This is a genomic window from Pseudomonas pergaminensis, assembly GCF_024112395.2.
In the GTDB taxonomy this organism is placed as follows: domain Bacteria; phylum Pseudomonadota; class Gammaproteobacteria; order Pseudomonadales; family Pseudomonadaceae; genus Aquipseudomonas; species Aquipseudomonas pergaminensis.
Genome location: NZ_CP078013.2, coordinates 3,612,094 through 3,668,556, shown reverse-complemented (window position 1 = coordinate 3,668,556; position 56,463 = coordinate 3,612,094). Strand labels below are relative to the sequence as shown.

The 56,463-nt window shown below is 61.9% G+C and carries 50 protein-coding genes and 4 pseudogenes (2 of these 54 cut by a window edge); 27 read left to right on the top strand and 27 right to left on the bottom strand.

The window, feature by feature from the left end; all coding sequences use genetic code 11:
* The 5 genes from KUA23_RS16560 to dctM all read left to right on the top strand — a co-directional run.
* Positions 1-412, top strand: the 3' end of a protein-coding gene (locus KUA23_RS16560) for a CaiB/BaiF CoA transferase family protein (protein WP_252992442.1). It extends 782 nt beyond the left edge of the window; 412 of the gene's 1,194 nt are visible here — the last part of the coding sequence; the start codon falls outside the window, past its left edge; it ends in the stop codon at positions 410-412.
* Between the two features lie 123 nt (positions 413-535).
* The gene (locus tag KUA23_RS16555) at positions 536-1,351 is read left to right on the top strand and encodes an HpcH/HpaI aldolase/citrate lyase family protein (protein ID WP_099492257.1); all 816 of its coding nucleotides are present in this window, start codon (positions 536-538) and stop codon (positions 1,349-1,351) included.
* Between the two features lie 239 nt (positions 1,352-1,590).
* The gene (locus tag KUA23_RS16550) at positions 1,591-2,574 is read left to right on the top strand and encodes a TRAP transporter substrate-binding protein (RefSeq protein WP_078048720.1); all 984 of its coding nucleotides are present in this window, start codon (positions 1,591-1,593) and stop codon (positions 2,572-2,574) included.
* 175 nt (positions 2,575-2,749) lie between these two features.
* Positions 2,750-3,382, top strand: a complete 633-nt coding sequence (locus KUA23_RS16545; RefSeq protein ID WP_078048719.1) for a TRAP transporter small permease — start codon at positions 2,750-2,752, stop codon at positions 3,380-3,382.
* On the top strand, positions 3,382-4,662 hold the full coding sequence (gene dctM / locus KUA23_RS16540; protein WP_058424079.1) for a C4-dicarboxylate TRAP transporter large permease protein DctM: 1,281 nt from the start codon (positions 3,382-3,384) through the stop codon (positions 4,660-4,662). The genes KUA23_RS16545 and dctM overlap by 1 nt, the downstream gene beginning before the upstream one ends.
* Positions 4,663-4,729: 67 nt before the next feature.
* Here the strand turns inward: dctM and ampC are convergent, their stop codons facing one another.
* Positions 4,730-5,872 (bottom strand): class C beta-lactamase, encoded by a 1,143-nt coding sequence (gene ampC / locus KUA23_RS16535; protein ID WP_252992441.1) that lies wholly within the window; start codon positions 5,870-5,872, stop codon positions 4,730-4,732.
* Positions 5,873-6,003: 131 nt separating this feature from the next.
* Between ampC and KUA23_RS16530 the strand changes: the two genes are divergently transcribed.
* Positions 6,004-6,879, top strand: a complete 876-nt coding sequence (locus tag KUA23_RS16530; protein ID WP_346356341.1) for a LysR family transcriptional regulator — start codon at positions 6,004-6,006, stop codon at positions 6,877-6,879.
* 402 nt (positions 6,880-7,281) lie between these two features.
* Here the strand turns inward: KUA23_RS16530 and yghX are convergent, their stop codons facing one another.
* Both yghX and KUA23_RS16520 read right to left on the bottom strand, forming a co-directional pair.
* Complete coding sequence (gene yghX, locus KUA23_RS16525; RefSeq protein ID WP_078048715.1) at positions 7,282-8,169, bottom strand: YghX family hydrolase; 888 nt, start codon at positions 8,167-8,169, stop codon at positions 7,282-7,284.
* Positions 8,170-8,213: 44 nt separating this feature from the next.
* Positions 8,214-8,708 (bottom strand): PaaI family thioesterase, encoded by a 495-nt coding sequence (locus tag KUA23_RS16520; protein ID WP_252992440.1) that lies wholly within the window; start codon positions 8,706-8,708, stop codon positions 8,214-8,216.
* A 109-nt stretch (positions 8,709-8,817) separates the two neighbouring features.
* Between KUA23_RS16520 and KUA23_RS16515 the strand changes: the two genes are divergently transcribed.
* Positions 8,818-9,384: a YceI family protein gene (locus KUA23_RS16515; RefSeq protein ID WP_223204456.1), complete on the top strand. Its 567-nt coding sequence runs from the start codon at positions 8,818-8,820 to the stop codon at positions 9,382-9,384.
* Here KUA23_RS16515 and KUA23_RS16510 read toward each other — a convergent pair.
* A complete protein-coding gene (locus KUA23_RS16510; RefSeq protein ID WP_252994291.1) occupies positions 9,381-10,271 on the bottom strand; it encodes a DMT family transporter in 891 nt (296 codons plus the stop codon). The two genes, KUA23_RS16515 and KUA23_RS16510, sit on opposite strands and share 4 nt — an antisense overlap.
* Positions 10,272-10,363: 92 nt before the next feature.
* On the opposite strand from KUA23_RS16510, the gene KUA23_RS16505 reads away from it, so the two are divergent.
* Positions 10,364-11,689 (top strand): aminotransferase-like domain-containing protein, encoded by a 1,326-nt coding sequence (locus KUA23_RS16505; RefSeq protein ID WP_252992439.1) that lies wholly within the window; start codon positions 10,364-10,366, stop codon positions 11,687-11,689.
* A 28-nt stretch (positions 11,690-11,717) separates the two neighbouring features.
* Here the strand turns inward: KUA23_RS16505 and KUA23_RS16500 are convergent, their stop codons facing one another.
* Positions 11,718-12,149, bottom strand: coding sequence for a nuclear transport factor 2 family protein (locus KUA23_RS16500; protein ID WP_016979456.1), 432 nt, complete (start codon positions 12,147-12,149; stop codon positions 11,718-11,720).
* 247 nt (positions 12,150-12,396) lie between these two features.
* On the opposite strand from KUA23_RS16500, the gene KUA23_RS16495 reads away from it, so the two are divergent.
* From KUA23_RS16495 to KUA23_RS16485, 3 genes and pseudogenes are all read left to right on the top strand, one after another.
* Positions 12,397-12,615: a DUF6434 domain-containing protein gene (locus tag KUA23_RS16495; RefSeq protein ID WP_078048701.1), complete on the top strand. Its 219-nt coding sequence runs from the start codon at positions 12,397-12,399 to the stop codon at positions 12,613-12,615.
* Positions 12,612-13,082, top strand: coding sequence for a RidA family protein (locus KUA23_RS16490; RefSeq protein ID WP_078048700.1), 471 nt, complete (start codon positions 12,612-12,614; stop codon positions 13,080-13,082). The genes KUA23_RS16495 and KUA23_RS16490 overlap by 4 nt, the downstream gene beginning before the upstream one ends.
* A 36-nt stretch (positions 13,083-13,118) precedes the next feature.
* A pseudogene (locus KUA23_RS16485) lies at positions 13,119-13,373 on the top strand (CPBP family glutamic-type intramembrane protease); the annotation flags it as partial.
* A 121-nt stretch (positions 13,374-13,494) separates the two neighbouring features.
* Here the strand turns inward: KUA23_RS16485 and KUA23_RS16480 are convergent.
* Both KUA23_RS16480 and KUA23_RS16475 read right to left on the bottom strand, forming a co-directional pair.
* The gene (locus tag KUA23_RS16480; RefSeq protein ID WP_252992438.1) at positions 13,495-15,204 is read right to left on the bottom strand and encodes an amidase; all 1,710 of its coding nucleotides are present in this window, start codon (positions 15,202-15,204) and stop codon (positions 13,495-13,497) included.
* Positions 15,205-15,258: 54 nt separating this feature from the next.
* Entirely contained in the window at positions 15,259-16,047 is a 789-nt protein-coding gene (locus KUA23_RS16475; protein ID WP_252992437.1) for a helix-turn-helix domain-containing protein, read from the bottom strand.
* 83 nt (positions 16,048-16,130) lie between these two features.
* Between KUA23_RS16475 and KUA23_RS16470 the strand changes: the two genes are divergently transcribed.
* Together KUA23_RS16470 and KUA23_RS16465 are read left to right on the top strand one after the other, a co-directional pair.
* The gene (locus tag KUA23_RS16470; RefSeq protein ID WP_252992436.1) at positions 16,131-16,436 is read left to right on the top strand and encodes a DUF2834 domain-containing protein; all 306 of its coding nucleotides are present in this window, start codon (positions 16,131-16,133) and stop codon (positions 16,434-16,436) included.
* Positions 16,429-16,851, top strand: coding sequence for an MAPEG family protein (locus tag KUA23_RS16465; RefSeq protein ID WP_252992435.1), 423 nt, complete (start codon positions 16,429-16,431; stop codon positions 16,849-16,851). Before KUA23_RS16470 ends, KUA23_RS16465 begins: the two co-directional genes overlap by 8 nt.
* A gap of 698 nt (positions 16,852-17,549) precedes the next feature.
* Here the strand turns inward: KUA23_RS16465 and KUA23_RS16460 are convergent.
* Positions 17,550-18,716 carry a GGDEF domain-containing protein gene (locus KUA23_RS16460; protein ID WP_078048691.1) on the bottom strand — a complete coding sequence of 389 codons (1,167 nt, stop codon included), beginning with the start codon at positions 18,714-18,716 and terminating at the stop codon, positions 17,550-17,552.
* A 109-nt stretch (positions 18,717-18,825) separates the two neighbouring features.
* A complete protein-coding gene (locus KUA23_RS16455) occupies positions 18,826-20,037 on the bottom strand; it encodes an MFS transporter (protein ID WP_078048690.1) in 1,212 nt (403 codons plus the stop codon).
* A gap of 98 nt (positions 20,038-20,135) precedes the next feature.
* Here KUA23_RS16455 and KUA23_RS16450 point away from each other — a divergent pair, with 98 nt between their 5' ends.
* Positions 20,136-20,957 carry an AraC family transcriptional regulator gene (locus KUA23_RS16450; protein WP_252992434.1) on the top strand — a complete coding sequence of 274 codons (822 nt, stop codon included), beginning with the start codon at positions 20,136-20,138 and terminating at the stop codon, positions 20,955-20,957.
* Positions 20,958-20,974: 17 nt separating this feature from the next.
* Here KUA23_RS16450 and KUA23_RS16445 read toward each other — a convergent pair whose 3' ends face one another.
* From KUA23_RS16445 to KUA23_RS16435, 3 genes are read right to left on the bottom strand one after another with little or no spacing between them, the layout of a single operon-like run.
* Positions 20,975-23,551, bottom strand: a complete 2,577-nt coding sequence (locus KUA23_RS16445) for a bifunctional diguanylate cyclase/phosphodiesterase (RefSeq protein WP_252992433.1) — start codon at positions 23,549-23,551, stop codon at positions 20,975-20,977.
* A 26-nt stretch (positions 23,552-23,577) separates the two neighbouring features.
* Complete coding sequence (locus KUA23_RS16440; protein ID WP_252994290.1) at positions 23,578-24,750, bottom strand: MFS transporter; 1,173 nt, start codon at positions 24,748-24,750, stop codon at positions 23,578-23,580.
* Positions 24,751-24,788: 38 nt separating this feature from the next.
* Positions 24,789-25,811: an alpha/beta hydrolase gene (locus KUA23_RS16435; protein ID WP_252992432.1), complete on the bottom strand. Its 1,023-nt coding sequence runs from the start codon at positions 25,809-25,811 to the stop codon at positions 24,789-24,791.
* Between the two features lie 166 nt (positions 25,812-25,977).
* Between KUA23_RS16435 and KUA23_RS16430 the strand changes: the two genes are divergently transcribed.
* Complete coding sequence (locus KUA23_RS16430; protein WP_078048685.1) at positions 25,978-26,898, top strand: AraC family transcriptional regulator; 921 nt, start codon at positions 25,978-25,980, stop codon at positions 26,896-26,898.
* On the opposite strand, the gene KUA23_RS16425 is transcribed toward KUA23_RS16430, so the two are convergent.
* Together KUA23_RS16425 and proP are read right to left on the bottom strand one after the other, a co-directional pair.
* Complete coding sequence (locus KUA23_RS16425) at positions 26,876-27,379, bottom strand: GAF domain-containing protein (RefSeq protein WP_078048684.1); 504 nt, start codon at positions 27,377-27,379, stop codon at positions 26,876-26,878. The two genes, KUA23_RS16430 and KUA23_RS16425, sit on opposite strands and share 23 nt — an antisense overlap.
* Before the next feature lie 50 nt (positions 27,380-27,429).
* A complete protein-coding gene (gene proP, locus KUA23_RS16420; RefSeq protein ID WP_078048683.1) occupies positions 27,430-28,932 on the bottom strand; it encodes a glycine betaine/L-proline transporter ProP in 1,503 nt (500 codons plus the stop codon).
* A gap of 153 nt (positions 28,933-29,085) precedes the next feature.
* On the opposite strand from proP, the gene KUA23_RS16415 reads away from it, so the two are divergent.
* Both KUA23_RS16415 and KUA23_RS16410 read left to right on the top strand, forming a co-directional pair.
* Complete coding sequence (locus tag KUA23_RS16415; RefSeq protein ID WP_252992431.1) at positions 29,086-29,616, top strand: GNAT family N-acetyltransferase; 531 nt, start codon at positions 29,086-29,088, stop codon at positions 29,614-29,616.
* Between the two features lie 143 nt (positions 29,617-29,759).
* Positions 29,760-31,163 (top strand): MFS transporter, encoded by a 1,404-nt coding sequence (locus KUA23_RS16410; protein ID WP_078048680.1) that lies wholly within the window; start codon positions 29,760-29,762, stop codon positions 31,161-31,163.
* A gap of 37 nt (positions 31,164-31,200) precedes the next feature.
* Here the strand turns inward: KUA23_RS16410 and KUA23_RS16405 are convergent, their stop codons facing one another.
* From KUA23_RS16405 to KUA23_RS16390, 4 genes are all read right to left on the bottom strand, one after another.
* Positions 31,201-32,121: a bifunctional helix-turn-helix transcriptional regulator/GNAT family N-acetyltransferase gene (locus tag KUA23_RS16405; RefSeq protein ID WP_252992430.1), complete on the bottom strand. Its 921-nt coding sequence runs from the start codon at positions 32,119-32,121 to the stop codon at positions 31,201-31,203.
* A gap of 70 nt (positions 32,122-32,191) precedes the next feature.
* Positions 32,192-33,484, bottom strand: a complete 1,293-nt coding sequence (locus KUA23_RS16400; protein WP_099492240.1) for a PQQ-dependent sugar dehydrogenase — start codon at positions 33,482-33,484, stop codon at positions 32,192-32,194.
* Entirely contained in the window at positions 33,481-33,906 is a 426-nt protein-coding gene (locus KUA23_RS16395) for a DUF2231 domain-containing protein (protein ID WP_099492239.1), read from the bottom strand. Before KUA23_RS16395 ends, KUA23_RS16400 begins: the two co-directional genes overlap by 4 nt.
* Positions 33,907-33,993: 87 nt before the next feature.
* Entirely contained in the window at positions 33,994-34,317 is a 324-nt protein-coding gene (locus KUA23_RS16390; RefSeq protein WP_252992429.1) for a hypothetical protein, read from the bottom strand.
* A 250-nt stretch (positions 34,318-34,567) separates the two neighbouring features.
* On the opposite strand from KUA23_RS16390, the gene KUA23_RS16385 reads away from it, so the two are divergent.
* The 4 genes and pseudogenes from KUA23_RS16385 to KUA23_RS16370 form a co-directional block, all read left to right on the top strand.
* The gene (locus KUA23_RS16385) at positions 34,568-35,596 is read left to right on the top strand and encodes an apurinic/apyrimidinic endonuclease family protein (protein WP_252992428.1); all 1,029 of its coding nucleotides are present in this window, start codon (positions 34,568-34,570) and stop codon (positions 35,594-35,596) included.
* A 48-nt stretch (positions 35,597-35,644) separates the two neighbouring features.
* Complete coding sequence (locus KUA23_RS16380) at positions 35,645-36,124, top strand: P-loop nucleotide/nucleoside kinase family protein (RefSeq protein ID WP_078048670.1); 480 nt, start codon at positions 35,645-35,647, stop codon at positions 36,122-36,124.
* A 72-nt stretch (positions 36,125-36,196) separates the two neighbouring features.
* Positions 36,197-36,904 carry a nucleotidyltransferase domain-containing protein gene (locus KUA23_RS16375; RefSeq protein WP_428847316.1) on the top strand — a complete coding sequence of 236 codons (708 nt, stop codon included), beginning with the start codon at positions 36,197-36,199 and terminating at the stop codon, positions 36,902-36,904.
* A gap of 771 nt (positions 36,905-37,675) precedes the next feature.
* A pseudogene (locus KUA23_RS16370) lies at positions 37,676-38,264 on the top strand (LysR substrate-binding domain-containing protein); the annotation flags it as partial.
* On the opposite strand, the gene KUA23_RS30405 reads toward KUA23_RS16370, so the two are convergent.
* From KUA23_RS30405 to KUA23_RS16360, 3 genes and pseudogenes are all read right to left on the bottom strand, one after another.
* On the bottom strand, positions 38,254-39,021 hold the full coding sequence (locus KUA23_RS30405; RefSeq protein ID WP_371857077.1) for a methyl-accepting chemotaxis protein: 768 nt from the start codon (positions 39,019-39,021) through the stop codon (positions 38,254-38,256). The pseudogene KUA23_RS16370 and the gene KUA23_RS30405 sit on opposite strands and share 11 nt — an antisense overlap.
* Before the next feature lie 87 nt (positions 39,022-39,108).
* A pseudogene (locus KUA23_RS30400) lies at positions 39,109-40,110 on the bottom strand (cache domain-containing protein); the annotation flags it as partial.
* Positions 40,111-40,341: 231 nt separating this feature from the next.
* Positions 40,342-44,325 carry a bifunctional nitrate reductase/sulfite reductase flavoprotein subunit alpha gene (locus KUA23_RS16360; protein WP_346356340.1) on the bottom strand — a complete coding sequence of 1,328 codons (3,984 nt, stop codon included), beginning with the start codon at positions 44,323-44,325 and terminating at the stop codon, positions 40,342-40,344.
* A 621-nt stretch (positions 44,326-44,946) separates the two neighbouring features.
* On the opposite strand from KUA23_RS16360, the gene nirB reads away from it, so the two are divergent.
* Both nirB and nirD read left to right on the top strand, forming a co-directional pair.
* The gene (gene nirB, locus KUA23_RS16355; RefSeq protein WP_252992426.1) at positions 44,947-47,487 is read left to right on the top strand and encodes a nitrite reductase large subunit NirB; all 2,541 of its coding nucleotides are present in this window, start codon (positions 44,947-44,949) and stop codon (positions 47,485-47,487) included.
* Positions 47,487-47,849 carry a nitrite reductase small subunit NirD gene (nirD, locus tag KUA23_RS16350; protein ID WP_078048666.1) on the top strand — a complete coding sequence of 121 codons (363 nt, stop codon included), beginning with the start codon at positions 47,487-47,489 and terminating at the stop codon, positions 47,847-47,849. The genes nirB and nirD overlap by 1 nt, the downstream gene beginning before the upstream one ends.
* Positions 47,850-47,959: 110 nt before the next feature.
* Here nirD and KUA23_RS16345 read toward each other — a convergent pair whose 3' ends face one another.
* Positions 47,960-48,457, bottom strand: a complete 498-nt coding sequence (locus KUA23_RS16345) for a MarR family winged helix-turn-helix transcriptional regulator (RefSeq protein WP_252992425.1) — start codon at positions 48,455-48,457, stop codon at positions 47,960-47,962.
* 50 nt (positions 48,458-48,507) lie between these two features.
* On the opposite strand from KUA23_RS16345, the gene KUA23_RS16340 reads away from it, so the two are divergent.
* Positions 48,508-50,016, top strand: coding sequence for an FAD-dependent oxidoreductase (locus KUA23_RS16340; protein WP_252992424.1), 1,509 nt, complete (start codon positions 48,508-48,510; stop codon positions 50,014-50,016).
* Here the strand turns inward: KUA23_RS16340 and KUA23_RS16335 are convergent.
* On the bottom strand, positions 49,989-50,552 hold the full coding sequence (locus tag KUA23_RS16335; protein ID WP_078048663.1) for a TetR/AcrR family transcriptional regulator: 564 nt from the start codon (positions 50,550-50,552) through the stop codon (positions 49,989-49,991). The genes KUA23_RS16340 and KUA23_RS16335 overlap by 28 nt on opposite strands.
* Positions 50,553-50,736: 184 nt before the next feature.
* Here KUA23_RS16335 and KUA23_RS16330 point away from each other — a divergent pair, with 184 nt between their 5' ends.
* Positions 50,737-51,384 carry a glutathione S-transferase gene (locus tag KUA23_RS16330; protein WP_252992423.1) on the top strand — a complete coding sequence of 216 codons (648 nt, stop codon included), beginning with the start codon at positions 50,737-50,739 and terminating at the stop codon, positions 51,382-51,384.
* A gap of 49 nt (positions 51,385-51,433) precedes the next feature.
* Here the strand turns inward: KUA23_RS16330 and KUA23_RS16325 are convergent, their stop codons facing one another.
* On the bottom strand, positions 51,434-52,003 hold the full coding sequence (locus tag KUA23_RS16325) for a cysteine hydrolase family protein (RefSeq protein WP_252992422.1): 570 nt from the start codon (positions 52,001-52,003) through the stop codon (positions 51,434-51,436).
* Between the two features lie 128 nt (positions 52,004-52,131).
* Between KUA23_RS16325 and KUA23_RS16320 the strand changes: the two genes are divergently transcribed.
* Positions 52,132-53,535 carry an XAC2610-related protein gene (locus KUA23_RS16320; RefSeq protein ID WP_252992421.1) on the top strand — a complete coding sequence of 468 codons (1,404 nt, stop codon included), beginning with the start codon at positions 52,132-52,134 and terminating at the stop codon, positions 53,533-53,535.
* Between the two features lie 254 nt (positions 53,536-53,789).
* Here the strand turns inward: KUA23_RS16320 and KUA23_RS16315 are convergent, their stop codons facing one another.
* Together KUA23_RS16315 and KUA23_RS16310 are read right to left on the bottom strand one after the other, a co-directional pair.
* Entirely contained in the window at positions 53,790-54,590 is an 801-nt protein-coding gene (locus KUA23_RS16315) for a suppressor of fused domain protein (RefSeq protein ID WP_252992420.1), read from the bottom strand.
* A 28-nt stretch (positions 54,591-54,618) separates the two neighbouring features.
* Positions 54,619-55,251 (bottom strand): TetR/AcrR family transcriptional regulator, encoded by a 633-nt coding sequence (locus KUA23_RS16310; protein WP_100490551.1) that lies wholly within the window; start codon positions 55,249-55,251, stop codon positions 54,619-54,621.
* 111 nt (positions 55,252-55,362) lie between these two features.
* Between KUA23_RS16310 and KUA23_RS16305 the strand changes: the two genes are divergently transcribed.
* Positions 55,363-56,019: an O-methyltransferase gene (locus KUA23_RS16305; RefSeq protein ID WP_252992419.1), complete on the top strand. Its 657-nt coding sequence runs from the start codon at positions 55,363-55,365 to the stop codon at positions 56,017-56,019.
* Positions 56,020-56,239: 220 nt separating this feature from the next.
* On the opposite strand, the pseudogene KUA23_RS30395 reads toward KUA23_RS16305, so the two are convergent.
* A pseudogene (locus KUA23_RS30395) lies at positions 56,240-56,463 on the bottom strand (methyl-accepting chemotaxis protein); its annotated part runs 751 nt beyond the window's last position; the annotation flags it as partial.

Below are 56,463 nucleotides of genomic sequence, written 5' to 3'. Positions count from 1 at the left end.
CTGCGACAAGGTGCTGCTCACGCCGGCATTGGCGACGGATGAGCGTTTCTCCGCCAACTTCAAACGCTCGGCCAACCGCGAGGTGCTGCGCCAGATCATCGTCGACAGCTTTGCCCAGCTTGACGCCGAAGCGGTGATCCAGCGCCTGGAGGACGCACAGATCGCCAGTGCGCGTGTCAACGATATGCAAGGCGTGTGGGACCACCCGCAACTCAAGGCCCGCGACAGCTGGCGCGAAGTCGATAGCCCGGCGGGGCCGTTGCCGTCACTGCTGCCACCGGCCCGCAATGCCGCCTTTACCCCGCGCATGGACGCCGTGCCCGCGTTGGGGCAGCACAGCCAAGCCATTCTCGACCGTCTCGGCTTCAGCGCCGAAGCCATCGAGAACCTGAAAACCCGCGGCGTTATCTGACCCCGCACCCCGTTGTAGGAACCGGCTTGCCGGCGATGGCGGCCTTGAGCATGCACTGATTTCAAGGGCCTCATCGCTGGCAAGCCAGCTCCTGCATCGGGTGTGACAATAAGGAATTGTGTGATGCCAAACCCTCTTGTGCGCTCTGCGCTGTTTGTGCCCGGTAGCCGACCGGAGCGATTCTCCAAAGCCTTGGCCAGTGGCGCCGACGCAGTGATCGTGGATTTTGAAGACGCGGTTGAAGAACCGCTCAAGCGCCAGGCGCGGGACAACCTTGGGGCGTTCCTGACGGCCAACCCCAGCGCCCAGGTGTGGGTGCGCATCAATGCGCCGGAGCATGCCGAGCATTTCGCGGATGTGGCGTTCTGCAAAGCCCACTCGAACGTAGCGGGGGTATTGCTGCCCAAGGTCGAGAGCGCGGCCCAGGTCGCGTTGGTGGCGGCTAGTGGCAAAGTGATCTGGCCGATCATCGAGAGCGCGCGCGGCTTGTTGGCCGTGGCCGAAATCGCCCAGGCGCCGCAGGTGCAGCGCCTGTCGTTCGGTGGGCTGGACCTGGCGCTGGACCTGAACCTGAGCAGCAACTCCCCGGCCGCCCAGTTCGCCCTGGACCAGGCACGCCTGGCGCTGATCGTGCATTCCCGCGCGGCGGGCCTGGTCGCACCCTTGGACGGCGTACACCCGGCCATCGACGACCCCGAGGGCCTGCGCCGTTCGATCCGGCATGCCTATGAAATGGGCTTTGCGGGGGCCCTGTGTATCCATCCCAAGCAGGTGGCGGTGATCCATGAAGCGCTGGCACCGAGCGCTGCGGACCTGGCCTGGGCCCAACGCGTGGTAGACGCCGGCGCCCATGGGGCAGGGGCCTACCAGATCGATGGGCAGATGGTGGATGCGCCGGTGTTGCTGCGCGCACAGCGGCTGTTGGCCGCCTCTATCTAGCTGGAGAAACCGAATAAAGAATGTGGGAGCGGGCTTGCTCGCGAATGCGGTCTATCAGGTACCTATAAATTGACTGACGCTCCGCATTCGCGAGCAAGCCCGCTCCCACATTGGATCGCTGTTGTAGCTCAGATTGGCGTTCGTCCAGACCGAACGCAGGTATCAAAAAATCGAAATTCACTACACGCGCGACATCAGGCACCTTGCCCTACAACACAACAATAAGAAGGTGATTTTCCATGCTCAAGTTTTCACGGGCGCTGCTGTGCGCCGCCACCTTATTTGCCGCAGGCCTGGCCCAGGCGGCGGACCCGATTGTCATCAAGTTCGCCCACGTCGTCGCCGAAAACACCCCCAAGGGCCAGGGCGCGCTGCTGTTCAAAAAGCTCGCCGAGGAACGCCTGCCGGGCAAGGTCAAGGTCGAGGTGTACCCGAACTCGTCGCTGTTCGGCGACGGCAAGGAAATGGAAGCGCTGCTGCTGGGCGATGTGCAGATGCTGGCACCGTCCCTGGCCAAGTTCGAGCAATACACCAAGCAAGTGCAGATCTATGACCTGCCGTTCCTGTTCAACGACCTGGCCGCCGTCGACCGCTTCCAGGCCGCCCAGGGCAAAGACCTGCTGACGTCGATGCAGGACAAGAACATCCTTGGCCTGGCCTATTGGCACAACGGCCTCAAGCAACTCTCGTCGAACAAGGCACTGCATGAACCCAAGGACGCCCGTGGCCTGAAGTTCCGCGTGCAGGCTTCCAGCGTGCTCGAAGAGCAGTTCAAGGCGATCCGTGCCAACCCACGCAAGATGAGCTTTGCCGAGGTCTACCAAGGCCTGCAGACCGGCACCGTCAACGGCACCGAGAACACCTGGTCGAACTATGAAAGCCAGAAGGTCAACGAGGTGCAGAAGTACTTCACCGAGTCCAACCATGGCCTGATCGACTACATGGTGATCACTAACGCCAAGTTCTGGAACGGCCTGCCACCGGATATCCGCACCACCCTGGACCAGATCATGGTCGAGGTCACCGTCGAGGTGAACAAACAGGCCGAGGCGCTGAACCAGTCGGCCAAGCAGAAGATCGTCGACGCCAAGACCAGCGAAATCATCGAACTGACCCCGGAGCAACGCCAGCTGTGGCGCGAAGCCATGCGCCCGGTGTGGCAGAAGTTCGAGGGCGAAATCGGCGCTGACCTGATCAAGGCGGCAGACGCCTCCAACCAGTAATTGATTGCTGAAACAAACCCGACGCCTGTGGGAGCGGGCTTGCCCGCGATGGCACCACCTCGGTGTTCCTGAAAGACCGAGTTGCCCGCATCGCAGGCAAGCCAGCTCCCACATTGATCCGGTTTCGTCAGTGACTTGTTGTGAATACCCCCGTCCAGTTTCGCGAGGTTTTGCCATGCAAACGCTAAGGCGCGTCTGGGAGCACCTGGAGGAAGGTTTTATCGCCTTCCTGCTGGCCGCCATGACCCTGGTGACATTCGTCTACGTCATGCTCAACAACATCTACACGCTGTTCTTTGCCCTGGCCGACAAGTGGGCCTTCAGCAGCAACTTCTTCAATGCCCTGGGCGATCACACCATGACCTGGGCCCAGGACATGACCTGGAGCGTGGCGCTGACCAAGGCCATGTTCGGTTGGCTGATTTTCTTCGGTATTTCCTACGGTGTGCGCACCGCCGGCCACCTTGGCGTGGACGCACTGGTCAAGCTGACCAAGCGCCCGGTGCAGCGCGTGCTCGGCATGCTCGCGTGCCTGTGCTGCCTGGCCTACGCCGGGCTGTTCATGGTCGCCAGCTACAAGTGGGTGAGTGCGGTGATGGGCGCGCATATCGGCGCCGAAGACCTCGATCAGTACGGCGTTGATGTGGGCGATATCGTGATCATCGTGCCCATCGGTTTCGCCATGGTGTTTATCCGCTACCTGGAAATTTTCTACCGCATCTTTACCCACCGTCAGGTCGGGTTGGGGCTGGCCGACGAGGCCGGTGAGGCCAGCAAGTTGGCCGGCAGCCATGAGGAGCGTCACTGATGGCCGTGCTCTGTCTGTTTTTGCTGTTATTCGTGTTTATGTTCCTGGGCGTGCCCATCGCGATTTCCCTGGGCCTGTCCGGCGCGGTGTCGATCCTGATGTTCAGCCAGGACTCGGTGAGCTCCCTGGCGATCAAGCTGTTCGAGACCTCTGACGCCTACACCTTTTTGGCGATTCCGTTTTTCCTGCTGTCCGGCGCGTTCATGACCACCGGTGGCGTGGCGCAACGCCTGATCGACTTCGCCAACGCCTGTGTCGGGCATATTCGCGGTGGCCTGGCGATTGCGGCGGTGCTGGCGTGCATGCTGTTTGCGGCATTGTCGGGGTCGTCACCGGCGACGGTGGCGGCGGTGGGCTCGATTGCCGTGGCGGGCATGGTGCGTTCCGGTTACCCGAAAGAGTTCGGCGCCGGAATCATCTGTAACGCGGGTACGCTGGGCATCCTGATTCCGCCGTCGATTGTGATGGTGGTGTACTCGGCCGCGACGGAAACGTCGGTGGGCAAGCTGTTCATGGCCGGCGTGATTCCGGGCTTGCTGCTGGGGCTGATGTTGATGATCGCGATCTACATCGTCGCGCGCATCAAGAAGCTGCCGGCCCAGCCACGGGCGACCTTTCGCGAGTGGCTGACCTGCGCACGCCGCGCCTTCTGGGGCCTGTTATTGCTGGTGATCATCCTCGGCGGCATCTACAGCGGCATGTTCACCCCGACCGAAGCGGCAGCGGTGGCGGCGGTGTACTCGGCGTTTGTCGCGCTGTTCGTCTACAAGGACATGAAGCTGCGCGATTGCCCCAAGGTGCTGCTGGAGTCCGGGCGCCTGGCGATCATGCTGATGTTTATCATCGCCAACGCCATGCTCTTTGCCCATGTGCTGACCACCGAGCAGATCCCCCAGGAAATCACCGCGTGGGTGATCTCTGAAGGGCTGACGCCGATTGGTTTCCTGATCATGGTCAACGTGGTGCTGCTGGTGGCGGGGAGCTTCATGGAACCGTCCGCCATCGTGTTGATCCTGGCGCCGATCTTCTTCCCGATTGCGATGAAACTGGGCATCGATCCGATTCACCTGGGGATCGTGATGGTCGTGAACATGGAGATCGGCCTGGTGCATCCGCCAGTAGGATTGAACCTGTTCGTGACCTCGGCGGTGACCGGGTTGACGCTGGGGCAGACCATTCGGGCGGCGCTGCCGTGGCTGATGATTCTGTTGGTGTTCCTGATCATGGTCACCTACCTGCCGTTTATCTCTCTGGCGCTGCCGCACTGGCTCGGCATGTAGTTGCAACCCCGCAACACCCTGTGGGAGCCGGGCAAACCCGGCTCCCACATTTGATCTGTGCCTGTGCTTAGTGGTCCAACGCACTCAAGATCGCATGGGCCACTTTCACTCGTTCCGCGTTCGGGTAGTTCTTGTTGGCTAGAATCACCACGCCGATATCCTTGCTTGGCACGTACGCCACGTAGGCACCAAAGCCACGGGTCGAGCCGGTTTTGTTGTACAGCACGTTTGCCGGTTGCACCTGGGCTGGACTCAGCCACTTCACCTTGTGCGGCTCCATTGCCATTGGCGTGGAGTCGCCCTCTATCAGCGCTTGCAGCTTGATCGGGTAAGGGTAGTACTCCCAGCCCAGGCCCTGGGTCATACCGTTGACCTTGTAGTAACCGGTGTGTGTGGTAGCGATGGCCTGTTGCAGCGGCTTCTCCAGGGTTTGTGGGTGCATGTTCACTATCACGTAGTGCGCCAGGTCCTGAGTACTGGTCTTGATGCCGTAGGCCTCACTGTCCAGCGCGCCAGGGCCGACGCGGACAGGTTTGTGGTCCTTGTCATAGCCTTGGGCGTAGGCGCCGGCTTTGTCGGCAGGCACGCTGACGTAGGTGTTGTTCAGGCCCAACTTGGGCAGCAGGGTTTTTTCCATGGCCTTGTCGAACGGCTGGCCCAGGCTTTGTGCGCTGAGGTAGCCGAACAGACCAATGCTCGGGTTGGAGTAAAGACGCTGCTCACCCGGAGCGTAGGTGGGTTTCCAATGCTGAAAATAGCCGAGCATGGTGTTGGCACTGTCAGCGGCGTCCGGGAACTGCAATGGCAGGCCGCCGGGGGTGTAGGTGGCGAGTTGCAGCAGGCTGATGCGGTCAAAGGCGCTGCCCTTGAGTGCTGCAAGATGCTGGCTGGCCTTGTCCGAAAGCTTCAGCTTGTTATTGGCCTCGGCGTAGCCGCCCAGGGTGGCGGTAAAGGTTTTGCTGACCGAGCCGATCTCGAACAATGTGTCTTGGGTAACGGGTTGCTGGTTGTCCTTGTTGGCGATTCCGTAGTTAAAGTATTGCACCTTGCCTTTGTCTACGACGGCCACTGACAGGCCGGCGATGCCTTGCTGCTGCATCAGGGGCTCGACGCTACTGTCCACGACCTTGCGCAGGTCGGTGGCGGCCGTGCAGGTTCCGGAGCCGATAAAAAGGGCTGAAAACAGGAAATTTCGTACGCTGGTGTTCATGGTGACTCGCTTCCATGTAGAGGGTGCACTGACGATTTGAGCCTGCGCAGGCGTCGCAAATCTAGTGGGATTCACCGCCCTCGACAAACGATGATATCTTGCAGCTGCCATTAGAAAATCTAGGGTAGAGCATGCTGCGTTCACATTTGCCCCTCAATGCCCTGCGCGCATTCGAGGCTTCCGCCCGCCACCTGAGCTTTACCCGGGCGGCCATCGAGTTGTGCGTGACCCAGGCGGCGGTCAGCCACCAGGTGAAAAGCCTGGAGGCGCAACTTAATCTCACATTATTCAAGCGCCTGCCACGGGGCCTTATGCTGACGCGCGAAGGGGAAACCTTATTGCCGGTGTTGCGTGAGTCCTTCGACCGCATCGCCCATACGCTCGGCCAGTTTGAGGGGGGGCACTACCGCGAGGTCCTCACCGTGGGGGCGGTCGGCACCTTCGCGGTCGGCTGGTTGCTGCCGCGTCTGGCGGACTTCCAACGCCGTTATCCCTTTATCGACCTGCGCCTTTCCACCCACAACAACCGCGTCGACGTTGCCGCCGAGGGCCTGGACTATGCGATCCGCTTTGGCGCAGGTGCCTGGCACGGCACGGACGCCTGCGAACTGCTGGAGGCGCCGCTGACGGTGCTCTGCGTGCCACAACTCGCCGAGCAACTGCAGGCACCCGCCGACCTGTTGAAGCACACCTTGTTGCGCTCCTACCGCGCCGATGAGTGGAGCCTGTGGTTCCAGGCCGCCGGGTTGCCCGCCGATACCCTGGTGCCACGCAGCATCGTGTTCGATTCTTCGTTGGCGATGATGGAGGCAGCCTTGCAAGGCATGGGCGTAGCGTTGGCACCGGCGATGATGTTCTCGCGGCAACTGGAGAGCGACGTCATCCGCCAACCGTTCGATGTCGGCATTACCACCGGCAGCTACTGGCTGACCCGCCTGCAATCGCGGGCTGAGACCTCGGCGATGTTGGCATTCAAGGGCTGGTTGCGCGACACCGTCAATGCCTAGGCACCGGATAGGGCGGGTCGCAGAGGATTTTTTCATAGGTGCCCGGAAGCGGTGTAAGCAGCTCATATCGCTGTTCATCATATTGCACGCACAGCCAGAACTGACCGTAGGCGTCTAAATGGTCCACCTTCCATACCAGGTGACTCTCGACAAAAAACCGATAGAGATCTTGCTCCTTCGGGCACAACGGTATGACGGGCAAACGGGTGATTTTAATTCCGAAGTCAAGCCATGTAACAGACTCACCCAGCCTTTGGCAGGTTTCACAGGGCATTTTCAAGCGCTCCTTTTATAAAAACGTGGAGCATGAAGGCACTGGCTGGATGAGCAAGCAGACATTTGCGAAATGCATGTACGACCGAGCCGGTTGTGATCCAGTACCCGACCGGGCCGCACTCTGCCCTAGACGAGGTATTTGCGGAACCATCCCAGCGTCCTCTCCCACGCCAGATTCGCCGCCGCTTCGTCATAACGCGGCGTCGAATCATTATGGAAGCCGTGGTTGGCGCCCTTGTAGATATACGCTTCATAGGGAGTGCCGGCTGCCTTCAACGCTTTCTCGTAAGCCGGCCAGCCTTCATTGATCCGCGTGTCCAACTCACCGTAGTGCAGCATGATCGGCGCCTTGATTCGCGCCACATCCTTGGCCTCTGGCTGGCGCCCATAGAACGACACCGCTGCGCCCAGTTCCGGGTATGCCACGGCGGCCGCATTGGTCACGCCACCGCCGTAGCAGAAGCCGGTGATGCCGACTTTGCCGGTGCTGCTGTCGTGGTGCATCAGCCATTCGATGGCGGCGAAGAAGTCGTTCATCAGCTTGGTCGGGTCGACCTTCTGCTGCAGTTCCACGCCTTTTTCATCGTTGCCGGGGTAGCCGCCGACCGAGGTCAGGCCGTCGGGCGCCAGGGCGATGAAGCCGGCCTTGGCCAGGCGTCGGGCGACGTCTTCGATATAAGGGTTGAGGCCGCGGTTTTCGTGAACCACCACCACTGCGGGCAATTTGCCTGTGGCCTTGGCCGGGCGCACGAGATAGCCGCGCACGGTGCCGTTGCCTGTGGGCGAGGGGTAGGTGATGTAGTCGGCGACGATGTCCGGGTCGGTGAATTTCACCTGTTCGGCCAGCGCGTAGTTGGGGCTCAGCGCCGCCAGCAGGGCGGAGGCGGTGAGGCCACCAAAGGTGAACAGCGCCGCGCGGTCGAGAAATTCGCGGCGGTTGATCTTGCCGTGGGCGTAGCCGTCATAGAGTTCCAGCAGTTCGGGGGCAAAGTCTTTCGCGGTCAGACGAGTCATCGGTGCAGTCCTCGATTAGCGGTGGCAGTCAATGTAGACCAGGATCAGCCCTCACGGCCATGGGCGGCGGCGGCCAGTTGGCCGGTGTCGACACGCACGAAGATCGAATCACCCACTGCGGTGAGCACGTCACCGGCGTGTACCTCGCAGATCACGCGGGTCTTGCGCCCCACATCGCCCTCGACCCGTGCGCGCAGGGTGAGGGTGACGCCCATGGGCGTCGGCTTGATGAATTTGATGCCCAGGTTGCCGGTGACGCAGTCGATGCGCGGCAGGCTGCCGGGTTCGCGCTGTTCGGCGCGGTAGTGGTAGGCCATGGCGGTCCAGTTGGAATGGCAGTCCACCAACATGGCGATCAGGCCGCCGTAGACCAGGTCGGGCCAGCCGCTGTATTGGGCTTCGGGCAGGTGCTCGGCGACGAGGTGGATGCCGTCCGCGTCCCAACGGCTCTTGATATGCAAGCCGTGGGGGTTGCTGCCGCCGCAGCCGTAGCAAATGCCTTCCGGCGCGGTAATATCCTGGAGTGAAGGGGCGTGCATGCAGAGTCCTTATAGGTGCGTGTGCGACTACTCTGTTTAGCAGGACAGGCGCCGGATGGGAATAAATCCCTGGTGTCGCCCTGTGTCCTTACCTCTAGCGGAGCGCTGCATGAAACGACGAATGTCCCCGGTCGCGGTACTGGCCTTGATCCTTGCCTATGGCGCCAGCGCACAAGCGGTGGAGTACAAGGACGTCAACCGCACCGCCAGCCAGATCAGCTTTACCTACCAGCAATTGGGGCAGCGCGTATACGGCACCTTCAGCGACTTCGAGGGCACCTTGAACTTCGACACGCAGCAGCCGGAAGCCGGGCATGCGTTGCTCAAGATCCAGCTTGCCAGCATCGACGCCGGCAGCCCGGACGCCAACGACGAACTGCAGCGCGCGTCCTGGTTCGATACCGCGACCTACCCGGTGGGCGTGTACGAATCCACCGGCGTCAAGGCCCTGGGGGACAACCGCTACATGATCAGCGGCCACCTGACCATCAAGGGCACCACGCGCCCGGTGGACGTTGACGTGGTGCTCAAGGAACAGGGCGGCATTGGTGTGTTCGACGGTGAGTTCATCCTCAAGCGCGGCGATTTCAAGATAGGCGAGGGCGAGTGGGCCGGCAACAGCGTGGTGTCCAATGACATCAACATCAAGTTCAAGATGGTCGCTCCGCAGCGTTAACGGGCGAACTTCTTTGCGCCGGCCACGCAGCCGATCACCGCGACCGTCACCAGCACCATGCCCAGGCTGACCTGCTCATGCAGCAGGCCTGCCGCCAGCGCCAGGCCGAAAAACGGTTGCAGCAACTGCAACTGGCCGACGGCGGCGATGCCACCCTGGGCCAGGCCGCGGTACCAGAACACGAAGCCGATGAGCATGCTGAACAGCGACACATAGCCTAGGCTCAGCCAGGCTGGCAGGCTGATGCCGGTGAAGGTTCTCGGCGCCAGCACCAGGCTCAAGGGCAGCACCACGGGAAGCGACACCACCAGCGCCCAACAGATCACCTGCCAGCCGCCGAGGCTGCGCGACAGCTTGGCGCCTTCGGCATAACCCAGGCCGCAGGCCAATACCGCCAGCAGCATCAGCACGTCGCCGGCCGGCGCGGCGCTCAGGCCCTGGGCGAAGGCATAACCCATCACCAGCGCGCTGCCGAGCACCGAGAACAGCCAGAACACCGGGCGCGGGCGTTCGCCGCCGCGCAGCACGCCAAAGACCGCAGTGGCCAGTGGCAGCAAGCCGATAAACACAATGGAGTGGGCCGAGGTCACGTATTGCAGCGCCAGGGCGGTGAGCAGCGGGAAGCCGATCACCACGCCAAGGGCGACGACCGCCAGCGACATCCACTGAGGGCGTGCGGGGCGTTTCTCCTTGAACAGCCACAGCAGCACTCCCCCCAAAACGGCCGCGATGGCGGCGCGGATCATGGTCAGGAACACCGGGTCGAATTCCATCACCGCCAGGCGCGTGGCCGGCAATGAGCCGCTGAAAATCACCACGCCGATAAAGCCGTTGATCCAGCCTTGGGTGCCAGTGTCCAGGGTGTTGAGGCGAGAGGTACGTTCCATGAGGGTGTGCCCGAAGAAAGAGGGGGGTTGCATGCGAGCCATCCTAGGGGCGAGCATTAAGACAATCAAAAAATTGTCATGGATACATCCCTATGCCCCGCGCCCGCTATAAATCCCTGGTCGACCGGTTCGCCGCAGACATCCGCAGCGGAAAGATGCCGCCCGGTACGCGCCTGCCGACTCACCGCCAGTTGGCTGCCGAACAGGGTCTGGCGCTGGTCACTGCCAGTCGGGTCTATACCGAGTTGGAGGCCATGGGGCTGGTCAGTGGTGAGACCGGGCGTGGCACCTTTGTGCGCGAAATCTCGCTGCCACCGGGGCAGGGCAGTGGGCAGATGACGGTGGCTGCGGGGATGCTCGACCTCAACTTCAATTACCCCTCGTTGCCGGGCCAGGCAGACCTGTTGCGCACGGCGTTGCGCCAGTTAGCGTTATCCGGCGACCTCGAAGCCCTGCTGCGTTACCAGCCCCATGCCGGGCGCCAGCATGAGCGTGCTGCATTCGCACGGCATTTGCTCAGCCGAGGATTGAGCGTGGAGGCCGACCAGGTGCTGCTGGTCAGCGGCGCCCAACACGGCTTGGCGGTCACTCTGATGGCGTTGCTCAAGCCCGGGGATGTGATCGCGGTGGATGCGCTGACCTACTCGGGCTTCAAGGTACTGGCCGAAACCCTGCACCTGGAAATTGTCGCGATCCCGGTGACGCCGACCGGCCCGGACCTGGAAGCCTTGCAAAACCTTTGTCGCAAGCGCCCGGTGCGCGCCGTATACAGCATGCCGACCCTGCACAATCCCCTCGGTTGGGTGATGGATCTGACCCAACGCGAACGGCTGGTGTCCATCGCCCGTCAGCACAATCTGGTGATCATTGAAGACGCGGCTTACGCGTTCCTCGTTGAAGACCCACCGCCCCCGGTGGCGACGCTGGCGCCGGAGCGCACGGTGTATGTGGGTGGGCTGTCAAAAAGCGTGGCGACGGGCCTACGCGTGGGGTTTGTCGCGGCGCCGATGGAATCGGTAAAGACGCTGGAGCGGACCATCATGGCCACCACCTGGAATGTACCCGGCGTGATGAGCGCCATGGCGGTGGCATGGCTGGAGGATGGCACCGTGGCACAGCTTGAGGCGCAAAAGCGCGAGGACGCCCAGGCACGCCAGGCTTTGGCCGCTCAGGTGTTCAAAGGGCTGACCACCATCAGCCATCCCTCGTCGTATTTTCTATGGCTGCCGTTGGCGGAAGACGCCCGGGCCGATCAGGTCGCCATGACCTTGCAGCGCGACAATATTTCAGTGTCCACCGCCGAGCCGTTTGCCGTCTCGGGACATGTCCCGCATGCGTTGCGGTTGGCCTTGGGTTCGGTGACCATGCCGGCGCTGCATGAGGCATTGGTGAAAGTGCGCAAGGTGGTGGCGTGGTGAGCCGGTTTCAGCGGCTCACCGCTGGGCATCAGTACTTGTAAGCCTGACGCCCGATCAGCAGCCATTTGCCTTTCTGCTTCTGCCACACCTGGAAGTTGTCGATATCCGTCGGCACTTCGACACCGCTGTTCACCGCCAGGGCGTGGAAGTGGTTGCGCACCAGTGCGGTGTCGCCTTGCAGGGTGATGGTCTGGTTTTGCATTTCCAGGGTCTTGAACGCGCTGGTGTGGGTTTCCAGGTCAGCGATGAATTGATCTTTGTTCTGCACCTTGCCGCTGGAGTGGCCGTAGGTGAGCTTGTCGGCGGTCAGCGCGTGAAGCTGCTTGAGGTCCAGGTGAAGCATGGCTTGGGTCAGTTGGTCGACCGCTTGGGCCACATCCTTTTCGGCAGGGGCAGGCGCGGCTGCGACATAACCGGTGAACAGGCACAGAAAACCGATCAGCACTTTGACGTTTTGCATGGGTGTTTCCTTATTGTTGTTGGGGGCTGGCACGACAGCTTAAGTCGTCGTACAACCATGCAATATTTCGAGTGGGGAAGGAAAGTGAAATTTCGAAATATGTTGAAAAGATTAGGCTTTAAGGCGTTATAAAGCACACGAAAACTTATACGATGTCTCAACACGTCGATCTAATCATGCCTCGCTTCCTGTGCAAGTAGCACATCGCTATGCTACTGCCGAAACCTGACACTGCCCGAGAGACAAAATGGATTTTGACTGGCACAGCGACACGCTCACCCGCGCCACTCCGGTAACCCCACACTACAAAAACACTCAAAACGTCCGCCGCTTCATGCGTGAACACTGCGGCCCAGGGTTCAAATTCGACCGGCCGTTCATGGCCTGGATCCGCAACGAGGTGCCCAAGACCCTGGGCGACGTGGTGGACGAGTGGCAACGCCGAAACGAGGATTCACGCCCATGACACCCGACGAAAAATACCAGGCCGCCCAGCAACGTCTCGGCTATCAGCTGGATGAATTCAAAGTCGGTGGCAACTACACGCCACTGGTCCGGGACGCCAACCACCTGTACATCAGCGGCCAGATTCCCCGGGTCGGCGATGCCATCGTGCTGCCGGGCAAGGTCGGAGACACCTTGACCTTGGCCCAGGCGCAAATCGCCGCCGGGATCAGTGCATTGCGCTGCCTGGGTTTGCTCAAGCAGGCCTTGGGTTCGCTGGACCAGGTCAAGGCAATCCTGCGCATCACCGTGTATGTGCGCAGTGCCGAGGATTTTGACCAGCAGAGTGAAGTGGCCAACGGCGCGTCGGACTTGCTGCACGAAATTCTCGGCGCTGCCGGAGTGCATACGCGCACCTCGATTGGCGTGATGCAGTTGCCGAAATCGGCGGCGGTGGAGATCGATATGATTGCGGTGGCGCACGGTTGAGCCATCGATGATTACTCAAGGCATGGCGGTACTGAGTTTCGCGGGTTCTTGCAGGGCTATCTGGAGCAACATGTCACGCCGTTGCGTGCGGCACTGGGCAGTGGCGTGGCCTTCGCGGCCTGCCATGGGTTCCTGGCCTTGAGTGTGACTCAGCTGGGCTGGCCAGTGTTGCTGTTTACCTTGATCGAAGGGTTGGCGTGCGCGCTGGTGCGCATGCGCTACGGGGTGTTGGCGGCGACATTGACCCATGGCGCGGCAATCCTGTTGATTACCGTGCCCCACATCGCCTGATCTGAAACACAGGCGAAAATGTGGGAGCGGGCTTGCTCGCGAAAGCGGTGGATCAGTCAGCCTATTTGTGGCTGAAGGACCGTATTCGCGAGCAAGCCCGCTCCCACATGTTTGACCGCGTTTAGTCAGCTGTCAGCGGGGGTGTACGCGGTGGAACCAGGCGTTTGCTGCCGGTGGCTTCATAGGCAGAAGCAAAGCGCAGCAATGCCGAATCGTCATACGCCCGTCCGGCAAACGTCAGCCCCACCGGCATGCCGATGTCGGCCATCACGCCCATCGGCACGGTGACGGTCGGTACGCCCAGGTGGCGGATGGCGAGGTTGCCGTTGGCGACCCACACGCCGTTGCTCCAGGCGATGTCAGCCGACGCTTCATTCACGTCAGCATCCGCCGGGCCTACGTCAGCCACGGTCGGGAACAGCACGGCGTCGAGACCGAGCGTGTCCATCCAGTCTTCCAGGTCGATGCGGCGGGTCTGTTCCAAACCGCGCAGGCCATCGGGGACCGTGCTGATCTCGTTCCACGGGGTAATGCCGCGTTCGGCCATGCGCACGTATTCGTCCATGCCCGCGGCCAGGTCGTCCTCACGGTTGGGCAGGGTGCCGGGATCGTGGGGGAAGATTTTCGGGCCGTCCACATCCGCCAGGCGGTTGAGGGCCGGGTCATTGTTGGCACGCAGGAAGTCATCAAAGGCCCAGGCCGACAGTTCCCACAGTTCATCGTGCAGGAATTCCTTGGACACCAGTCCACGGGTGAACACGGTGGGTGCGCCAGGGCGGTCGCCTTCGCAGTTGGACACCAGTGGGAAGTCCACGTCGATGACTTCGGCACCGGCCGCAACCAACGCTTGGCGTGCGTCTTCCCACAGGTCGATCACGCTGGCGCGGGTGTTGATCTTCTGCCCGGTCGGGCCGCCAATGCCCGGCTTTTCGCTGGTGCCGGCGTCGGGGTCGGCATTGATGTACATGCGCGGCACGCCAAAGCGCTTGCCGGCGAGGGATTCGGAACTCACGGCCAGTTCAGCGTAGGACGCCGGGCGAACCGAGGCGACGCTCGGGATCGGCACCCAGGGCTGCAGGCGCCACAGGTCGCCACGGGTGTCCGGGTCTTCGGCCACCACCACGTCGAGGATTTCCAGCAGGTCGGCCATGGTGCGGGCGTAAGGCACGACCACGTCCATGGTCGGTGTGAGCGGCCAGTTGCCGCGCACCGAAATTACCCCGCGAGACGGAGTGTAGGCGCACAGGCCATTGTTGGACGCCGGGCCACGGCCGCTCGACCAGGTTTCTTCGGCCAGGCCAAACGCTGCAAAGCTCGCTGCCGTGGCGGTGCCGGCACCGTTGGACGAGCCCGAGGCAAAGGGCGCGGTTAGGTAATCGGCGTTATACGGGCTTTCCGCGCGGCCATACACACCACGCTGCATGCCGCCATTGGCCATCGGCGGCATATTGGTCTTGCCCAGGCAGATGGCGCCACCGGCGCGCAGGCGCTCGATGGTGAACGCATCGCGTTGGGCGACCAGGTTGGCAAATGCCGGGCTGCCGGAGGCGGCGGTCAGGCCCTTGACCAGGTAGCTGTCTTTGGCGGTGTAGGGAATGCCATCCAAGGGCCCCAAGGTTTCGCCTTTGGCCCGACGCGCATCGGACGCCTCGGCTTCCTTCAGGGCTTCGGGGTTGCGCACCACGACGGCGTTCAAGGCGGTGGCGGTCTGCGGGCCGTCATAGGCCTCGATTCGCGCCAGGTAGGCCTGGACCAGTTCAACGGCCGTGGTCTGGCCGCATTCAAGCGCAGCGCGCAACTGGGCAATGGAGACTTCGGTAACTTGCATCACGTTTTTTTCGCCGCCTTCAAGTGGGGGTATGGCGGCAGTCTACGTACAGATATTTCACAAAACCAGCGCCGCATAACTCGCGTAGGCGCCACGCATCACCTGCCAGGTGGCCTCGTCGGCGGGAATCAGATGTTCGATCCGCAGGGAGGTGAGGGTGATGTCCTGGGGCATGCCGAAGGTGGTGAAGGTGGACAGAAAACTCAGCTCGCCATGGCTGGAGCGAATGCGCGTCAGCACCAGCGGCGGCAACTGTTCAGGCGGTTCGGTGCTGGCCGGTGTGGGCAAGCTCGCCAGCAATGTAGCCAAGCCAGGATTGTCCAGCGCCTCACGGGTGGCGCGCTGCCAGGCCAGGGTGCGGATCTCCTCGGCATTGATCAAGTGATCGCCCAGGCCGCCGGGCTGCAGCAGCGTGGTCAGCAGGTTCACGCCGTCGGCGGCATCCGGCGCTATGCCCACCAGTGCGAACAGCACGCCGGTGCTGGCATTCGCCGCTAGCACTTCCCATTGGCTGCCCAACAGGATCGCCGGGGCTGGATTGTTGGTGTGCAATACATGGCTGACCGCTTCGCGGATCGCGGCCATGGCGGGGGAGGCGAGCGGCGTGGCGCTGTAGCGCGGCGCGTATCCAGCGGCGAGGAACACCTGGTTGCAGCGATCTAGCGGTGCTTCGAGCGCTGTCAGCAGGTTATGCAAGGTCCCTGGGCTCGGCTTGGCCCGGCTGGTTTCAATGCAACTGAGGTGACGCTGGGAAACGCCAGTGATCAAGGCCAGGTCGAGCTGGCTCAGCTTGGCGTGCCTGCGCAGTTGGCGCAGGTGTTCGCCGGCGGTAGCAGGGGTGTCCATGGCGGGATCATGACCTCCGAGGTCATTGCGAGGGCCCGAACCCTATCACTAACGTGGGCCTTTATCACCTCAAGGACGCGACCATGAAAAGACCCTATGTTGCCCTGGCTGGTTTGCTCGGGTTTTCGCTGTACACCCTGGCGACGATGCTCACGGCTGAGCAGTCGCTGCTGGCCTTTGGACAGGAACTGCTGTCACGGCCGGACACCGCGCAAGTGGTGATCGACCTGTACCTGATGGCGGTGCTGGCGTGCGTGTGGATGTACCGGGACACGCAGCGTCGCGGTCGGTCGGTGGCGTCAGTGGTGCGGTATTTTTTGCTCACGGCGGTGTTTGTGTCGGTGGGGCCGTTGCTTTATCTGGTGGTGCGGGGTGGCGCAGATGAGTGAGCTTCTGCAGGTCTACGCACTGTGCGTGCTGTTGCTGTGCCTGAAGATGTTTGCGATTTCCTGTTATCAGGGAGGCTTTCGGCTACGGGCGCGGGCGTTTACTAATCGGGAGGATGCCGCGTTCTTCAGCTGCGCCGCGCAGGCAGAGGAACTGCCGCAGGTGGTGAGGGCGGGCAAGGCGTGGGCGAATGACCTGGAGAATATTCCGCTGTTTTTTGTGATGGGCGGGTTGTGTGTGGTGTTGGGCACGCCCAGCGGGGTGACTGCCGGGCTGTTCGGCGGTTTTACCTTGTCGCGCGTGGCGCATACGCTGCTGTATTTGGGCGGATGGCAGCCTTGGCGCACGCTTGCCTATGCGGCTGGTACGGTGTGTCTGTTCGGGTTGGGTGGGTTGGTAGCGGGCGGTTTGCTCTGACGTAATTGTCGGCGCCGGCTGAGGGGTAGGCCTTCAGGGCATAGGTATCTATACAGTTCTGAGTACGGCGCTGGACCTGTGGCGAGGGAGCTTGCTCCCGCCAGCGCTCGTATGGACGACCACAATCTAACTGTCACCCCGCAATCCAAATGTGGGAGCTGGCTTGCCTGCGAAGGCGGCCTGACAGCCGACCTGGATGTTGGATCTGATCGGGTACATATCCGTTATTTAGGTAAAGGCTTCTATTGGTTCCGCCCTTACGGCGGCTCACTTTGGAAAAGCCCCAAAGTAAGCAAAGGGCTCTTGCCCCAACACTCGGCACCTCGCCTAGGCTCGGTGTGCCCGTAATCCGACAGGTATTTGGGGGGCCGCCGCCACGCGCCATCCATGGCGCGGGGCGGCTAAACCGGCATCCCTGCCGGTTTACCCCCCAAATCCCTGTCGAATTCCGGCCAGCGTGTTTGATGGGGCGCCTAAGATCAAAAGCGAGATCAAAAGCCAGATCAAGATCAAGATCAAGATCAAGAGCGGCTCGCTTCGCATCGTGGGTACGCGGTGGGTACGCGGTTTTGTAGGCGCTGGCTTGCTGGCGATGGCGTCGACTCGGTCTGCCTGATGGACCGTCACCAGGAACTATTTGGCGAGCTGTGCGTTGGAGTCGGTGAGGACTGGGCGTGCGTGGCGGTCAGTTACGACCTTTAACCGTAGGAGCTTGAACCCGTGCGGTCGACAAGGCGGATGCTATCCCGCCCACCCCGCTTGGACTCATACAGCGTGGTATCGCCTTGCTCAATCAACGCCGCCAGGCTTGGCGGCGGTTGATCGAACAGGTTGGCGCCGATGCTCAGGGTCACCGGCGCCGGCGTGTTGAAGGTTTGCGAGGCCAGTTGGTGAAACTGGTCGCGCAGGCTGCTGCCCAGTTCGACGATCTGTTCGGTGGAGGCCGGGTTGAGCAGGATCACGAATTCATCCCCGCCCAGGCGTGCCGCCAGCGCGCCGTGGGGCACCACGCCGCGGATCATCTCGCTCAAGGCGATCAGCAAACGGTCGCCGGCGGTATGGCCGTGGAGGTCGTTGACCGATTTGAAGTTGTCGATGTCGATCAGCAGCAGCGCACCCGGTTGCGCCGGCGACACTTGGGCCAGCAGGCGCGGTGCGCGCAGGTCGAGGGCGCGGCGGTTGTACAGCGCGGTCAGTGGGTCGCGGGCGGCAAGGCGGGCGATCTGTTGTTCGCGGCGGTAGCGTTCGGAGCCGGTCATCGACAATGCAATCAGCATGATCGCCATGGCGCCTTCCACCAGGGAGACCTGAATGATCTCGCCCTTGAAGGCGGCGAGGTCGATCAAGGTGCCGGGGACCAGCACCGACAGTGCCTTGGCCACATAGAACGCCCCGTGGATCAGCAGTACATAGCGCAACTGCACCGCGCCGATGCTCAAGGATTTGCCGTGGGGCCGTAGCAGGAAGCTGGCGCGCAAGGTCGGCAATGCCACCAGCAGCGACTGTACGCCCAGCATGGCTTTGGACCACGGCAGATCGGCCGGCAGCGCCAACATGCCCAGCCAGACCACCAACATCAGCAGCCACAGCGGCGACAGGCGCACTTGGGTGAACCGCGCCACGCCGAGCAAAAACAGAAAGTGCGCGGTCACCAGCAAGCCATTGGCGAACCAGATGCCAATCATCAAGAAGCCATTGAGGCGCAGCAGCGCGAGGGTGGAGCCGACGGTGATGGTGGCGAAGCCGGCGCTCCAGTACAGCAGCGAAGGTTCGCGCACACTGCGCCATTCAACGGCCAGATACAGGGCGGCAGCGGCTGCCAGGGCAACGGTGAGTGCCAAAATCGTAGGAGGGTCGAGCGTCATTTCTTGCCGGGTCTGCCTGGTGTGCGTTTAGAACCGGGATTGTAAGCGCACACGCAGGTTTTTCAGAGCTTTCATCGTGATGGCACACGGCCAGGCGATGATCGGCAGGTCAGGCGCCCTTGGTCGTGGGCAGCAAGACCGTGAGGATGCCCACCAGCGGCAGGAACGAACACAGCTTGTAGACGTACTCGATACCGTGGGTATCAGCGAGCAAACCGAGCAACGCCGCACCAATCCCGCTGAACCCGAACATCAGGCCGAAGAAGATCCCGGCGATCATGCCCACGTTACCCGGCACCAGTTCCTGGGCATACACCACGATGGCCGAGAAGGCCGACGCGATGATAAAGCCGATCACCACGCTCAACACCGCCGTCCAGAACAGGTCGACGTAGGGCAGGGCCAGGGTGAACGGCGCGGCACCGAGGATTGAGAACCAGATGACTTTCTTACGGCCGATCTTGTCGCCGATCGGGCCGCCGGCGAAGGTGCCGACGGCCACGGCGCCGAGGAACAGGAACAGGTACATCTGGGAGCTTGCGACCGACAGCTGGAATTTCTCGATCAGGTAGAACGTGAAGTAGCTGGTCAGGCTGGTCATGTACCAGTATTTGGAGAACACCAGCACGGCCAGCACCACCAGGGCGAAGGTCACGCGGCCCTTGGACAAGCCGTGGGTGGCTTTGCCGCCTTGCTTGAGCTTGAACAGGTTGAGGTGGTTGCGGTACCAGCGGCTCAAACCGTAAAGCACCAAGATGGCGAACACTGCAAACAACCCGAACCAGGCGATATTGCCCTGGCCGTAAGGAATGATGATCGCGGCCGCCAGCAACGGGCCGAAAGCACTGCCGGTGTTGCCGCCGACCTGGAAGGTGGATTGCGCCAGGCCGTAGCGACCGCCGGACGCCAGGCGCGCAACGCGGGAGGTTTCCGGGTGGAAGGTCGACGAGCCGACGCCCACCAGGCCTGCTGCGAGCAGAATCGCTGGGAACGTGCCGACAAACGCCAGCATCAGAATGCCGATCAAGGTGCAGACCATGCCCGCCGGCAGCAGCCAGGGTTTCGGGTGGCGATCGGTGTGGTAGCCGATCCACGGCTGCAGCAGGGATGCGGTCAGCTGGAACGTCAGGGTGATCAGGCCTACCTGGGTAAACGACAGGCCGTAGTTGGCCTTGAGCATTGGGTAGATCGACGGCAGCACAGCCTGGATCAGGTCATTGATCAAATGCGCCAGGGCGCAGGCGCCGAGAACACGCATGACCAAAGGGCTGGCTTGGGGTGTGGTGGTTGCAGCGGCGGGTGACGCGGTGAGGGTCGACATGCAGGCATTCCATACAAGGCAGCTAATCAGAGGCGGCAACTTCTTAAGGTCGCCATCCATTACAAAATGATTCGGCGTTCATGCTAGATTCGTCAGGAATGCCTGTCTCGCGTAATTCGGGCGACAACCATCGCAAAAAGGGCGAAATGATTAAACCACTCAATGAATTCTTGCAGGAAATCAACGAAGGCGCTTGGGCGGTCATCAGTTCTGCCACCGACTACCCGGAAAACTGGGTGATCCCCGAACACAGCCACGAGAAACACCAACTGCTCTACGCCATCGAAGGCGTGATGGTGGTGTACTCGGCGCTTAACCAACGGACGGTGCCGCCCAATCGCGGAATCTGGATGCCCGCCGGCCAAGTGCATTCCCTGCGCTGTGTGGGCACGCTGAAAATGCGCAGCGTATTCGTGCGCCCGGATCGCTTCCCGAACATGCCCGGCGAGCCGAAGACGGTCAGCATCTCACCTTTGTTGAGCGAGCTGATCAAGGCGTCGGTCAGCCTCAAGCCACCGTATGCCGAGGACTCGCGGGATGCGCGGATCATGCACCTGATCCTCGACGAACTCGCCATCCTGCCGGCCTTGCCACTGTCCTTGCCCCAGCCCGCCGACCCGCGCCTGCAGCGCATTTGCCTCGCGTTGCAGGAAGAGCCCGGCGACGCCTCCACTGTCGCCCACTGGAGTGAGCGCCTGAACCTGGATCAGAAAACCATCCAGCGCCTGTTCCGCAAGGAAACCGGCATGACCTTCGGCCAGTGGCGCCAGCAGGCGCGGCTGCTGCTGGCATTGGAGAGGATTGCGGTGGGCGAGAAGGTGATCGATATCGCCCTGGAACTGGGCTATGAAAGCCCCAGTGCGTTTACCAGCATGTTCAAGAAACAGTTCGGCAAGACGCCGAGTCATTTCTTCAGGTAGAGCCGGTCAGCCGCGCGTTATGAGTGCACCAGGCCGGCGTGCACGTCCAACAGGCTGTTGAACGCCTCGAGGTCCAGCGGGTGGCTGAGAAAGTAGCCCTGGCCTTCCTCACAGTCCACCGCCTTGAGCATTGCCAGGTGTTCAGCCGTCTCAATGCCCTCGGCCGTGACGGTCAACGACAACGCGCGCCCCAGGCCGACGATGGCCTGGATGATGGCCTTGTCGTCTTCACTTTGCTCAAGCCGGCTCAGGAACGTGCGATCAATCTTGAGGCCGTCGAACGGGAATTCGCGCAGATAGCTCAGGGAGGAATAGCCGGTGCCGAAGTCATCCATGGCGATGCGAATGCCCAGGTGCTTCAGGGTGTGCATGATTGCCAGTGCGCCGACGGCATCTTCGAGCATCACGCTTTCGGTGATTTCCAGTTCCACCCGCGTGGGGTGGATGCCGGCGCTGTCCAGGGCTCGCCGTATACGCTCCACCAGGTCGCCGCGCTTGAATTCCGTGGGTGAGAGGTTTACCGACACAAACAAGTGATCCGGCCAGGCGGCGGCACAGGCACAGGCGGTTTTCAGTACCCAGTCGCTCAGCGAGAGTATCAACCCCGACTCCTCGGCAATCGCGATGAAGGTGTCCGGTGCAATCAGGCCACGGTCCGGATGCTGCCAGCGAACCAGTGCTTCGGCACCCACCATCTGCCCATCGGCGATGCGGTAGCGCGGTTGGAAGTGCAGGCGCAGTTCCCCGTGCTTGATCGCATAGCGCAGGTCACTTTCCAGACGGCGACGCTCAATGATGCGGGCATTCATTTCCCCTGAATAAAAACGCCAGGTATTGCGACCGGCAGATTTGGCCTCGTACAGCGCAATATCGGCATAACGCAGCAACTCGGTGACCTCGCTGGCGTCGTTGGGCGCGAGGGCAATGCCGATGCTGGCGCTGATGAACACTTCCTGTTCGTCGATGCGGATGGCCTGTTCGATCGAATCGATCAACCGCCTGCACAGCGCCTCGACTTCCCCCTGGGTGCCTGCCTCGGTGAGAATCAACACAAACTCGTCACCGCCCACTCGAGCGACCAGATCCCCATGGCGCACACAGGCCGCCAGGCGGCCTGAGACGGCGTTGAGCACGCGGTCGCCAGCGGCGTGCCCGAGGAGGTCATTGACCGGCTTGAAGCGGTCCAGGTCCAGGCTGAGCATGACTAACGGTCGCCCCGACGTGGCCAGCGCCTTCAACTTGCCGCCGAGGAACGCTTGCAGGCGCGTGCGATTGGGCAACCCGGTGAGAGCGTCGTGTTGGGACAGGAACTCGATGCGCCGCCGGGCTTCGACCTCTTCGGTCACGTCGGTTGCCGTGCCTCGAAACCCGCCGCAGGGCATCTGCCGCGCAGACAGGCGCGTGGTGCGTTCCTGTCTGTCGGCATCGCGATAGCGGCATTGCACGCTGATATCGGGACGTCGGCCTGGCATGCTCAGCCATTGAGACAGCAGGCCGCCGTCGGTCTCCAGCAGGTCGTTCATCGTGGCGCCGATCCAGGTTTGCCGGGCCAGTCCGGTGACGTTTTCGAAGCGCTCCGACAGGTAAGTAAAACGCCAACCGGCATCGATTTCCCACACCCAGTCGGAGCTGGCCTCCACCACATCGCGAAAGCGTGCTTCGCTGGTGGCCAGGGCATTCTGGCTGTTTTGCAGCGACGAGTGGCTGGCATCAAGGGCCAGCGCGGCGGCGGTGGTGCGCCGCGAAATGACCCAGCTCATCACGCACACCAGCAGCGCAGCCAGGCCCAGCAGCGGCAGGCCTACGCCCATCAGGCGCAAGCCTGGACGAGCCGGCTCCCAGTGGAGGCTGCCGGCCGAGCCGTTGTCGCCGAGGGGGAAGAGCAAGGTCTTGCCGATTTCATCGGCGGTGGCGACGTGCAGTTTGTCCACGCCGAATTCATCGCCGATCACCGCCAGTTTGGCGCTGTCGAGAATGTCGATAAAGATCAGCACCGACGCTGTCCGGCCGTCGGGCAACACCGTGGGGTCGGTACCGGGGGTGATGGCGGCGGCAGCTACCAGTGCAGGGCTGCCGTGCACGTTGATAAAGGCCGTGGCGGGTGTCTCATTGTCTGCGCCCGCGCGAGCCTGCTCAAGAATCTCGGTGATGGGGCCACCGAGCCACTGGTTGAGTTCGACGGTCTGTAACTGGCCGTCAACGACGGCATACACCGTGCGGTCGGCGTCGTCGACCACGAACAGGCCTTGAAAGCCGAAATCATCGAACAGCGTGGCGCCGATGTTGCCACGGACAAAGGCCCAATCAGCGTCTACCGTCATATGCAAATGCTTGTAGGCGTCACTCCAGAAGGCGTAGTCCTTGACCGTCACCCGCAGGGACTTTTCCAGCGACTGCACGGCTTTGCGGGTATAGAACGCGCTTTCAACCTGCTCGGAGCGGTCCAGTTCATGGGCCAGATAGACCAACGAGTAGGCCGCGGCGGCAAACACCACAGCCAGCAAGGCCATGAACCTGAAGAGTGAGGTGCGCGCCAGCGACAGACTGGTGCGATCGGAAAGCGAGCGGACGATAGGGGCGAGAGCGTTCGGCATAGTTTCCCGCAGGGAGTCGCTGCTGGTCAGGGGTGTCCCTTGTTATCGGCAGCTCTGGCAAAACAATTAGACCGCCGGGGAGGGGGGCTGCTGGCGCGCGTTGCCAACCACGTCAATAGGGCCGCGACGCTCAGCACCGCAGCACTCAACTCGAATGTCGCCTGATACCCGCTCAGGTCGAACATCAGGCCGCCCACGATAGCGCCGGAAGCGATCGCCAGTTGGATGATCGCCACCATCAAGCCACCCCCTGTCTCGGCGTCGTCGGGCAGGGTTTTTGACAGCCAGGTCCACCAACCCACGGGGGCGGCGGTGGCGACCAGGCCCCAGAGCCCCAGTAATAGCGTGGTTATCACTGTGGAACTGCCAAACACGACCAGCGCCAGCGCAATCCCGGCCATCACCAGCGGAATAATGCCCAGCGTCAGAAACAGGCTTTTTTTCAGGAAGCGCTCAATCACCAACGTCCCCGCAAAACCAGCCAATCCCAGCACCAGCAAGATCAACGGCAGTCCGGACGCACTTACCTGGGTGACGGCCTCCAGAAACGGCCGCAGGTAGGTGAACAACATAAACTGGCCCATGAAAAACACACTCACCGCCAGCATGCCCAAGGCCACCGGCGTGCGTTTCATCAAGTGCAGCAGGCTGGTGTTTTTGGCGACGCCTTGAGCCTTGATTGAAGGCAGGCTGATCATCAACCAGGCCGCTGCCAACGTCGCGACGGGGACGACGCAAAAGAACGCCCCGCGCCAGCCGATCAAGCCGCCGACAAAACTGCCCAATGGCGCGGCGATCACCGTCGCCAAAGCGTTGCCACCATTGACGATCGCCAGCGCACGCGGCACCTGGGGCTCAGGCACCAGGCGCATGGCCGTGGCGGCCGACAATGACCAAAAGCCGCCGATGGCCACGCCGATTAACGCACGGCCAAGCATGAACACCGGGTAATTCGGTGCCAGCGCCACCACAGTGCCAGAAACGATCATCAGCACGGTCAAGGCCAGCAAGAGGCGCTTGCGCTCGACCCGCGCCGCTACGCCTGCGATCAGCAGGCTGGTAAGCAACGCAAACAGACCAGACACCGAAATGCCCTGGCCGGCTTGCCCCTCGGTAATCTGCAAGTCGGCCGCCAGGGGCGTGAGCAGGCTTACGGGCATGAACTCGGACGCCACCAGGGCAAAGGCGGCCAGGGACATCGCGAGCACAGCGCCCCAGTTTTTCGGGGTGTCGGAGATCACTTCAAGTTGCTCCTGAAAAAGCTGGTCAGCTTGTCGAACGGGATCAGGCTGACTCGGTCGTACAGGTCCACATGGCCGGCATCCGGGATGATCACCAGTTCCTTGGGCTCGGCAGCACGCTGGTAGGCGTCCTCGCTGAACTCAAGTGAATGGGCATTGGCACCGGCAATCAACAGCAGTGGTCGTGGGGAAAGCGTCTCGATGTCGTTGAACGGGTAGAAATTTATGAACTTAACGTTGCTGGTCATCGTCGGCCGTGTGGTGTTTTGCGGCGAGGCACCCGCCGGGGTGAACGCACCACGCGGCGTGCGATAGAAGTCGTAGAACTCATCGCCCACTGCATCGCCGGTCAGGGCCTGAGGCGTGCCGCCGGTGTAGACGGTGTTGCCACCCTGGAACTCCACATAACGCTGGTTGGCGGCTTGCAGCATTACTTGCTGGCGCTGCGCCAAGGTCACGCCGCGTTTAAGGCCGTTACGGTTGGCTGCGCCCATGTCGTACATACTCACCGTAGCGATGGCTTTGAGGCGCGGGTCGATCTTTGCCGCTGCGATGGCAAAGCTGCCGCTGCCGCAGATGCCAATCACGCCGATGCGCTCGCGGTCGACCATCGGGCGGGTGCCGAGGTAATCCACGGCGGCGCTGAACGCTTCACTGTAAAGATCGGGCAACACGGCATTGCGCGGCTCGCCAGCGCTTGCGCCCCAGAACGACAAGTCCAAGGAAAGGGTGACAAAGCCCTGCTCGGCCATTTTGGTGGCATACAGATTCGCGCTCTGTTCTTTGACGGCGCCCATCGGGTGGCCCACGATGATTGCCGCATTTTTTGAAGAGGGGGCAAGGTGCTTGGGCACAAACAAGTTGCCTGCAACCGTCATGCCATATTGATTGTTGAAGGTGACTTTTTCGACGGTCACCCGCTCGCTTTGGTAGAAGTTGTTAGCACCATTGGACATATCGGCTCCCAGTGTCGACATTGAGGTCACCAGCAAACTCAGGGTGAGCAAGAGGCTTTTCATCGGGGGTTCCTCGAGAAGGTTGGTCCGCGCATTTTCCCGAGTGAGAGCAGGGTTCTGTAGTGCGTTTGACTGGAATACTTGCCTGATCCTCTGAGTCTTGTAGTTTGCCGGGGACGGCCATGGGCGCGACGGGGTAAAGTCCGAAGAAGAGAGGAAAGAGCCTGTAATGACCACTCATCAAACATCCTTGAATGCGCTGATCCAGGCCATCGGCTCGCGCGTGCACGCGCCCGGTGACTACCCCATGCCGATTCCGGGCCTGGGTTTTTATCATCGTGATCAGCCTGCAACTCCCGTCGTGTGCATGGTGGAACCGTGCATCGTGCTGGTTGCCCAGGGTGAAAAGCAGTTGTGGGTCGGTGGCGAGGGCTACCCGTATGACACGTCACGCTTCCTGGTGACCTCCCTGGACATTCCCGCCAACTCCGAAGTGCTGGCGGCCAGCCCAGAGCAACCGTGCCTGGGGCTCACTTTCAAGCTGGACTTGCGCATATTGGCCGAGCTGATCGCCCAGAGTGAGCTACCGCCAACGCGGGAGCGGGCAGTGTTGAAGGGCGTGGGTATTGGCACGGTGACCGAGGGCATGCTGGCATCGTTTGCGCGCCTGGTGGCGCTGCTCGACGAGCCTGAAGCCATCCCGGTGCTAGCGCCTTTGATTCAGCGCGAAATCCATTACCGGCTACTGAAAAGCGACCAGGCGAACCGATTGCGCCAGATCTGCTCCGTCGACGGCCAGGGGTATCGGATTGCCAAGGCCATCGATTGGCTGAAGCTCAACTACACCACGGCATTGCGCGTGGAGGAGTTGGCCGCGCGCGTGCAAATGAGCGCAGCGACGTTTCACCACCACTTTCGCCAACTGACGGCGATGAGCCCGTTGCAGTATCAGAAGTGGCTGCGCCTTAACGAGGCGCGGCGCTTGATGTTGAACGAGCATCAGGACGTGTCCAGCGCGGCTTTCAAGGTGGGCTATGAAAGCCCCTCTCAGTTCAGTCGCGAATACGGCCGGTTGTTTGGGGTGCCACCCAAACGTGATATCACGGCGCTGCGTGGCAGGACCGAGGTCAATGATCGGACGTCAAATTAGCAAAGAATATGCACCCAATCAGCCGCGCAAACAGGCTCAGGGTTTCCGGCAGGTTGGGGTCCTCGAATAGCATCGCCCGAGAGTCCAGCGCACACAGAGCGCCAAACAGCCGACCGTCGGGCAAGAAGATCGGCGCGCCGGCATAGCTCTCAATGGCGAATTGCTTGACCACCGGGCGGGCGGCGAAGCGGCCGTTCTGGCTGATCTGCGGGATGAACAGGGTTTGCGGGTTGATGCAGAATTCGCTGCACAAGGTGGTTTCCAGATCGAGCACATCGTCGACATGGAGGCCCATGTCCACGGTGTCGTGCACCGAGCAGACTACCCATTCCAGGTCGGTGAATTTGGCGATGCCGGCAAAGCGCATCCCCGTCAGGCGGGTGACCAGTTGCAGGATGCTGGTGGTAGCTTCTATTTCGGCGATGGCAGCGCGTTCATCGGCGCTGAGCAAGGACTGTGAGGCGGTGACGCTTGGAACCATGAGGACACTCCAGTAGCGGGGTGGCCTGGGCCACCCCGCGCTTTCAGGCGTTAGTTGATGCGCGGATGCTGCTCGACGAGATTCTTACGCTTGGCTTCCAATTCGGCAATCTCGGCATCGATGTCTTCGATCTTCTGCTCGATATTGTCGTGATGCTCCTGCAGCAGTTCCTTGGCTTCTTCCATGTCCGAAGCGGCCGGCGCTGCGCCACGCAGTGGCTTGTTGGCAGTTTCCTTCATGGTCAGGCCGGTGACCAGGCCGACCACGGCAAACACCATCAGGTAGTAGGCGGGCATGTACAGATCATTGGTGCTTTCCACCAACCAGGCTACGGCGGTCGGGGTCACGCCAGCAATCAGCACCGACACGTTGAACGCACTGGCCAACGCGCTGTAGCGCAGGTGAGTCGGGAACATTGCGGGCAGCGTCGAAGCCATCACGCCGATGAAGAAGTTGAGGATCACGGCGAGGATCAGCAAGCCCGCGAAGATCAGGCCGATCTTGCCGCTGGTGATCAACATGAACGCCGGGATGGACAGGAACAACAGGCCGATACTGCCGGCGATGATGAAGGGCTTGCGGCCGATCTTGTCACTGATGAAACCAATGAACGGCTGCACGAACAGCATGCCGACCATGATCGCGATGATGATCAGCACGCCGCTGTTTTCTTTGTAGTGCAGGTTGTGCGACAGGTAGCTCGGCATGTAGGTGAGCAACATGTAGTACGTCACGTTGGTCGCCGCCACGATGCCGATGCAGGTCAGCAGGCTGCGCCAGTGCTTGGTCGCCACTTCCTTGAACGAGACTTTGGGGCCGTGGGTCAGGCCTTCGCGGTCGCCTTGCTCCATTTTGTCCATGTGCTGCTGGAAGGCTGGGGTCTCTTCCAGCGCATGACGCAGGTACAGGCCGATAATGCCCAGGGGCAGGGCAAGGAAGAACGGCAGGCGCCAGCCCCATGACTCAAAGTCAGCTTCGCCCAATATGCTTGAGATCAGCACGACAACGCCGGCGCCCAGCACGAAACCGGCGATCGATCCGAAGTCCAGCCAACTGCCGAGGAAGCCACGCTTGCGGTCCGGGGCATACTCGGCGACGAAGATCGAGGCGCCGGTGTATTCACCACCCACCGAGAAACCCTGGGCCATTTTGCACAGCAACAGCAAAATCGGCGCCCAGATACCGATGGAGGCGTAGGAGGGGATCAGGCCGATGGCAAAGGTGCTCAGGGACATGATCACGATGGTCGCGGCGAGGACCTTTTGCCGTCCGTATTTATCGCCCAGGGCGCCGAAGAACAGGCCACCCAGGGGACGGATCAGGAACGGCACCGAGAACGTGCCGAGTGCAGCGATCATTTGTACGCTGGGCGAGGCGTCGGGGAAGAACACCTTGCCGAGCACATAGGCGACGAAACCGTAGACGCCAAAGTCGAACCATTCCATGGCATTACCCAGTGCGGCGGCGGTGATCGCCTTGCGCACTTTGGTGTCGTCGACGATGGTGATGTCTTTCAATCCGATGGGCTTGACGCTTTTCTTACGTAATTTCATGCGGGACACTCTAAAGCAGAACAGGGGAGGTGCCATCGTTGCGATGGCACCGCTCTGTCAGTTCAGATACAAGCGGACATGAAATAATTCACCACTTTTTGCGTTTTTTTGCACATGCATTGAACTTCACAGGTTTACCCAGGAGAAAACCGAATGCCCGCTGCTGCCTCGCGACTGACCTACCGTCGCCCACAACCCGGTGACGTGCAGCGATTGTTCGCGATCTACGGCGATCCGCAGACCAACCTGTTCAACCCCGCCGGCCCCATGGCCAGCCTGGAGGGTGCACAACGCCTGCTCGATCACTGGCTCAAACAGTGGGCTACCCAAGGCTACGGCTGGTGGGCGATTGCACGCGTCGAAGCGCCGGATCACATCATCGGCTTTGGTGGAATCGCGCCGATGGACTACCTGACCGAAAGACGCATCAACCTGGGTTATCGGTTTGCGGTGCAAGCCTGGGGGCAGGGCTACGCCACCGAGTTGGGCCGTGATGCATTGAAGCTGGCCTTCGAAACACTTGGCTTGCCCGAAGTGTTCGGGTTGGTACGGCCGGATCACGCGGCATCCATCCGCGTGCTGGAAAAGATCGGCATGCAGCCTTTCGGTACCCTCGATGATGTGCCGGGCCAGGCACCCAGCCTGGTACTACGCGTTCGTCATCCTACAACTGCTTTTGCCTGACATTTCACATACCCGAGCAATACCTCGATAAACGGCAATCTTTCAGATTGACAGCGTTCAGGCGTCCCGATATAAAAGTCGCAGTTGTACGACGACATATGACGTTACATGTGTCCTACCTAACAAAAATAAAAAGTGATGCCATGAACTTGAACGAGCCCATCAACGCTCACCGCGTTGGCCAAGCTGTAGGCAACTATCGCTGGACCATCTGCGCGATGCTGTTCTTCGCGACTACCGTCAACTATCTCGACCGCCAGGTGCTCAGTCTCTTGGCCCCTCAGTTGTCCACGCAATTTGGCTGGAGTAACACCGATTACGCCAATATCGCGGCGGTGTTCCAGTTTGTCTACGCGATCTCCATGCTGTTCGCCGGGCGCTTTGTCGACAAGATCGGCACCAAGGCGGCTTATGTGGTGGCGATTGGTATCTGGTCCACGGGCGCCGTCATGCATGCGTTCTCGGTGCCGATGGGCGAGGGCATCGCCGCCATCAGCGGGGCGATAGGCCTGGCGGTGATCCCGGTGTCGATTGCCGGCTTCATGCTATCCCGCGCGGTATTGGCGATTGGCGAGGCGGGTAACTTCCCGATTGCGATCAAGGCCACCGCCGAGTACTTCCCCAAGAAAGAACGCTCCTTGGCCACGGGTATCTTCAACTCCGGCGCCAACGTGGGCGCGATCCTGGCACCGATCTGCGTGCCGTTGATCGCGGGGCTCTGGGGCTGGGAAGCGGCGTTTATCGTGATTGGTGCGTTGGGTTTTGTGTGGGTCGCGGTGTGGATTGCACTCTACAAGAAGCCCGATGAGCAAAAACGCCTGTCGCCCGCCGAACTGGCGTACATCCGCAGCGACCAGACCGTGGAGCCCTTCACCCCGGCAGCGGCGGGCGCGGTGCAGAAGAAAGTCTCGTGGTTCAAGTTGCTCACCTATCGCCAGACCTGGGCCTTTGCCTTCGGTAAGTTCATGACCGACGGTGTGTGGTGGTTCTTCCTGTTCTGGCTGCCCACCTATCTGTCGGCGCAATACGGCATGAAAGGCGCCGATATCGTGATGCCGCTGGCGGTGCTGTACAGCATGACCATGGTCGGCAGTATCGGCGGCGGCTGGTTCCCGAGCTACTTCATGGCACGCGGTGATGCGCCCTACGATGGCCGTATGAAAGCCATGTTGGTGATCGCGCTGTTCCCGCTGGTGGTGTTGCTGGCGCAGCCATTGGGCTATATCAGCTTCTGGGTGCCGGTATTGCTGATTGGCGTGGGCGCCTCGGCGCACCAGGCGTGGTCATGCAACATCTTCACCACGGTGTCGGACATGTTCCCGCAGAAAACCGTGGCCTCGGTGGTCGGTATCGGCGGCATGGCCGGCGGCCTGGGTGGCGTGGTCATGACCAAGATCGGCGGTTGGGTGTTCGACTACTACAAGTCCGTCGGCGACATTCACACCGGCTACATGATCATGTTCGCCATCTGCGCACTGGCCTACCTGGTGGCCTGGAGCGTGATGAAGACGCTGGTGCCGCGTCACAAGGAAATCACTGACCTGTAAGGTCTTATGTCCCGCGCCGCAACGGCGCGGGAACACTTTAAAGCGTGAGCGCCCAGGTCTGGCTGACCAGGGATTTGCCGAAGCTGTCTATCGTTTCTTCCTCGACCAACGCGAACCCGGCCTTCTGATACAGCTTGCGCGCATCGCCGAGGATGTCCACCGTCCACAGTTGCATGCGTTGGTAGCCGACCTGCCGGGCAAAGCGCACACACTCATCCACCAGCCGTTGGCCGATGCCCATGCCGCGCGCACTGGCGTCCACGTAGAGCATGCGCAGTTGGGCTGTGGTTTCGCCGTGGCGGATAACGAACACCGAACCCACCACTTCGCCGTCCTTTTCCGCGATCCAGCAACGCTCGCAGGTTGGATCAAACGCCCTCAGGTACTTGGCAACCGTCTCCGCTACCAATGCTTCGAACTCCCAGTTCCAACCATATTCACGGGCATACAACGCGGTCTGTTGTTGCACCACCACGCCCATGTCGCCGGGTTGGGGATCGCGTAGCAGATAGCTGGGCGCCGTGCCTTGCAGCAGGGCCTGGATGCGCTTCATGGCTTCGGTGAGCTGGCGTTGCTGGGGTTCGGGCAGGCTGTTGAGCAGGGTGATGACTTCGTTCTGGGTTTGCTGCTCCAGAGGTGCCAGCACGTCGCGGCCGTGGTCGGTGAGGTGCAGTTGCACCGCGCGGGCGTCGGTGGCGGAGCGGACTTTCTGGATCAGGCCCTTCTTTTCGAAACCACTGGTCAATCGGCTCAGGTAACCCGCGTCGAGGCTGAGCATTTGGCACAGGTCGGCGCTGGTGAGATCACCACGAGTAGACAATTCGTACATCACGCGGATTTCGGTGAGCGAATAGTCGCTCTGCAGCAGGTGTTCCTGCAGCACGCCGATCTGGTGGGTGTAGAAGCGATTGAAGCCGCGCACGATGCCGGCGCGTTCGACAAGCAGGGGAGTGGACATGCTGAAATGCTCGAATGGTTGCCTGAAGCAATTATATTGTTGCTTCAGGCAACCATGTCAAACAGTTTGCTTAGCGGTTGCGCGTCACCCGCCAGACGGTATTGGCCAGGTCATCAGCAATGATCAGTGCGCCTTTGGGGTCCACCGTCACCCCCACGGGGCGCCCACGGGTCTTGCCATCGTCACCGCGAAAGCCGGTGGCGAAGTCGATAGGCTCACCGGACGGCTTGCCATTGCTGAAGGGCACGAAGATCACCTTGTAGCCCACCGGGTTGTCACGGTTCCAACTGCCGTGCTCGCCGACAAACACACCATCGGCAAACTTCTCGCCCATTTGCGGGATGGAAAAGTCCACGCCGAGTGCCGCCACGTGGGAACCCAGGCTGTAATCCGGCTTGATCGCGGCGGCGACCTTGGCCGGGTTCTGCGGCTGTGCACGCGGGTCGACGTTCTGGCCCCAATAGCTGTAGGGCCAGCCATAGAAGGCACCTTCACGCACCGAGGTGAGGTAGTCCGGTACCAGGTCCGGGCCCAGTTCGTCGCGTTCGTTGACCACCGTCCACAGTTGTCCGGTGTCCGGCTGGATGGTCAGTGCCGTCGGGTTGCGCAGGCCGGTGGCGTAAGGCTTGTGCGCGCCGGTGGTGGCGTCGATCTGCCAGACCATCGCGCGGTCGATCTCCACTTCCATGCCGCGTTCAGTGACGTTGCTGTTGGAGCCGATGCCCACGTAGAGCTGGCTGCCGTCAGCGCTTACGGCCAGGGATTTGGTCCAGTGATGGTTGATTTGCGCCGGCAGGTCGGTGACTTTGCTCGGCGGGCCGCTGGCCTTGGTCTGGCCGTCGGCGTAGTCGAAGCTCACCAGCGCATCCTGATTGGCCACGTAGAGCTTGCCGTTGGCAAACGCCAGGCCGTACGGCGCGTTGAGGTTGTCGGCAAACACCGTCTTGAGTTCGTAGGTGCCGTCGCCATCGGCGTCACGCAGCAAGGTCAGGCGGTTGCCACCCTTGACCTTGGTGTTGCCTTCGGCCTTGATCAGGCTGGCGATCACGTCCTTGGGCTTGAGCTTGGCCGCACTGCCGCCACGGCCTTCAGCGACGAGGATGTCGCCGTTGGGCAGCACCAGGGTCTGGCGCGGTATGGCCAGGTCGGTGGCGATAGCGGTCACGCTGTAGCCTTCCGGGACCTTGGGTTTTTGCTCGCCCCACGGCACTGGTTCGGCAATCTTCATGCTCGGCAGCAGGCTGCTTTGCTGCTCCGGCAGTTTGGGGTCAGGGCCGCGGGCCTGGGTCTTGTCGCCTTCGCCACCGCAGGCGGTCAGCAACAGGGCGGCGCTCAACAGGGTCAGGGTGCTGGACGTTTTCATTTGGCATCTCCCGAACGCAGGTCAGACAGGCCGATCCACGCAGCCACCAGTGCCAGCAGCGTAACGATCACCGACAGCACCAGGCCGGCGGGCATCATGGCGTATGCATCCTTGGCATGCTGGAAAGCATTGACCAAACCCAGTACCCAGGCCGCCAGCAGCAACAGGAAGTAAGCGGCCGGTCGCCCGGATTTGCGCCGCGCACGAAGCAGGTTGACCAGCGCGAACAACAGCGCGAACCCACTGAACACCAAGGCGCCGGCAATCAACCAGGAAGCGAAATTGGCCCATTGAATCTGGTAGGTCTGGCCGTAGGCAACGTCGCTGAGCAGGGCACCCAGAAACAACGGTACGCTGCCAGCCAGCAAGAGTGCATGCAGCGGGCCTGGCCGTGTTGCGTAGTAGGCGGGGAGGGTAGTCATGGGGGGCGGCTCCTTATCGTTCAGCGCTCCTGGATTCAGGGCGCAATGACTTCGCATAGGAAAGGAGCGTGGCGTTCGCGGGAAAGTTCACTGGGGTTTCATGTCCAGATGTTTTTCAAACCATTCGGCATAAGGCGTATTGGCAACCTGACAGCGATTGAAGTCCGGGCTGCCATCGCTCCACCAGACGGGGCCGCTTTCGCCAAGGTCGACCTTGGCACCGTGCACCTGGTGTCGCGCCACCCTCAGTTGTTGCGGGTCACCCGAGGCCTTGGCCGCCTTGACGGCACGGCGCGCGTCCATCAATGCATTGACCAGGCGCTGGCGGGTGTCTTCGTCCAGCGCCGGGTTGGTGCAGCGCCAGAGTTGGCCCTTGACCACAAAGTAGCGCCCATCCGGCGTGCTAATCATGGTGCCAGCGTACTACCCGCAGTACGCCCCACATCATTGAAAACACAATCGCCATCCATCCGGCAAACAGGCTGAAGAGTGTCATTGCAAGGTTCATAGCCACCTCCGTTGCGTTGTCGTCTCGCTGTTGTCCTTATAGGTGACTGCCTGCGAAAACCAGGATTCAACTTATTTTCCAGAGTGAACCCCTGGCGGTGTTACCCACCTAAGCTCTTATAATTCCCACGATTGTTCACCTCCAGGCCTCTCCATGACCCACCCTCGAATCGGCTTCGCGTGCCAGTACAAGCACCCCGAACGCCTGCTGTCGGCCAGCGCCTTGAAGCCGATCGAAGGCCCCTTCAACCCGCGCACCACCACGTTGCGCTGGATGGACAGTGTCACGCCCCAAGTGGCCCGCGACAAATTGGTGGAAGTGGTCACCCACAACCTGGCGGCCCAATTGCGCCTGTTGGCGTATGTCGCCGAATTGCCGCCAACCTTGCGCATGCTGCGCCTGAGCAGCGATCTGTTGCCGTTCTACAGCCACCCGAAAATTGCCGCGGTGTACAAGGACCCGGCCATCGAGCATCAGTTGATCGAGGGGTTTGCCGCGATCGGTGACTTGGCGCGCGCTGCGGATATCCGCCTGTCGTTCCACCCCGGCCAGTACTGTGTGCTGGGTTCGGAGAACCCTGGCGTGGTGGAAAACAGCCTGGCCGAATTCGAATACCACGCCGACATGATCCGCATGATGGGCTACGGCCGACGCTTCCAGGACCTCAAGTGCAACGTGCATATCGCCGGTCGCCTTGGCGTGGCGGGTACCCGCGCGGTGTGGGCGCGCCTGTCGGAAGTGGCGCGCAACTGCATTACCTTCGAGAACGACGAGAAGACCTACGGCCTGGACCACTGCCTGCAAGTCGCGGACCTGGCGCCAGTGGTGCTGGACATCCACCACTGCTGGATCAATGAAAACGACTACATCGACCCCCACTCGGAACGGGTCGCCCGTGTGATCGAAAGCTGGCGCGGCGTTCGCCCGACCATGCACTACTCCCAACCCCAGGAGAGCCTGCAGGAGCTGGGGTTCGACGCCGAGCACAAGCTGGAAATGGACGCGCTGTTGCAGGTGGTGTCCAAGCGCGACCTCTACGCCCACAGCGCGCAAATGTGGAACCGCTGGACCAACGATTACGCGCTGCAGTTTCTCGACCGCTTCGACATCATGCTCGAAGCCAAGGACAAGAACGTCGCGGCCCTCGCGTTCTACGCGCACTGGCAGCGGCGCGTTGTGTGATCAACCCCCAGCGTGCATGCTGGCTGGCCTCACATAAGGAACCTTGCCATGCCAACCCTGCATTTGCTCTGCGGCAAGATCGCCTCCGGCAAGTCCACGCTCGCCAAGACCCTGGCCACCGAGCACGCGGCCATTGTGCTCAGCGAAGACCACTGGCTTGCCACGCTTTACCCCGGTGAAATCCGCTCCATTGCCGACTACATCCGTTGTGCCCAGCGAATACGCGGCGTACTGGGCCCATTGGTGATCAATGTGCTGCAGTCGGGTGCCAACGTGGTGCTGGATTTCCCTGCCAACACCTTGGCTAACCGCGAATGGCTGCTGGGCTTGGCACAGGTCGCCAAGGTCCGGCACTGCCTGCATTACCTTGAACTGGACGACGCCACCTGCCGGGCCCGGCTGCACGCGCGCAATGCCCAGGGTGAGCATGACTTCGCCGCCACTGATGCCGAGTTCGATCTGATTACCCGCCATTTCTGCGTGCCGACTGAGGCAGAAGGCCTGGTGATCGAGAGGCATCGCCCATGAGTGCATCGCAACCCATGGGTGTGGACGCCGAGGGTTTTATCCTCAGCCCCCGTGCAGCGTGAGTTTCAGCCTTTGCTTGAGGATGCCTGCGGCCTGCTCTCGCAGCCAGGCTTGGGGGTTGACGGCATTTATGTCTATGGCAGTGTTGCACGCGGCGATGCGCTGCCGGGTGTATCCGATCTTGATCTCACGTTGGTGCTGAGCGAGCCGCCTACCGCTGCGAGCCTGGAGCGGTTGGAACGGATTCGGTGCGACCTGGCGCTGCGGCACCCGTCAGTCACCAAGGTCGATTTCGATATCGGCAGCCGCGCGCAGGTACTGGCTGTTGAGAATAAACATCGTTGGGGGTTCTGGCTCAAGCACCATTGCCGGTGCGTATGGGGCAATGATCTGGCGGTGCAGTTCGAGCGATTTCGGCCATCACTGGACATCGCCTTGGCTGTGAATGGTGACTTTGAAGCGGTGCTGAGCGCTTACCTCAGCCGCATTGCGCGTGCCGACACCGAACACGAGCGGCTTCGCCTGCAGCGCGAAGCGTCACGCAAGCTGATCAGGGCGACGCAGATAGTGTGCGGGGTAGAGGGCGCGACTTGGCCGCAGACATTGGAGGAGTATGTTGCGCTGTTCGTGCAGAGGTATCCGATGCGGGTGACGCAGGTGGCGTTTTTTCTGTTTGAGGCTCGAAACCCGGGTGCTGACGGTGAGAGGTTCTTGGCCCGGCTTCAAGCGTTTCTGGGGTGGATGGTTTTACAGCGAAGTCATATGGCCGTTCCTCTGTAGGCGCTGGCTTGCCTGCGATGGCGGCCTGACAGCCGACCACAATCTAACTGTCACCCCGAGATCTAAATGTGGGAGCTGGCTCGCCTGCGAAGACGGCCTGACAGCCGACCACAATCTAACTATCACCCCGCGATCTAACTGTAGGAGCTGGCTTGCCAGCGATGGCGACCTAACAGCCGACCACGCTCTGACTGTTGCCCCGCGATCCAAAACTGTGGGAGCTGGCTTGCCCGCGAAGACGGCCTAACAGCCGACCACGCTCTGACTGTTGCCCCGCGATTCAAAACTGTGGGAGCTGGCTTGCCTGCGAAGACGGCCTAACAGCCGACCACGCTCTGACTGTTGCCCCGCGATCCAAATGTGGGAGCGGGCTTGCTCGCGAAGGCGGCCTGACAGCCGACCTGGATGTTGGATCTGATCGGGTACATATCCGTTATTTAGGTAACGGCTGCTATGGGTTCCGCCCTTACGGCGGCTCACTTTTGAAAAGCCCAAAAGTAAGCAAAAGGCTCTTGCCCCAACACTCGGCACCTCGCCTAGGCTCGGTGTGCCCGTAATCCGACAGGTATTTGGGGGGCCGCCGCCACGCGCCATCCATGGCGCGGGGCGGCTAAACCGGCATCCCTGCCGGTTTACCCCCCAAATCCCTGTCGAATTCCGGCCAGCGTGTTTGACGGGGCGCCTAAGATCAAGATCAAGAGCAAGAGCAAGAGCAAGAGCAAGAGCAAGAGCGGCTCGCTTCGCATCGTGGTTAGCGTGGGGGGATAGTACCTGGGGGTGTCGCAGCCGCCGTTGAGCGAGCAGATCCAGGTGCTGGAGCAGGCGCTCGAGGTCACGCTGTTCGAGCGTTCGCGGCGCGGCGATACTGCCCGCGGTGCGCGAGATCGACAGCGTGGAAGCGCTGCCGGCGCTGGAAGCAGGGAATATCGACCTGGCCTTTGCCCGCCTGGACGGCGACCTGGGCCCGACGGTTCAGTCGCTGCCGTTGCGGGAAGACCGTTTGATGGTGGCGTTGCCCAGCCACCATGCTTTGGCCGCGCGTACGCGCATCAGCCTGTCGAGCTTGGCCAGCGCGCTGTATTCGGCGAACCTGCGCCATAAGGTACGGGCGGGCGCCGTGCGCGGAATCTTCCAGTCGATGGTGGAGCTTTCCGATAACGCCGACCTGATGGGCAAGTTCCTCGGGCTGCCCTGCCCGAAGCTGTTCATGTACGGCGAGCAGAACGCCGGGCTGTCCTACCTGCCGCACATCCAGGCCCACGGCGTGCGGCTGGCGCCGATTGACGAGTGCGGGCACTTCCCGATGTATTCCAACCCTGGCGCGATGTGGCAGCAAATCGCTGATTTTCTCAGGACTTGAATCGCCCCACCAAGCCATTTAGCTCATCCGACAAATTCGACAACCGCCCAGAGTCGTCCTGCGCCGAGTTGGCCAGGCTTTCCACCAGCCGCGCCTCGTCGTAGATCTGCTGGATATGCCGGTTGATCTCCTCGGCCACGCTGTGTTGTTCCTCGGCGGCGGCGGAGATCTGCAGGTTCTGGTCGCGGATTTCGTTGACCGACGTCTGGATGCCTTCAAAGCTGTCCCGCGCGCTTTCGATGGACGATACGCTGGCCCGCGACAAGTCCAGGCAACTGCCCATCTTCTGGGTGACTTCCTGGGTCTTGTTTTCCAGGGTGCCGAGCAGTTGCTCGATCTCACCGGTGGAGTCGGACGTGCGCTTGGCCAGGGCACGCACTTCATCGGCCACCACCGCGAAGCCACGGCCCTGGTCACCGGCGCGGGCGGCCTCGATGGCGGCGTTGAGTGCCAAGAGGTTGGTCTGTTCGGCAATCGCGCGGATGGTGCCAAGGATCTGGTTGATGCTGCGGCTGCCGGCTTCCAGTTCGACCATGGCCTGGGACGACTCGGTAAGGCGGCGCCCCAAGCGGTTGACGTTGTCGGTGGTGACTTCGATCTGCTGCTTGCCCTCGGCCACGCGACGGTGCCCGTTCTCGGCGGACTCGGCTGCACCGCTGCATGAACGCGCGACTTCGTTGGCGGTGGCCACCATTTCATTGAACGCGGTGGAGACCAATTCAACCGCCTCTCGCTGGCGGCCGGCCGCCTCGTTCATGTTGTGCGCCACCTCGCTGTTGACCTTGGAGGCGTTGTGCAAATTGGCCGAGGCCGCGCCGATATGCTGGATCAGTTGGCGGATCGCCGCGAGAAACTTGTTGAACCAGCCGGCCAATTCGGCGGTTTCATCCTTGCCCTGTACCTGCAGCTCGTGGCGCAAGTCGCCTTCGCCCTGGGCGATGGACTGCAGGCCGGTGCTGACCTGGCCGATGGGCTTGACGATGACCTTGGAAAACGCCGCCGCGATCAGGCCGAAGATCAGCACCAGCACGCCGACGATGATTGCGGTGAGGTAGGTCATGCGCGTGGCTTCGGCCATGACTTCACGGTGTTCGATCAACCCGATGTAGCGCCAGCCGAGGCCGGGGGAGGTCCACACGTTGGCCATGTAGCGCACGCCGTCGATCACCACCTCGGTGGAGCCTTGCGGCGTGTCGGCCAAATGCGCATAGGGTGCGCCCAAGTCCTTGAGCGGCTTGAAACTGTGGGCCGCATCGCGCGGGTCCACCAGCACCACACCGTCTTCGATCAACATCACGTAGCCGCTTTCGCCCAGCTTGATGCTCTTGACCAGCTCGGTGAGATTCTTCAACGACACGCTGACCACGAACACACCCTTGGCCTTGCCGTTGTCCAACAATGCTCGCGCAGTGCCCACCAGCGCCACGTCATCTTTGTCGTAGTAGTAAGCCGGCGTGCGCACGGTCTTGCCGGGGCTGGCCATGGCCGCCTTGTACCAGGGGCGGGTGCGGGGGTCGTATTTGGCCAGTTGCGGGTCGTCCGGCCATTTGGCGTAGGTGCCGTCTTCCAGGCCGATGGACAGGATCGCCGCCGCCGGGTGTGTGGCGCCAAAACGCGCGAAGCGGTCGATCACGGCTTGCGCCTCTGCCGGCATCGGCTGGCTGGCCGCGTCGGCGGGCTGGTAGTTTTTCAGGGTGTTCAGCGATGTGTATACAGGATCGGTGGCCATTTGATCGACGTTTTGCAGCGTACCGTCGAAGAACTGGCGGATGTTGCCATCGATCTGTCGGATTTCCCGGGTGCTGCCATCGATGAATTGATCCACCGCCTGGGTCCGGGTGTTCATGACCGAAATCACGGCCACCAAGCTCACCGGGATAAACGCTACAGAGACAAATGCCAGTACCAGCTTATTTTTTATTTTCATCGAGACGACCATCAGCGTGAAGGGCGGCCAAACCGCCGCGCACCTGAGCAGGATTGCGGCGATTTGCTATCACTGCTGTTTCGGCATGGCTTCCACAAACCTTTAGGGTTTTTTGTACACAATACAAACTGCATATTGTTCTGTATCCAATCAATACACATCACGCAGGTAACGCTTCTGCTCGCTCAACTGTCGCCAGTAATCGACGGCACCCTCAACGCCAAGCCCGCCGTGGGTTTGCGCCACTTGGCGCAGGGCCTGGTCGACGTCCTTGGCCATATGGCTGGCATCGCCGCAGATGTACAGCTTGGCGCCGTCCTGCAACCAACGCCACAGTTCGGCGCCTTGCTCGCGAATGCGATCCTGCACGTAGACCTTCTGCGCCTGGTCGCGGGAAAACGCCAGGCTCAGGTGGGTGAGCAGGCCGTCGCGCTGTAGGCCTTGCAGTTCATCCTGGTAGTAAAAGTCAGTGGCGGCGTGCTGTTCGCCGAAGAACAGCCAGTTGCGGCCCAGATGCCCGAGCGCCCGGCGTTCTTGCAGAAACGCGCGAAACGGTGCGACCCCCGTGCCGGGGCCGATCATGATCATCGGCACCTCGCCGTCACTGGGGGGGCGAAAGTGCTTGGACGGCTGTATGAACAACGGCACTTCACCGTCACCGACACGGTCGGCCAGGAAGGTCGAGGACACGCCCTTGCGTTTGCCGTAGCGCACGGCGGCCACGGTCAGGTGGACTTCGTGCGGGTAGGCCTTGGCACTCGACGCGATCGAATACAGACGCGGCTGCAGGCGCTTGAGCGTGCCCAGCAATTCGTCCGCTGAACACTCGATGGGGTATTCATGCAGCACGTCCGCCAGTTGCCGGCCCCACAGCCAGTTATTCAGTTCGGCTTTGTGCTCGGGGTTGAGCAACTGCTTGAGGCCTGGGTTGGCGCTGCGCTCGGCGATGAAGGCCAGGGTGTCGCTGCTGGGCCGGGCGATTTCGAAATGCTGGGTGAGTGCCTGTTGCAGGGGAACATCGCCGAAGGTATCGATGTTCACGCTGGTATTGGCGCCCAGGCGGGTGAGGTCGAGCAATTCGCTGACCAGTTCGGGGCAGTTGCGGGGCCGCACGCCCAGGGCATCGCCGGCTTCGTAGCTGAGCCCGGAGTCGGCCAGGTCCAGGGCGAACTGGCGGGTCTCCTTGTGGACGCTGTGCGGGTTCAGGTGCCGGTTGAGCAGCAGCCGCGACCCGTACAGCTTGGTCTTGCCGGCAGGCGTGGCGGGTGCGGCCAGCGCCACGGGTTTTGCCGGGTTGAGGCTCTGTTGGAAGCGCACCAGCCAGGCATCAGCAGGGGCTTCGAATTCGGTGTCGCAGTCGACGCGTTCAAGCAGGCGGGTGGCGCCCAGTTCCAGCAGGCGCTGGTCGAGTTGCTTGCCGTGGTTGCAGAACTGGTCGTAGTTGGGATCGCCCAGGGCCAGCACCGCAAAGCGCAGCGACTCCAGGCGCGTCTTGGCGGTGCTGAGGCTGTGCCAGAAACCTTCGCCATTGTCCGGTGGGTCGCCATCGCCAAAGGTGCTGCTGATCAATGCCAGGGTGTGAGTGGACGCGAGTTTGCTCGCGGGGAAGTCCGACATCGCGCTCAGTTCCACTGTGATACCCGCATCGCGCAGGCGCTGGGCGAATCGTTCAGCCAGGGCTTCGGCGTTGCCGGTTTGCGACGCCCACAGCAGGGTGACGGCCGGGGAGGGCGCGGCAAGGGCTTGCATGTGGCCGAACAACCCGCCGAGCAAGCCGTTCAGCCATAGCCGGGAGGCGTCGGCCAGCGGCGCGTTCGCGGGCATTGTCGGTACGCCGACGGCCTGATGTGCGGCGTTGGATTGCAGGCCGCTGAGGAAGCCGGCGAGGTAGGTGCGCTCGCTGTCGCTCAGTGGCGGCGGGGATAGGTGACGGATGCCGGCGAGGTCGGCGAAGGCGTCGAGGCGCGACATGGTGCAGTCCTCTGCTACGGGGGAAGGGAGGTCGAGAAACTGGTGATCGATCAGCGCGACGCGGGCCAGGGCGACCGCGCAGCACTTGAACTCAGGCTGCAGGGAAATCGGGTCCACGGCGTCGTTGGTCACCGCGTTGATCGCCAGGTGTTCGCCGAACACATCGTTCCAATGGAAGGGTGCAAAACAGTGGCCTGGCCGTACACGGTCGGTGACCACGGCCGGCAGCACCGCATGCCCGCGCCGGGAGCGCACTTCGACCCGGTCCTTGTCCTTGATGCCCAGGCGCGTGGCATCTTCGGGGTGCAGTTCCACGAAGGGGCCGGGGTTGAGTTTGTTCAGGGTGGCGACCTTGCCGGTCTTGGTCAGGGTGTGCCATTGGTGCTGCACGCGGCCGGTATTGAGCACAAAGGGGAAGGTGTCATCGGGCATCTCGGCGGGCGGCATATGCGGGCGGGCGAAGAACCGCGCCTTACCGTTTTCGGTGGCGAAGGTGAGACTGCCCTGGGTGCGATAGCGGATCGGGTTGCGGTGGGCGGCATCAACGGACGCGCACGGCCATTGCAACGGCTGTTCACGCAGGCGTGGGTAACTTGCTCCGCGAATGTCGTAACCGGTCTTGGGGTTCCAGGCACGTTTGATTTCTTCGAACACGTCGGCGGCGGATGCGTAGGTGAAGGCCTCGGCAAAGCCCATCTCACAGGCGACCCTGGCGATGATCTGCCAGTCGGGCAGGGTTTCGCCGGGGGCGTCGACGGCTTTTTGCATCAGGGTCAGGTTGCGTTCAGAGTTGATCATCACCCCTTCGGCTTCGGCCCACAGCGCGCCCGGCAAGAGGATATCGGCGTAGCGGTTGGTCTCGGTGTCGAGGAAGGCGTCCTGGGTGATCACCAGTTCGGCGGCCTGTAGCCCTTTGATCACGGTTTGGCGGTTGGGCACGCTGGCCACCGGGTTGGTGCAGATGATCCAGCAGGCCTTGATCTGCCCGGCAGCCATTTGCTCGAACATTGCCACGGTGCCGCTGCCGGCCTGGCGCGGCAGGCTGTCGTGGGGGATCTGCCACAGGTCCTCGATAAAAGCGCGGTCGGCCTCCACCAGTACCGAGCGCTGCCCCGGCAGGCCCGGTCCCATGTAGCCCATTTCGCGACCGCCCATGGCGTTGGGTTGACCGGTGAGGGAGAACGGGCCGCTGCCGGGCCGGCAGATGGCACCGGTGGCCAGGTGCAGGTTGCACAGGGCGTTGGTGTTCCAGGTGCCGTGGGTGCTCTGGTTGAGGCCCATGGTCCAGCAGCTCATCCATTCGGCGGCCTGGCCGATCCAGTCGGCGGCTTGGCGGATATCGGCTTCGGCAAGGCCGGTGATGCCCGCGACACGCTGTGGTGAATAGTCCTCCAGGAACGCGGGCATCACTTCCCAGCCGTCGGTGAACGCGGCGATAAACTCGGGGTCGGTATGCCCGTTTTTGACCAACAGGTGCAGCAGGCCATTGAGCAGGGCCAGGTCGGTGCCGGGTTTGATCGGCAGGAACAGGTTGGCCTTGTCCGCCGTGGCGCTGCGCCGAGGATCGACCACGATCAGCTTCGCTCCGGCCTTGACCCGGTCCATCATGCGCAGGAACAGGATCGGGTGACAGTCGGCCATATTCGCGCCGATCACGAAGAACAGGTCGGCACGGTCGAAGTCTTCATAGGAGCCTGGAGGGCCGTCCGCGCCGAGGGACAGCTTGTAGCCGCTGCCCGCGCTGGCCATGCACAGGCGGGAATTGGACTCGATGTTGGCGGTGCGCACGAAGCCCTTGGCCAATTTGTTGATCAGGTACTGGGATTCCAGCGACATCTGGCCCGACACGTAGAAGCCCAGCGCGTCCGGCCCGTGCGTGTCGAGCACGTGGCGCAAGCGCCGCGCGGTTTCGCTGATGGCCGTGTCCATGGCGAGGCGCACGGGGTCTTGCTCGCGGGCCTGGCGCACATAGGCGTTCTCCATGCGCCCGGAGTCGGCGATGGCTTGCCCGCAGGTGGTGCCTTTGGTGCACAGGCGCCCGAAGTTGGTGGGATGGGCCTTGTCGCCGATCACCTTGACCACTTTATTGTGCTCGACCTGCATGACGATGCCACAGCCCACGCCACAATAAGGACACACACTGCGGATGCTTTGGTTGGTCATCTGGAACCCATGTAAACAAAAAAGGCGCCTTGTAACCCTCCGTTGAAAACGGGGATTACACGGCGCCTTTGTCGTGAGAGGGCAGTCAGCGTTGACTGCTTGGTTGACGTGTTACTAGCAAGTCACGCGCCAGTTTGTTCACGACGCGGTTTGTCGGTGAACTGGCCTATTGTGATGAACGGGATTTTTGTGGTGAGCGGGCTTGCCCCGCGCTGGGCTGCGCAGCAGCCCCTTAAATTGATACCGTGGTGCCCCCGCGCGGGACAAGCCCGCTCACCACAGCAAGCCCGCTCATCACAGAACACTGTTTACCCCTGGCAAATCGTGCACTTTTATAACGCGAGGTGCACCAGTTGGAGGCGCTGGAGGGGGGCTCAGAATTGCCGATCAGCCTGTTGAGCCATGAACACAGGCTTCGCCCTCGTTTGGCACAGACCCTGCAAGCTCCCCCTTAACCCACCTCGGTCAACGACGATCGACACCCTGGGGCATAGCGGTGAGTCCGGCGCAGTCGCCTGATCCGAACCCGCATAAGAACAGGCAAAGACGCCTGGAACCGTAAGGTTTCAGGCGTTTTTTTTTGCTTTTTTAAACCGTGATGAGCTTTGACGGGTGCTTACTATGAACCATCTCAAAACCTTGATCGTCGTCGGCAATGGCATGGTCGGCCACCACTGTGTGGCGCAACTGATCGAGCGCGGCGCGCTGGATCACTACCGCTTGCATGTGTTCAGCGAGGAGCCGATGCGCGCCTATGACCGGGTGCATCTGTCCGAGTATTTCACCGGCCGTGATGCCGAGTCGCTGGCCTTGTCCGAGGCTTCGCTGTACCAGGTGCCGGGCGTGACCCTGCACCTCGGCGTGCCGGTGCTGGAGATCGACCGCGCGCGCTGCGAGGTGATCACCGCCAACGGTTGCGTGGCCTATGACACGCTGGTGCTGGCCACCGGTTCCTATCCGTTCGTGCCGCCGATCGAAGGCGCCGAAGGCGATTCGCGGCTGGTGTATCGCACCCTTGAAGACCTGGATGCGATTCGCAAGGCGGCCGCGAATGCGCGACGCGGCGTGGTGGTGGGCGGTGGCCTGTTGGGCCTGGAAGCCGCCAACGCGTTGAAGAGCCTGGGCCTTGAAGCTCACGTGGTGGAGTTCGCGCCACGCTTGATGCCGGTGCAACTGGACGACTTTGGCGGCCTGGCGCTCAAGGCGCAGATCGAGCGGCTGGGCGTGGGGGTGCATTTGTCGCGCGCCACCCAGTCGATCAGTGCGGGCGAGCACTACCGCTACCGCATGAACTTCGCCAATGACGAATACCTCGAAACCGACTTGATCGTGTTCTCTGCCGGTATCCGCGCCCAGGACGCGCTGGCCCGTCAGGCCGGCCTGGACATCGGCCCGCGCGGCGGGGTGGTGATCAACGACGAGTGCCTGAGTTGCGACCCGAACATCTACGCGATTGGCGAGTGCGCCTCCTGGAACGGCAGCCTGTTCGGCTTGGTCGCACCGGGCTACCAGATGGCCCGAGGCGTCGCCGCGCTGCTCTGCGGGCAGACCGCCGAGCCGTTTGTGGGCGCGGACATGTCCACCAAACTCAAGCTGCTCGGCGTGGATGTGGGTTCCATTGGCGACGCTCATGCCCATACGCCCGGCGCGCGCAGCTACCAATTTATCGACGAAGCCAGCGCCAGCTATCGCCGCCTGGTAGTGGACGCTGCGGGCAAGCAGGTGATCGGCGCCGTGCTGGTGGGCGACAACAGCTACTACGACACCTTGCTGCAATACATGCAGAACGGCATCGCGTTGCCGTCCGAGCCGGCCAGCCTGATCCTGCCATCCTCCAGCGGCGCGCCGACCCTGGGCCCCGGCGCGTTGCCGGAATCGGCCACCCTGTGCTCCTGCCACAACGTGACCAAGGGCGCGATCTGCTCGGCCATCGACAGCGGCTGCAGCGACCTCGGCTTACTTAAATCCCAAACAAAAGCGTGCACCGGTTGCGGTGGCTGCGCAGGCTTGCTCAAGCAAGTGTTCGAGCATGAACTGATCGCCCGTGGCGTCAGCGTCGACAAGAGCCTGTGCGAACACTTCGCCTACACCCGCCAGGAGCTATACGCCCTGGTGCGCGTGGAAGGCATCATCACTTTTGACGAACTGCTGGCCAAACACGGCCGTGGCCACACCGGCTGCGACGTGTGCAAGCCGGCGGTGGGCTCGATCCTGGCGTCGTGCTGGAACCAGCCGATCATGGACGCGTCCCTGGTGCCGCTGCAGGACACCAACGATACGTTCATGGCCAACATGCAGAAGAACGGTACCTACTCGGTGGTGCCGCGTATTCCGGGGGGCGAGATCACCGCGGACAAACTCATCGTGATCGGCGAAGTGGCGAAGAAATACGACCTCTACACCAAGATCACTGGTGGCCAGCGCATCGACCTGTTTGGCGCGCAACTGCACGAGCTGCCGGATATCTGGGCCGAATTGATCGCGGCGGGGTTCGAGACGGGGCATGCGTATGGCAAGTCCACGCGCACGGTGAAGTCCTGCGTGGGCAGCACCTGGTGCCGTTACGGCGTGCAAGACAGCGTGAAAATGGCACTGCTGATCGAGGACCGCTACAAGGGCCTGCGCTCGCCGCACAAGCTCAAGTTCGCGGTGTCTGGCTGCACCCGCGAGTGCGCCGAAGCCCAGAGCAAGGACGTGGGGGTGATCGCCACGGAGAAGGGCTGGAACCTCTACATCGCCGGTAACGGTGGCATGCGCCCGCGTCATGCGGAGCTGTTCGCCACCGACTTGGACGATGCCACGCTGATCCGCTATATCGACCGCTTCCTGATGTTCTACATCCGCACCGCCGACAAGTTGCAGCGCACGTCGGTATGGCGCGAGAGCCTGGAAGGCGGCCTGGACTTCCTCAAGGACGTGATCCTGCACGACAGCCTGGGCCTGGGTGCCGAGCTGGAAGCGCAGATGCAACTGGTGGTCGATCGCTACGAGTGCGAGTGGGCCAACGCCCTCAAAGACCCGGAAAAACTCAAGCGCTTCCGCACCTTCGTCAACGACAAACGCCCCGACCCGGACATCCACTTCGTCCAGGAACGCGGCCAGCGCCGGCCGATCATGGCCGCCGAACTCAACCTGATTCCCGTCACCGAGGAGATTGCCTGATGAGCCAGCCCACTACCCAACGCAACCTGGCCACCTGGAAAAGCGTGTGCAGCGAGGCCGACCTTGTGAGCAATTCCGGCGTGGTGGTGTGGTTGGACGGCGCGCAAGTCGCGCTGTTCTACCTGCCGGGCGCGCAGAACCAGACCCTGTATGCCATCGACAACCACGACCCGGAATCCGGGGCCAATGTGATCGGTCGCGGCTTGATCGGCAGTATCAAGGGCGACTTGGTGGTGGCGGCGCCGATCTACAAGCAGCACTACCGCCTGGAAGACGGGCAGTGCCTGGAGACGCCGGACCAGCGGTTGCGGGTATGGCCGGTGCGGTTGAACGGCGGGGTGGTGGAGCTGGCATTGGATTGATGTTGTGTGCAGGATTTTGCGGCGAACCGATTTCCTGTGGCACACCAACTTCCTGTGGTGAGCGGGCTTCTTGTGGTGAGCCCGCTCACCACAGCAATCCTCATCAGGCCTCAGGAAATGCCCTCAGTCGCACGCAATGAGTCTTCCTTGATGTCCTTGGCAAACTTGCGCATCAACCGCACCAGATTGTCGAAATCGCCTTCCTCCCAGGTGGAGAAGATCGACACACCCATCCGCTCCCGGGCATCATCGACGCGGTCAGTCATGGCCTTGCCTTTCTCGGTAATCACCGACTCGCGTACGCGGCGATCGAGTGCGCTTGCCTGGCGCAAGACCAGGCCCAGGCTTTCCAGCTTCGCCACCTGCCGACTCACCGTGGTGTAGTCGCGGCCGACGCGGTCGGCCAGCTCGACCACGCCAATCGGACCCAACCGCTCCACCAGCACCAGCAACGGAAACAGGGCGCGGTCCAGGGAAATCCCGGCCTCGCGTACCATCGCCTCGTCGCGTTGCGGGCGGTTCATCACCCCTACGATCTCAACCAGTGAGCCATGCAGGTCACGCAGCTGGGCGGATATATGTGCGCTTTGCACATTTTTAATTGACACGGTGTTCGCCTCTCTTAATATGTGCGTATTGCACATATAGGTGATCCAGTATGAAAGCGCAATTCGCTGTCGATGTACTGATTTGCGGTGCCGGTGCCGGTGCCGCTGGCCTGACCTTGGCGATCGACCTGGCGAGAAGGGGCATCACCTTCCGACTGATCGAAAAGACCCAGCAGCCTTTCCACGGCTCGCGTGGCAAGGGCATCCAGCCCAGGTCCCAGGAAGTCTTTGAAGACCTGGGGATTCTCGACCGGTTGATGGCCGTGGGTGGAGTCTATCCGACTGACCGGCGCTACCGCGACGATGGCAGCTACAGCGAGGCTGAATTCACCGAATCCACGGCGCCCACACCGGCTGAGCCCTACCAACAACCGTTGATGGTCCGGCAGTTTCTGACGGAACAGGTGATGCGTGAGCGCCTGCTTGAGCTCGGTCACGCGCCTGAGTTCGGTTGTGAGCTGGTCGGCTTCGACCAGGACGCCGACGGTGTCACGGCACGGCTGGCCGGCAAGGGTGGCGAAGAGCGCATGCGTGCCCGCTGGCTGGTGGGGGCCGATGGCGGTCGCAGCTTTGTCCGGCATGCCCTGGCGATCGGCTTTCCCGGCAAGACCCTGGGCGTGCGCGCCCTGGTGGCGGATACGGTGCTTACCGGCCTGACGCGTGAGGCCTGGCACCGCTTTGGCGAAGGGGATATGCAGCGCCAGATTGCGATATGCCCGCTGGCCGGCACCGACCTGTTCCAGCTTCAAGGGCCGGTCCCGGCGGAGGGCGACGTCGACTTCAGCGCCGAAGGGCTCACCGCACTGATCGCCCAACGCACCGGTCGCACCGACATCCAGGTGCACAGCGTGGCCTGGTCATCGGCCTATACCATGAATGCGCGCCTGGCCGATCACTACCGCCTGGGCCGGGTGTTGCTGGTGGGCGACGCCGCGCATATCCATCCGCCCACCGGTGGCCAGGGTCTCAACACCAGCGTGCAGGACGCCTATAACCTCGGCTGGAAGCTGGCGGCGGTGGTGCAGGGCGCCCCTGAGGCTTTACTCGATACCTATGAAGAAGAGCGCCGGCCGGTGGCTGCCTCCGTGCTCGGTTTGTCCACCAGACTGCTGGGAGAAATGCAGCATGGCGAACTGCGCCGGGGCAGGGAAGTGCATCAACTGGACATCGGCTACCCCGAGTCCTCACTGGCGTTGCAGCACCCCGTGCGTAGCGGCATTGCAGCGGGCGACCGCGCGCCGGACGCGCCACTTCGAGGTGCCGCCGGGCAGGCGCTGCGGCTGTTCCATCTGTTCCAGGGCACGCACTGGACGCTGCTGGGGTATGGCGTCACGCGTGATTCAGTGCCCGCTTGGCCGGGCGTGCAGGTCCATATCGTTGGGCCTGAGGGAGATGTGATTGACGAGCAAGGTCAGTTTCAACGTGCCTACCAACTGGCGATTGGCGAGTGGGTGCTGGTGCGGCCTGATGGGTATATCGGCGCGATTGTAACGTCCGGGCAACGAGAGGAACTGGAGGCCTATCTGTTGGTTCACGCCGGGATAAGCCCGGCGGCCTGATAACTCTGGATCAGTTCGTCATACAAGCCGATATCGAGGCGCGTACGGGCAATCAACTGCGCGCCGGCGATGGCGGTGTAGATGGCACGGGCGCGCCGCTCGTTGTCCTGCACACTGCCGTTGTCGATCTCCGTAAGCAAAGCCGCGAGCCAGGCCACGTTGATATCGGCAAATGCCAGGACCTCTGTCTTCACGGCCTCGGGCAGGTCCTGGTATTCAGCCGCCATGAAGCTGGACAGGCAGAGACGATTGCCGTCTTCGAGGGATTTTCGAAAGATACTCGGGTAGATCCGCAGGCACTGCAGCGGCTCTGGGTTTTGCGCGCGTATCGCGGCAAGGGCGCTGGCGGTGTCTTCCCAGTAACGCTTGGCAACGGCCGCGCCGAGGTCGGCCTTGCTCGGGAAGTGGTAATAGATACTGGCGTTCTTGATCCCCACCGTTTCGCCGATGCTGCGGAAGTTGATGCCGCTGTAGCCGTAATGCTGAGCAGCGACTTTGGCAGCTTCAAGGATGGCTTCTCGCGCATTTTCGCTCACGTATGGGTTCCTCGTTTCGTAGGGGATGGGCCGATTCTACGCGTAAAAGTTTTTACCTGCCAACTGGTAGGTAGTGGTTGACAGCTGGAAATAAAGCTTTCAATCTCTACCTACCACTTGACAGGTAGGCGAGAAAACCATGATTACGCAACAGCCGTATTCCCAAGCATGCCAACGTTCTATGATGACCATTTTTGACTGGCACAGCGGCCCCTATCCGGCCCGGGTGCGAATTGCATTGGCCGAAAAAGGCCTGCTGCCCAAGGTGGAGTTTGTCTCGGTCAACCTATGGAAAGGCGAGCATAAGCAACCGGCATTTCTTGCGCTCAACTACTCGGGAACTTTGCCCGTCCTCCAACTGGACGACGGAACGCTGATCGCTGAATGCACAGCGATCACCCAGTACCTGGATGTACTCGACGGCAACCCGACGTTGACCGGCAAAACACCTGCCGAGCAGGGCCTGATCCACATGATGACCAAGCGTGCCGAAATCGAGCTGATGGATGCCGTGAGTGTGTACTTCCATCACGCAACCCCCGGGCTCGGGCCGCACGTCGAGCTCTACCAGAATGCCGAATGGGGCCTGCGCATGCGTGACAAGGCACTGCGCGGCATGCGCTACTTCGACGAGGTCCTCAAGCGCCGGTCCTATGTCGCAGGTGATGAGTTCTCCATGGCCGACATCGCGTTGTTGGGCGGCATGATCTTCGCCGCGCTGGTGGAGTTGCCGGTGCCGGAAGAATGCGAGGCTATGCACGCCTGGCATGCCAGGGTGAGCAAGCGGCCTAGCGTCCGGGCGTGGCGGGCGATGGTGGCGCAGACGCATTAAGCGAGCATGGAGCATTGCGCACGCGGGTCGCGGGTTTGTTAAATGCACATCAAGTGGTTGTGAGCTGAGCCAGGATTTCATCGGCTTCGGTAACCCCGGCATAGTCCATCGCCAGATTGCTCAACGACATCGCATGCACGTCCTCGGCCGGCCACAGGCGCCCGGACAAATCGGTTTGATCGAAGGTGTAGCAAGCGTCGGCAACCACCGTCACCTCAAAACCCAGGTTGCCGCCCGAACGTGCGGTGGCCTCGACCGAGTTGTTGGTGATCACACCCACGATCACCAGTTGGCGGATCCCACGCGCATGCAACCAGCGCTCCAGCCCTGTGGCGGTGAACGCATCCGGGACGTTCTTTTCCACCACATGCTCATGGGCCAGGGGTTGTAGCGCCGGCTGGAACTCGCACCCTGGCTGGCCGGGCCAGAACACCGAGTCGGGCGCGCGGGACATGTGCCGGATGTGCACGACCGGCCGATTGGACTGCCGCCACGCATTCAGCAGGCGCTGCATCTGCACCTCGGCGTCCGGGTTGTTGCGTCGCCCCAGCTTCGGCTGGTACATGCCTTGCTGCATGTCGATGATCAGCAGTGCGGCATTGCTGGCTAACGTTGGCATGGCGAATCCCTGTGTTCGTGAGGCTCGAAACATATCAGCCAACCTGTGTGCCCAGACAGCGATTTGTTCGAAGCCCGCACCGTTTCCATTTACACTGCCGCCCTCGAATTTCAGCAAGGATGCGTTGGATGCGCTCGATACTTGGCGGTGTGTGCCTTTCCCTGGCCCTGGCGGCCCCTGTCTTGGCCGAACCGCGTTCATTTTCGGTGGTCGACCGCAGTGACCAATACCTGGTCGAGGTGCTGTTCCCGGAGGTCCCCGACCACCCCAATCAACTGGTGCCCGCGCTCATCACCGTGCGCGACAAGCACACCCTCGAAACCCTCCAGCAATTCAAGACCCCCGCCGCGAATGTGCCGGTGGACAGCAATGGCCAGGACAACGGCTGGCTGCTCGGGCCCTTCAGCCTGTTGTACTTCGCCGACTTCGATCTGGACGGCCGCCTCGACCTGGCGATTCGCAACGGCACCGATCTCGAACAGGCCTACAAGCCGATGTTCGATGTGTACGTGCAAACCCCACAGAACCGGCAGTGGGTGCTCAACCAGCCCCTGACCGACCTGGCCAAGGAGACCACCAGTGGCATGTTCTCGCTGATCCCCGACGACGGCATCCTGCTGTCCCAGGTCGACCGGGACTGCTGCTGGACACGCATGAGCCACTGGAAAATGCGCGATGGCGAGTTGGTCCGCCTCAGCACCTCCACCGAAGAGCAGGTCCAGCCCACCGAATTCGGCGAAAACTCCAGCATGCCCAGCGGCTACACCCTGATCACTACCGGCGCATTGAAGGATGGCCAATGGCAGGAAACCCAGCGCCTCGAAGGCCCGACCCACCAAGATGTGCAGAGACTCACCGGCACCCTCAACGGCAAGATCCCGGTGGACATCTGGTACCAACAGCAGGGAGCGGTCCTCATCGGCGAATTGCGCTACACCAAAAGTGGCAACGGCCAGCCGATCAAACTGGTGGGCGACCAGAGCGACTACGACGACAAACCCTTCGTGTACCTGCACGAATACACGGATGACGGCCACCAGACCGGTATCTGGCGCATCACCCGTGACACCGAGGCGCCCTACGACTACACCGGCACCTGGGTCAGCAGTGCCAAGGGCGAGCACCCCGAACTGGCGATTTTGCTGCACGCAACCGACAGTGAACCCGACGATGACCTGCCCACCGACCTTGAGCGCGACCAGCGCAACGGCCATTACCAGATGCGCGATGACTTCCTCGGGCGTGACGGCGACCTGGAACTCAACATCCTGCCAGAGCGAGATGCGCAGGGCAGGGAAGTGGCGGAAGTGACCCTGACATTGAAAGAGGTCAAGAGCGGGAAACAGATCGTGGTCGCTCACCATAGTGTGCCGATGGAGGCCGAAAACCTGATCATCGTTCGCGAGCCTATGGCGACGCCACGCACCGGGCCGTACCACATACAGTTGGTGAAAAACTTCGCGGTGATCGAGCATAACTCGGCGCCGGACAGTGATGATTACTTGACGGGGATGTATCGCAAGCAGCCGTAAATCCGGTCGTCGAGGCTTAACGGTCATGATCCACAGGCTTAATCGAGGGGCGTCATATTCAGACGCAAGACTGTTACCGCGGGCCGTCCGGTCCCGATGGGCCGACGACCTTCCTGGCGATCACGTCGATACGGACGGTTCAATGACCCAGGAGGTTGCGTAGGTTTTTCACCGGATAGCACCGCCCGATGTTGCAACCGACACCGAAGAGCGGTTTGCACAGTGTCAGATTCCAGCTGGGAGTTGGCACACGCCTACACCACACTCTCCCGACCCACCCGACTCACATGCCCAACCCCCGCCGCCTGCAACCTTGCCACCAAATCCTCCCGCGCTGCGCGCCCACCTTCACGCACATATTCAAGCTCCGCCGCCGTGATCAACACCACCGGCACCAGTTGCACCGGTGAGAGCGGCATGTCGTCGAGGCGGGTCGGGAAGTCCGGGGCGGGGCCGCCCAGCAGGACGCCGGCGGCGTCGTCGGCGGTGACGAAGAGGCTGGGCAGTTGGTCGCTCATCAGGTGCGATTGGCTGAAGCCGGGCAGTTCCAGGGAGAGTACGCCGTGGTTCTCCAACTGGTGGGTGATGCCGCCGGCGTTGGCGACGGTCTTGGCGACGTGTTCGAGCAATTCGAATGCCCAGCTGTGGCGCAGTGGGTCGACGTCACCGAGTGTGCCTCGGGCTGGTTCGGGGATGTCGGCGGTTTCCAGGAACAGTTCCATTTCGAAGCCATTGCCGAGGCCTTCGGCGTCGTCGAAGGGGTCGGATAGGCCGTCGGTTGCCAGCACGATGCTGTCGCCCCGGCGTACCACGCGATAAGCCTGGCGGGTCGACGGCCAGTAGGGGCCGCCGGTGAGGCTGGGGCTGATCAGGTAGGCGAGCACGTCTTTCTCGACGGTGCCCACCGACTGCCAGTGTCGGTCCAGGCATTCGGCGCTGGCCAGGCGGGCGGCCTGGTTGGCGGCGTCGGGCTCGGGCGATTGCGGTTCGGTGGGCGTCGGGGCGGGCGCAGTCGGTTTTTTCGTTGAACCGAAGAGTTTCTTGAAGAAGTTCATGGGCAGTCCTTTGCTGGGAGGGGGCGCTTCATGGAGGGTTGAGCGCGATTACATAGGCGCGAAACATATCAGTCATGGCGTCGGCATAAACAGCGATTTCTTCCGTGGTGCGTGGGCTGTTGGAAAATTCTTTCCCGACTGAACTGAGGGTGGTCAGGATCAGATCACTGGCCAATGTACGCGTGTCGATCGACACGTCGGGCAGCAACTCCAGCATGAACGCCTTGAACGCCTGCCGTCCGGCAGCCCGCACTTCCAGGGCCTCCGGCGCATCGCGATAGAGCGGCGCCGCGTCGCTTAACGCCCCGCGCATCTGCGCTTCTTCGCATTCGGATCGGATAAAGGCGTGCACCAACGTGCGCAGGCGCTCCAGTGGCGCTTCGTCGTGTTTCTCCAGTATGTCGCGCAGCATCTGGGTGGTCTGCTGCCACTCATCACTCTGCAACCTGAACAGGATCGCCGCCTTGTTCGGAAAGTACTGGTAAACCGACCCCACGCTCACGCCGGCTTTTTCCGCGACCCGTGCGGTGGTGAAACGGGTGGCGCCTTCCTTGGCCAAAACCTGAATAGCCGCTTCGAGGATCGCTGCCACCAACTCGGTGGAGCGCGCCTGTTGTGGCTGCTTGCGCGTGGAAATACGCGGGGTTTGGCGGCTGGTCATGCAGGGCTCCGGTAATGGGGCTAATGCGAATAGCGAATGCGACGAATCACTCGCATACTTTTAATGCGACGAATTAGTCGCATCTTAGCCCCCACTCTACGGAAATCAATTATGTCGAGCCTGACCACCGCGCCTTTGGCGCAACTGATTGAACGCCTGTATGCCCAAGCCAGCGCCGCCACCAGCCCGGTGATGAGCACGGTATCGAAGGAAGAGCGCGAGCGGCTGATGCACAGCAAGACCGAATACGTGACGCTGTATTCGATGCTCAAGGATCTGTGGCTTCCCGTGTCGCGGGACACCGGCAAGCTGCTCTACATGCTGGCGCGCAGCAGCAAGGCACGGGCGATCGTGGAATTTGGCACTTCGTTCGGATTGTCCACCTTGCACTTGGCTGCCGCGCTGCGTGACAACGGTGGCGGTGTGCTGATCGGCAGCGAGTTCGAGGCCTCGAAGGTGGCCCTGGCGCGGGACCATTTTATCCAGGGCGGCGTGAGTGACTTGATCCACATCCGCGAAGGCGATGCGCTGGTGACCCTGGCCAGCGACCTGCCGAACAGTGTCGATCTGCTGCTGCTGGATGGCGCCAAGGCACTCTATGGCGAGGTACTCCGCCTGGTGGAAAGCCACCTGCGCCCCGGTGCTTTGGTGGTGGCCGACAACACCGATTACTGCCCTGAATACCTGGCCTACGTACGCGCCCCCGAGAACGGCTACTTGTCCGTTCCATTTGCCGATGACATCGAACTTTCAATACGCCTGGGGTAATCGAGGCGTCAACTCATGCACGTATTTGTCACGGGAGCCACCGGTTGAGTGGGCTCCGAAGTGGTGTGTATCACACCGATGCGGCGCGGGTGTATGGGCATGTGCCGGAGGAGGGCCTGGGCCAAGCGGCGTATCACGTGGGCGCAGACCAGGCAGCCGGGTTGTTTGTGGTGAGTGGGCTTGCCACAGCTAGCCCGCTCACCCGCAGTTCAGTGCAGGCTCAGCGATTGAAGCGCTCGACCAACGCATATTGGGTGGACGCGGTGTTTGTCAGTTCCTTGCTCAGGTCCGTGGATTGATGGGCTTGTATCGAGGTCTGGTCGGCCAGTTCGGCGATGGTGGTGATGTTGCGGCTGATCTCCTCGGCGACCGCGCTCTGTTCTTCGGTGGCGGCGGCGATCTGGGTGGTCATGTCGGTGATGTGGGACACGGCCTCGCTGATAC

Coding starts and splice junctions, on each gene's coding strand:
- KUA23_RS16505 (WP_252992439.1), top strand. CDS start 10,364: ATGCCCCGCGCCCGCTATAAATCCCTGGTCGACCGGTTCGCCGCAGAC.
- KUA23_RS16310 (WP_100490551.1), bottom strand. CDS start 55,251: ATGACCAGCCGCCAAACCCCGCGTATTTCCACGCGCAAGCAGCCACAA.
- KUA23_RS16405 (WP_252992430.1), bottom strand. CDS start 32,121: ATGTCCACTCCCCTGCTTGTCGAACGCGCCGGCATCGTGCGCGGCTTC.
- proP (WP_078048683.1), bottom strand. CDS start 28,932: ATGAAATTACGTAAGAAAAGCGTCAAGCCCATCGGATTGAAAGACATC.
- KUA23_RS16450 (WP_252992434.1), top strand. CDS start 20,136: ATGCCTGTCTCGCGTAATTCGGGCGACAACCATCGCAAAAAGGGCGAA.
- KUA23_RS16400 (WP_099492240.1), bottom strand. CDS start 33,484: ATGAAAACGTCCAGCACCCTGACCCTGTTGAGCGCCGCCCTGTTGCTG.
- KUA23_RS16320 (WP_252992421.1), top strand. CDS start 52,132: ATGCGCTCGATACTTGGCGGTGTGTGCCTTTCCCTGGCCCTGGCGGCC.
- KUA23_RS16475 (WP_252992437.1), bottom strand. CDS start 16,047: ATGGACACCCCTGCTACCGCCGGCGAACACCTGCGCCAACTGCGCAGG.
- KUA23_RS16460 (WP_078048691.1), bottom strand. CDS start 18,716: ATGACGCTCGACCCTCCTACGATTTTGGCACTCACCGTTGCCCTGGCA.
- KUA23_RS16390 (WP_252992429.1), bottom strand. CDS start 34,317: ATGATTAGCACGCCGGATGGGCGCTACTTTGTGGTCAAGGGCCAACTC.
- KUA23_RS16330 (WP_252992423.1), top strand. CDS start 50,737: ATGACCATTTTTGACTGGCACAGCGGCCCCTATCCGGCCCGGGTGCGA.
- KUA23_RS16515 (WP_223204456.1), top strand. CDS start 8,818: ATGAAACGACGAATGTCCCCGGTCGCGGTACTGGCCTTGATCCTTGCC.
- KUA23_RS16490 (WP_078048700.1), top strand. CDS start 12,612: ATGACACCCGACGAAAAATACCAGGCCGCCCAGCAACGTCTCGGCTAT.
- nirB (WP_252992426.1), top strand. CDS start 44,947: ATGAACCATCTCAAAACCTTGATCGTCGTCGGCAATGGCATGGTCGGC.
- KUA23_RS16545 (WP_078048719.1), top strand. CDS start 2,750: ATGCAAACGCTAAGGCGCGTCTGGGAGCACCTGGAGGAAGGTTTTATC.
- KUA23_RS16315 (WP_252992420.1), bottom strand. CDS start 54,590: ATGAACTTCTTCAAGAAACTCTTCGGTTCAACGAAAAAACCGACTGCG.
- KUA23_RS30405 (WP_371857077.1), bottom strand. CDS start 39,021: ATGAACGAGGCGGCCGGCCGCCAGCGAGAGGCGGTTGAATTGGTCTCC.
- KUA23_RS16495 (WP_078048701.1), top strand. CDS start 12,397: ATGGATTTTGACTGGCACAGCGACACGCTCACCCGCGCCACTCCGGTA.
- KUA23_RS16340 (WP_252992424.1), top strand. CDS start 48,508: ATGAAAGCGCAATTCGCTGTCGATGTACTGATTTGCGGTGCCGGTGCC.
- KUA23_RS16440 (WP_252994290.1), bottom strand. CDS start 24,750: ATGTCCCTGGCCGCCTTTGCCCTGGTGGCGTCCGAGTTCATGCCCGTA.
- KUA23_RS16425 (WP_078048684.1), bottom strand. CDS start 27,379: ATGGTTCCAAGCGTCACCGCCTCACAGTCCTTGCTCAGCGCCGATGAA.
- KUA23_RS16455 (WP_078048690.1), bottom strand. CDS start 20,037: ATGTCGACCCTCACCGCGTCACCCGCCGCTGCAACCACCACACCCCAA.
- KUA23_RS16415 (WP_252992431.1), top strand. CDS start 29,086: ATGCCCGCTGCTGCCTCGCGACTGACCTACCGTCGCCCACAACCCGGT.
- KUA23_RS16555 (WP_099492257.1), top strand. CDS start 536: ATGCCAAACCCTCTTGTGCGCTCTGCGCTGTTTGTGCCCGGTAGCCGA.
- KUA23_RS16410 (WP_078048680.1), top strand. CDS start 29,760: ATGAACTTGAACGAGCCCATCAACGCTCACCGCGTTGGCCAAGCTGTA.
- KUA23_RS16325 (WP_252992422.1), bottom strand. CDS start 52,003: ATGCCAACGTTAGCCAGCAATGCCGCACTGCTGATCATCGACATGCAG.
- KUA23_RS16520 (WP_252992440.1), bottom strand. CDS start 8,708: ATGCACGCCCCTTCACTCCAGGATATTACCGCGCCGGAAGGCATTTGC.
- KUA23_RS16380 (WP_078048670.1), top strand. CDS start 35,645: ATGCCAACCCTGCATTTGCTCTGCGGCAAGATCGCCTCCGGCAAGTCC.
- nirD (WP_078048666.1), top strand. CDS start 47,487: ATGAGCCAGCCCACTACCCAACGCAACCTGGCCACCTGGAAAAGCGTG.
- KUA23_RS16305 (WP_252992419.1), top strand. CDS start 55,363: ATGTCGAGCCTGACCACCGCGCCTTTGGCGCAACTGATTGAACGCCTG.
- KUA23_RS16510 (WP_252994291.1), bottom strand. CDS start 10,271: ATGGAACGTACCTCTCGCCTCAACACCCTGGACACTGGCACCCAAGGC.
- yghX (WP_078048715.1), bottom strand. CDS start 8,169: ATGACTCGTCTGACCGCGAAAGACTTTGCCCCCGAACTGCTGGAACTC.
- KUA23_RS16430 (WP_078048685.1), top strand. CDS start 25,978: ATGACCACTCATCAAACATCCTTGAATGCGCTGATCCAGGCCATCGGC.
- KUA23_RS16465 (WP_252992435.1), top strand. CDS start 16,429: ATGAGTGAGCTTCTGCAGGTCTACGCACTGTGCGTGCTGTTGCTGTGC.
- KUA23_RS16550 (WP_078048720.1), top strand. CDS start 1,591: ATGCTCAAGTTTTCACGGGCGCTGCTGTGCGCCGCCACCTTATTTGCC.
- KUA23_RS16435 (WP_252992432.1), bottom strand. CDS start 25,811: ATGAAAAGCCTCTTGCTCACCCTGAGTTTGCTGGTGACCTCAATGTCG.
- KUA23_RS16445 (WP_252992433.1), bottom strand. CDS start 23,551: ATGCCGAACGCTCTCGCCCCTATCGTCCGCTCGCTTTCCGATCGCACC.
- KUA23_RS16530 (WP_346356341.1), top strand. CDS start 6,004: ATGCTGCGTTCACATTTGCCCCTCAATGCCCTGCGCGCATTCGAGGCT.
- KUA23_RS16395 (WP_099492239.1), bottom strand. CDS start 33,906: ATGACTACCCTCCCCGCCTACTACGCAACACGGCCAGGCCCGCTGCAT.
- KUA23_RS16360 (WP_346356340.1), bottom strand. CDS start 44,325: ATGACCAACCAAAGCATCCGCAGTGTGTGTCCTTATTGTGGCGTGGGC.
- KUA23_RS16500 (WP_016979456.1), bottom strand. CDS start 12,149: ATGCAAAACGTCAAAGTGCTGATCGGTTTTCTGTGCCTGTTCACCGGT.
- KUA23_RS16470 (WP_252992436.1), top strand. CDS start 16,131: ATGAAAAGACCCTATGTTGCCCTGGCTGGTTTGCTCGGGTTTTCGCTG.
- dctM (WP_058424079.1), top strand. CDS start 3,382: ATGGCCGTGCTCTGTCTGTTTTTGCTGTTATTCGTGTTTATGTTCCTG.
- KUA23_RS16385 (WP_252992428.1), top strand. CDS start 34,568: ATGACCCACCCTCGAATCGGCTTCGCGTGCCAGTACAAGCACCCCGAA.
- ampC (WP_252992441.1), bottom strand. CDS start 5,872: ATGAACACCAGCGTACGAAATTTCCTGTTTTCAGCCCTTTTTATCGGC.